The 53979-nt window shown below is 66.8% G+C and carries 59 protein-coding genes (1 of these 59 only partly in view); 34 read left to right on the top strand and 25 right to left on the bottom strand.

Annotated features, from left to right (window positions below; genetic code table 11):
- From VF522_RS21900 to VF522_RS21890, 3 genes are all read left to right on the top strand, one after another.
- Positions 1 to 20, top strand: partial view of an NAD(P)H-dependent oxidoreductase gene (locus VF522_RS21900; protein ID WP_330910443.1) — the end only. 562 nt of this gene lie to the left of the window's left edge; only the last 20 of its 582 coding nucleotides appear in the window; its start codon lies beyond the left edge, outside the window; it ends in the stop codon at positions 18 to 20.
- Positions 20 to 313 carry a YkgJ family cysteine cluster protein gene (locus tag VF522_RS21895; protein ID WP_330910442.1) on the top strand — a complete coding sequence of 98 codons (294 nt, stop codon included), beginning with the start codon at positions 20 to 22 and terminating at the stop codon, positions 311 to 313. The genes VF522_RS21900 and VF522_RS21895 overlap by 1 nt, the downstream gene beginning before the upstream one ends.
- A gap of 82 nt (positions 314 to 395) precedes the next feature.
- The gene (locus tag VF522_RS21890; RefSeq protein WP_330910441.1) at positions 396 to 1151 is read left to right on the top strand and encodes a class II aldolase/adducin family protein; all 756 of its coding nucleotides are present in this window, start codon (positions 396 to 398) and stop codon (positions 1149 to 1151) included.
- Between the two features lie 82 nt (positions 1152 to 1233).
- On the opposite strand, the gene VF522_RS21885 is transcribed toward VF522_RS21890, so the two are convergent.
- Positions 1234 to 2067, bottom strand: a complete 834-nt coding sequence (locus VF522_RS21885; protein WP_330910440.1) for a transglutaminase family protein — start codon at positions 2065 to 2067, stop codon at positions 1234 to 1236.
- A 113-nt stretch (positions 2068 to 2180) separates the two neighbouring features.
- A complete protein-coding gene (locus VF522_RS21880; protein ID WP_330910439.1) occupies positions 2181 to 3464 on the bottom strand; it encodes an AsmA family protein in 1284 nt (427 codons plus the stop codon).
- Between the two features lie 107 nt (positions 3465 to 3571).
- Between VF522_RS21880 and gstA the strand changes: the two genes are divergently transcribed.
- Both gstA and VF522_RS21870 read left to right on the top strand, forming a co-directional pair.
- Positions 3572 to 4177, top strand: a complete 606-nt coding sequence (gene gstA, locus VF522_RS21875) for a glutathione transferase GstA (protein WP_330910447.1) — start codon at positions 3572 to 3574, stop codon at positions 4175 to 4177.
- Between the two features lie 91 nt (positions 4178 to 4268).
- Positions 4269 to 5372: an alkene reductase gene (locus VF522_RS21870; RefSeq protein WP_330910438.1), complete on the top strand. Its 1104-nt coding sequence runs from the start codon at positions 4269 to 4271 to the stop codon at positions 5370 to 5372.
- 79 nt (positions 5373 to 5451) lie between these two features.
- Here the strand turns inward: VF522_RS21870 and VF522_RS21865 are convergent, their stop codons facing one another.
- A complete protein-coding gene (locus tag VF522_RS21865; RefSeq protein ID WP_330910437.1) occupies positions 5452 to 6033 on the bottom strand; it encodes a hemerythrin domain-containing protein in 582 nt (193 codons plus the stop codon).
- 58 nt (positions 6034 to 6091) lie between these two features.
- On the bottom strand, positions 6092 to 8284 hold the full coding sequence (locus VF522_RS21860; RefSeq protein ID WP_330910436.1) for a heavy metal translocating P-type ATPase: 2193 nt from the start codon (positions 8282 to 8284) through the stop codon (positions 6092 to 6094).
- Between the two features lie 160 nt (positions 8285 to 8444).
- On the opposite strand from VF522_RS21860, the gene VF522_RS21855 reads away from it, so the two are divergent.
- Positions 8445 to 8642: a heavy-metal-associated domain-containing protein gene (locus VF522_RS21855; protein WP_330910446.1), complete on the top strand. Its 198-nt coding sequence runs from the start codon at positions 8445 to 8447 to the stop codon at positions 8640 to 8642.
- Positions 8639 to 9058 (top strand): Cu(I)-responsive transcriptional regulator, encoded by a 420-nt coding sequence (gene cueR / locus VF522_RS21850; protein ID WP_330910435.1) that lies wholly within the window; start codon positions 8639 to 8641, stop codon positions 9056 to 9058. Before VF522_RS21855 ends, cueR begins: the two co-directional genes overlap by 4 nt.
- Before the next feature lie 114 nt (positions 9059 to 9172).
- Here cueR and VF522_RS21845 read toward each other — a convergent pair whose 3' ends face one another.
- Positions 9173 to 9511 (bottom strand): hypothetical protein, encoded by a 339-nt coding sequence (locus tag VF522_RS21845; RefSeq protein ID WP_330910434.1) that lies wholly within the window; start codon positions 9509 to 9511, stop codon positions 9173 to 9175.
- A 243-nt stretch (positions 9512 to 9754) separates the two neighbouring features.
- Between VF522_RS21845 and VF522_RS21840 the strand changes: the two genes are divergently transcribed.
- Positions 9755 to 10273: a Spy/CpxP family protein refolding chaperone gene (locus VF522_RS21840; protein WP_330910433.1), complete on the top strand. Its 519-nt coding sequence runs from the start codon at positions 9755 to 9757 to the stop codon at positions 10271 to 10273.
- A gap of 59 nt (positions 10274 to 10332) precedes the next feature.
- On the opposite strand, the gene VF522_RS21835 is transcribed toward VF522_RS21840, so the two are convergent.
- The 3 genes from VF522_RS21835 to VF522_RS21825 all read right to left on the bottom strand — a co-directional run bounded on the left by VF522_RS21835 (position 10333) and on the right by VF522_RS21825 (position 12079).
- Positions 10333 to 10782 (bottom strand): hypothetical protein, encoded by a 450-nt coding sequence (locus tag VF522_RS21835; protein ID WP_330910432.1) that lies wholly within the window; start codon positions 10780 to 10782, stop codon positions 10333 to 10335.
- Positions 10783 to 11011: 229 nt separating this feature from the next.
- The gene (locus VF522_RS21830) at positions 11012 to 11380 is read right to left on the bottom strand and encodes a hypothetical protein (RefSeq protein WP_330910430.1); all 369 of its coding nucleotides are present in this window, start codon (positions 11378 to 11380) and stop codon (positions 11012 to 11014) included.
- Between the two features lie 144 nt (positions 11381 to 11524).
- The gene (locus tag VF522_RS21825; RefSeq protein ID WP_330910429.1) at positions 11525 to 12079 is read right to left on the bottom strand and encodes an acyloxyacyl hydrolase; all 555 of its coding nucleotides are present in this window, start codon (positions 12077 to 12079) and stop codon (positions 11525 to 11527) included.
- 172 nt (positions 12080 to 12251) lie between these two features.
- On the opposite strand from VF522_RS21825, the gene VF522_RS21820 reads away from it, so the two are divergent.
- Genes VF522_RS21820 through VF522_RS21800 form a run of 5 tightly spaced genes read left to right on the top strand, consistent with a single transcriptional unit; the run spans position 12252 to position 16418 of the window.
- A complete protein-coding gene (locus tag VF522_RS21820) occupies positions 12252 to 13052 on the top strand; it encodes an endonuclease/exonuclease/phosphatase family protein (RefSeq protein ID WP_414709573.1) in 801 nt (266 codons plus the stop codon).
- 16 nt (positions 13053 to 13068) lie between these two features.
- Positions 13069 to 14325 carry a cardiolipin synthase ClsB gene (gene clsB, locus VF522_RS21815; RefSeq protein WP_330910428.1) on the top strand — a complete coding sequence of 419 codons (1257 nt, stop codon included), beginning with the start codon at positions 13069 to 13071 and terminating at the stop codon, positions 14323 to 14325.
- Positions 14322 to 15266 (top strand): lysylphosphatidylglycerol synthase domain-containing protein, encoded by a 945-nt coding sequence (locus VF522_RS21810; protein WP_330910427.1) that lies wholly within the window; start codon positions 14322 to 14324, stop codon positions 15264 to 15266. The genes clsB and VF522_RS21810 overlap by 4 nt, the downstream gene beginning before the upstream one ends.
- Before the next feature lie 55 nt (positions 15267 to 15321).
- The gene (locus tag VF522_RS21805; RefSeq protein WP_330910426.1) at positions 15322 to 15714 is read left to right on the top strand and encodes a hypothetical protein; all 393 of its coding nucleotides are present in this window, start codon (positions 15322 to 15324) and stop codon (positions 15712 to 15714) included.
- A gap of 5 nt (positions 15715 to 15719) precedes the next feature.
- Positions 15720 to 16418, top strand: coding sequence for a DUF4130 domain-containing protein (locus VF522_RS21800; protein ID WP_330910425.1), 699 nt, complete (start codon positions 15720 to 15722; stop codon positions 16416 to 16418).
- Positions 16419 to 16447: 29 nt separating this feature from the next.
- On the opposite strand, the gene VF522_RS21795 is transcribed toward VF522_RS21800, so the two are convergent.
- Positions 16448 to 16864: a hypothetical protein gene (locus VF522_RS21795; protein ID WP_330910424.1), complete on the bottom strand. Its 417-nt coding sequence runs from the start codon at positions 16862 to 16864 to the stop codon at positions 16448 to 16450.
- A gap of 225 nt (positions 16865 to 17089) precedes the next feature.
- On the opposite strand from VF522_RS21795, the gene minC reads away from it, so the two are divergent.
- The 5 genes from minC to VF522_RS21770 all read left to right on the top strand — a co-directional run bounded on the left by minC (position 17090) and on the right by VF522_RS21770 (position 19836).
- Positions 17090 to 17854: a septum site-determining protein MinC gene (minC, locus tag VF522_RS21790; RefSeq protein ID WP_330910423.1), complete on the top strand. Its 765-nt coding sequence runs from the start codon at positions 17090 to 17092 to the stop codon at positions 17852 to 17854.
- A 9-nt stretch (positions 17855 to 17863) separates the two neighbouring features.
- Complete coding sequence (gene minD / locus VF522_RS21785) at positions 17864 to 18679, top strand: septum site-determining protein MinD (protein WP_330910422.1); 816 nt, start codon at positions 17864 to 17866, stop codon at positions 18677 to 18679.
- A 3-nt stretch (positions 18680 to 18682) separates the two neighbouring features.
- Entirely contained in the window at positions 18683 to 18949 is a 267-nt protein-coding gene (gene minE / locus VF522_RS21780) for a cell division topological specificity factor MinE (RefSeq protein ID WP_330910421.1), read from the top strand.
- Positions 18950 to 19015: 66 nt separating this feature from the next.
- Entirely contained in the window at positions 19016 to 19504 is a 489-nt protein-coding gene (locus tag VF522_RS21775) for an SRPBCC domain-containing protein (protein WP_330910420.1), read from the top strand.
- 110 nt (positions 19505 to 19614) lie between these two features.
- Positions 19615 to 19836, top strand: a complete 222-nt coding sequence (locus VF522_RS21770; protein ID WP_330910419.1) for a hypothetical protein — start codon at positions 19615 to 19617, stop codon at positions 19834 to 19836.
- 117 nt (positions 19837 to 19953) lie between these two features.
- On the opposite strand, the gene VF522_RS21765 is transcribed toward VF522_RS21770, so the two are convergent.
- The 4 genes from VF522_RS21765 to VF522_RS21750 form a co-directional block, all read right to left on the bottom strand.
- Positions 19954 to 20202, bottom strand: coding sequence for a hypothetical protein (locus VF522_RS21765; protein WP_330910418.1), 249 nt, complete (start codon positions 20200 to 20202; stop codon positions 19954 to 19956).
- 27 nt (positions 20203 to 20229) lie between these two features.
- Positions 20230 to 21021, bottom strand: a complete 792-nt coding sequence (locus VF522_RS21760; protein ID WP_330910417.1) for an SDR family NAD(P)-dependent oxidoreductase — start codon at positions 21019 to 21021, stop codon at positions 20230 to 20232.
- Between the two features lie 113 nt (positions 21022 to 21134).
- The gene (locus tag VF522_RS21755; RefSeq protein ID WP_330910416.1) at positions 21135 to 21284 is read right to left on the bottom strand and encodes a hypothetical protein; all 150 of its coding nucleotides are present in this window, start codon (positions 21282 to 21284) and stop codon (positions 21135 to 21137) included.
- A 168-nt stretch (positions 21285 to 21452) separates the two neighbouring features.
- Positions 21453 to 22034, bottom strand: a complete 582-nt coding sequence (locus tag VF522_RS21750) for an NnrU family protein (RefSeq protein ID WP_330910415.1) — start codon at positions 22032 to 22034, stop codon at positions 21453 to 21455.
- Positions 22035 to 22501: 467 nt separating this feature from the next.
- Between VF522_RS21750 and VF522_RS21745 the strand changes: the two genes are divergently transcribed.
- From VF522_RS21745 to VF522_RS21725, 5 genes are all read left to right on the top strand, one after another.
- Entirely contained in the window at positions 22502 to 24172 is a 1671-nt protein-coding gene (locus tag VF522_RS21745) for an ATP-binding protein (protein WP_330910414.1), read from the top strand.
- Entirely contained in the window at positions 24173 to 24814 is a 642-nt protein-coding gene (locus VF522_RS21740) for a response regulator transcription factor (RefSeq protein ID WP_330910413.1), read from the top strand.
- A 126-nt stretch (positions 24815 to 24940) separates the two neighbouring features.
- Positions 24941 to 26587 carry a methyl-accepting chemotaxis protein gene (locus tag VF522_RS21735; RefSeq protein ID WP_330910412.1) on the top strand — a complete coding sequence of 549 codons (1647 nt, stop codon included), beginning with the start codon at positions 24941 to 24943 and terminating at the stop codon, positions 26585 to 26587.
- Between the two features lie 115 nt (positions 26588 to 26702).
- Positions 26703 to 27056, top strand: a complete 354-nt coding sequence (locus tag VF522_RS21730; RefSeq protein WP_330910411.1) for a DUF1428 domain-containing protein — start codon at positions 26703 to 26705, stop codon at positions 27054 to 27056.
- Between the two features lie 16 nt (positions 27057 to 27072).
- Positions 27073 to 27450 carry a VOC family protein gene (locus VF522_RS21725; RefSeq protein ID WP_330910410.1) on the top strand — a complete coding sequence of 126 codons (378 nt, stop codon included), beginning with the start codon at positions 27073 to 27075 and terminating at the stop codon, positions 27448 to 27450.
- Positions 27451 to 27455: 5 nt separating this feature from the next.
- On the opposite strand, the gene VF522_RS21720 is transcribed toward VF522_RS21725, so the two are convergent.
- The 4 genes from VF522_RS21720 to VF522_RS21705 all read right to left on the bottom strand — a co-directional run bounded on the left by VF522_RS21720 (position 27456) and on the right by VF522_RS21705 (position 30194).
- Complete coding sequence (locus VF522_RS21720) at positions 27456 to 27710, bottom strand: hypothetical protein (RefSeq protein ID WP_330910409.1); 255 nt, start codon at positions 27708 to 27710, stop codon at positions 27456 to 27458.
- Positions 27711 to 27911: 201 nt separating this feature from the next.
- Positions 27912 to 28484 (bottom strand): DUF937 domain-containing protein, encoded by a 573-nt coding sequence (locus VF522_RS21715; protein ID WP_330910408.1) that lies wholly within the window; start codon positions 28482 to 28484, stop codon positions 27912 to 27914.
- A 115-nt stretch (positions 28485 to 28599) separates the two neighbouring features.
- Entirely contained in the window at positions 28600 to 29940 is a 1341-nt protein-coding gene (locus VF522_RS21710) for a type II toxin-antitoxin system HipA family toxin (protein ID WP_330910407.1), read from the bottom strand.
- Positions 29941 to 29942: 2 nt separating this feature from the next.
- Complete coding sequence (locus VF522_RS21705) at positions 29943 to 30194, bottom strand: helix-turn-helix domain-containing protein (protein ID WP_330910406.1); 252 nt, start codon at positions 30192 to 30194, stop codon at positions 29943 to 29945.
- A 267-nt stretch (positions 30195 to 30461) separates the two neighbouring features.
- On the opposite strand from VF522_RS21705, the gene VF522_RS21700 reads away from it, so the two are divergent.
- Positions 30462 to 30773 carry a hypothetical protein gene (locus tag VF522_RS21700; protein ID WP_330910405.1) on the top strand — a complete coding sequence of 104 codons (312 nt, stop codon included), beginning with the start codon at positions 30462 to 30464 and terminating at the stop codon, positions 30771 to 30773.
- Here VF522_RS21700 and VF522_RS21695 read toward each other — a convergent pair.
- From VF522_RS21695 to VF522_RS21680, 4 genes are read right to left on the bottom strand one after another with little or no spacing between them, the layout of a single operon-like run.
- Positions 30770 to 33049, bottom strand: a complete 2280-nt coding sequence (locus VF522_RS21695; protein WP_330910404.1) for a xanthine dehydrogenase family protein molybdopterin-binding subunit — start codon at positions 33047 to 33049, stop codon at positions 30770 to 30772. The genes VF522_RS21700 and VF522_RS21695 overlap by 4 nt on opposite strands.
- 11 nt (positions 33050 to 33060) lie before the next feature.
- Positions 33061 to 33525, bottom strand: a complete 465-nt coding sequence (locus VF522_RS21690) for a (2Fe-2S)-binding protein (protein ID WP_330910403.1) — start codon at positions 33523 to 33525, stop codon at positions 33061 to 33063.
- 18 nt (positions 33526 to 33543) lie between these two features.
- On the bottom strand, positions 33544 to 33900 hold the full coding sequence (locus VF522_RS21685; protein ID WP_330910402.1) for a cytochrome c: 357 nt from the start codon (positions 33898 to 33900) through the stop codon (positions 33544 to 33546).
- 10 nt (positions 33901 to 33910) lie between these two features.
- Entirely contained in the window at positions 33911 to 35812 is a 1902-nt protein-coding gene (locus tag VF522_RS21680; protein ID WP_330910401.1) for a thiamine pyrophosphate-binding protein, read from the bottom strand.
- A 767-nt stretch (positions 35813 to 36579) separates the two neighbouring features.
- Here VF522_RS21680 and VF522_RS21675 point away from each other — a divergent pair.
- From VF522_RS21675 to VF522_RS21660, 4 genes are all read left to right on the top strand, one after another.
- Positions 36580 to 37248 (top strand): hypothetical protein, encoded by a 669-nt coding sequence (locus tag VF522_RS21675; RefSeq protein WP_330910400.1) that lies wholly within the window; start codon positions 36580 to 36582, stop codon positions 37246 to 37248.
- A gap of 287 nt (positions 37249 to 37535) precedes the next feature.
- Positions 37536 to 37943, top strand: coding sequence for a DNA mismatch endonuclease Vsr (locus tag VF522_RS21670; RefSeq protein WP_330910399.1), 408 nt, complete (start codon positions 37536 to 37538; stop codon positions 37941 to 37943).
- 64 nt (positions 37944 to 38007) lie between these two features.
- Entirely contained in the window at positions 38008 to 39297 is a 1290-nt protein-coding gene (locus tag VF522_RS21665) for a DNA cytosine methyltransferase (RefSeq protein ID WP_330910398.1), read from the top strand.
- Positions 39294 to 40097 (top strand): hypothetical protein, encoded by an 804-nt coding sequence (locus VF522_RS21660; protein ID WP_330910397.1) that lies wholly within the window; start codon positions 39294 to 39296, stop codon positions 40095 to 40097. The genes VF522_RS21665 and VF522_RS21660 overlap by 4 nt, the downstream gene beginning before the upstream one ends.
- Before the next feature lie 77 nt (positions 40098 to 40174).
- On the opposite strand, the gene VF522_RS21655 is transcribed toward VF522_RS21660, so the two are convergent.
- The 4 genes from VF522_RS21655 to dnaA form a co-directional block, all read right to left on the bottom strand.
- Positions 40175 to 42667 (bottom strand): DEAD/DEAH box helicase family protein, encoded by a 2493-nt coding sequence (locus VF522_RS21655; RefSeq protein WP_330910396.1) that lies wholly within the window; start codon positions 42665 to 42667, stop codon positions 40175 to 40177.
- Positions 42668 to 42707: 40 nt separating this feature from the next.
- Positions 42708 to 45314 (bottom strand): DNA topoisomerase (ATP-hydrolyzing) subunit B, encoded by a 2607-nt coding sequence (gyrB, locus tag VF522_RS21650; protein ID WP_330910395.1) that lies wholly within the window; start codon positions 45312 to 45314, stop codon positions 42708 to 42710.
- A gap of 100 nt (positions 45315 to 45414) precedes the next feature.
- Positions 45415 to 46521, bottom strand: a complete 1107-nt coding sequence (gene dnaN, locus VF522_RS21645) for a DNA polymerase III subunit beta (protein ID WP_330910394.1) — start codon at positions 46519 to 46521, stop codon at positions 45415 to 45417.
- 190 nt (positions 46522 to 46711) lie between these two features.
- Entirely contained in the window at positions 46712 to 48124 is a 1413-nt protein-coding gene (gene dnaA, locus VF522_RS21640; RefSeq protein WP_330910393.1) for a chromosomal replication initiator protein DnaA, read from the bottom strand.
- A gap of 183 nt (positions 48125 to 48307) precedes the next feature.
- On the opposite strand from dnaA, the gene rpmH reads away from it, so the two are divergent.
- The 6 genes from rpmH to mnmE all read left to right on the top strand — a co-directional run bounded on the left by rpmH (position 48308) and on the right by mnmE (position 53938).
- Positions 48308 to 48442, top strand: a complete 135-nt coding sequence (gene rpmH, locus VF522_RS21635) for a 50S ribosomal protein L34 (RefSeq protein ID WP_145893359.1) — start codon at positions 48308 to 48310, stop codon at positions 48440 to 48442.
- Between the two features lie 40 nt (positions 48443 to 48482).
- On the top strand, positions 48483 to 48986 hold the full coding sequence (locus tag VF522_RS21630; protein WP_330910392.1) for a ribonuclease P protein component: 504 nt from the start codon (positions 48483 to 48485) through the stop codon (positions 48984 to 48986).
- The gene (yidD, locus tag VF522_RS21625; protein WP_330910391.1) at positions 48983 to 49246 is read left to right on the top strand and encodes a membrane protein insertion efficiency factor YidD; all 264 of its coding nucleotides are present in this window, start codon (positions 48983 to 48985) and stop codon (positions 49244 to 49246) included. The genes VF522_RS21630 and yidD overlap by 4 nt, the downstream gene beginning before the upstream one ends.
- Entirely contained in the window at positions 49243 to 50943 is a 1701-nt protein-coding gene (yidC, locus tag VF522_RS21620) for a membrane protein insertase YidC (RefSeq protein ID WP_330910390.1), read from the top strand. The genes yidD and yidC overlap by 4 nt, the downstream gene beginning before the upstream one ends.
- A gap of 135 nt (positions 50944 to 51078) precedes the next feature.
- The gene (locus VF522_RS21615) at positions 51079 to 52515 is read left to right on the top strand and encodes a hypothetical protein (RefSeq protein ID WP_330910389.1); all 1437 of its coding nucleotides are present in this window, start codon (positions 51079 to 51081) and stop codon (positions 52513 to 52515) included.
- Between the two features lie 22 nt (positions 52516 to 52537).
- A complete protein-coding gene (gene mnmE, locus VF522_RS21610) occupies positions 52538 to 53938 on the top strand; it encodes a tRNA uridine-5-carboxymethylaminomethyl(34) synthesis GTPase MnmE (protein WP_330910388.1) in 1401 nt (466 codons plus the stop codon).
- The last annotated feature ends 41 nt before the right edge of the window (positions 53939 to 53979 follow it).

Raw genomic sequence — 53979 nt, 5'->3', positions numbered from 1 at the left:
AGCGCCTGCAGCAAGGCTGATGCGCTACGAAAACGAGAGCATCGGATGCCGCAGCGGCTGCGGCGCCTGCTGCATCGCGCCTTCGATCACCTCGCCGATCCCGGGTATGCCGCACGGCAAGCCCGCGGGGGTCCGGTGCGTGCAGCTCGACGCGGACAACCGGTGCAGCATCTTCGGCCAACCGGAGCGGCCGGCGTTCTGCGGGGGATTGCAGCCGTCGGCAGAGATGTGCGGGTCGAGCAGCCTGCATGCGATCCGTTGGCTGACGCAGCTGGAGCAGGCGACCGCCCCTTCCTTGTCATCGCGGGCTTGATCCGCAATCCATGGATCCCGGGTCAAGCGCGGGATGACAAGTCCGGCCTGACAGCGAAGAATGGGCCGCCAAGGAGACCCCCATGAACATCGCATCCCTGCGCGAAGTGGTTAGCGCCGAAGAGTGGAAGCTGCGCGTCGAACTCGCCGCCTGCTATCGCCTCGTCGCCCTGTACGGCTGGAGCGACCTGGTGTTCACGCACATCAGCGCGCGCATCCCCGGACCGGAGCACCACTTCCTGATCAACCCCTACGGGCTGATGTTCGACGAGATCACCGCCTCGTCCCTGGTGAAGGTGGACCAGGACTGCAACAAGGTGATCGACTCGCCCTTCCCCGTGAACCCCGCGGGCTTCGTGATCCACAGCTGCATCCACCAGGTCCGCGAAGACGCCGCGTGCGTGCTGCACACGCACAGCCGCGCCGGCGTCGCGGTGAGCGCGCAGAAATGCGGCGTGCTGCCGATCTCGCAGCAAAGCACTTTCGTGCTGGCCTCGCTCGCGTACCACGGCTACGAAGGCGTGGCGCTGCGCGACGACGAGAAGCCGCGGCTGCAGCAGGACCTCGGCACGAAGAACTTCCTCGTGCTGCGCAACCACGGGCTGCTGACGGTGGGACGCAGCATCCCCGATGCCTTCCTGAACATGTACATCTTCGAGAACACCTGCCGCATCCAGATCGATGCGCAGGCGGGTGGCGAGCTGATCCACGTCGACCCGCGCATCCTCGAAGGGCTCGCGCAGGTGATGAAGACCGTAACGGCCGGACAGGGCGCGAACATCGCGTGGCCGGCGCTGATCCGGAAACTGGATCGCACCGATCCTTCGTACAAGGAATGATCCGTCGTCCCCGCGCAGGCGGGGATCCAGAGCATTCCAGACACGCGCGCAGTGCGCTGCCTCCGACGCCCTGGATTCCCGCCTACGCGGGAATGACGAATTCCGCCGGCACCACCGGCCGCGGCCTCGGATCGTGCTCCAGCACCATCACTTCCTTGCGCGTGAGCTGCAGCTGGCCGAACATCGTCGCGAAGGCCACGTCCTTCGCATCGCGTCCCGTGCCGATGCGCACCACGCGATCGACCGGTGCCATGCCGGTCGGATCGAACAGCACCCAGTGGCCATCGAGCCAGGCCTCGAACAGCGCGTGGAAGTCCTGCGGCGGCTCGTCGAACCAGACGTAGCCCACCACGATGCGCGCGGGGATGTTCAGCGCGCGGCACATGGTGATGCCCACGTGCGCGAAGTCGCGGCACACGCCCCTGCACTGCTCGACCACCTGCTGCGCCGTGGTGTTGGAGTTGGTGCTGCCCGCCTGGTACCGCACGTGCCGCTGCACCCACTCCACGATCGCATGCACGCGCGCGTATCCCGGCGGCAGGTGCCCGAACAGGCGCAGTGCCTCGTTGCACATCAGGTCCGATTCGCAATAGCGCGTGGCGAGCAGGTAGGGAAAGATCTCGTCCGGCACCCGGCCCACCGGCGTCTCGCGCAGCGCGGTATCGGGCGGCGGCGTGTGCACTTCGACTTCCGCCTTGTAGTTCACTTTCAGCGGACCCGGCTGCGCATCGAAGCGGATGAAGCGGTTGCCGCTGCGCGGATCGGTGTGGCTGTGGGGATGGACGCCCGAGGAGATGGACAGCTTTTCGCTCAGGATCTTCTGCGTCGGCCAGTGCGCGGCCTCGATGTTGAAGCAGAAGTGGGTGGGGGAAAGGACGTGGTACTCGAGGACCGTCTCGACCGTCGAGAGGTGCATGCACTGCTCCGTGGAGAGCCTTTGGAGTCCCATGCTACGGAAGCGCGACCCGGCGGCACGATCGTCCGCCGCCGCCGAGCTTTGTAGGACACCGCGCTGGCGCGCGACTCGCCCTACTTGCTGCCGCCGCCGAACAGGCCGCGCAGCGATTCGCCGATCTTGCCGCCGGTGCTGGCGCCCGCGGCGGTGCCGGCGCCCGGCATCATCAGCGTGCCCACGGCCGCGCCGACCATCGCGCCGCGCGTGAGGTTCACGCTCGGCTCGTCGACCGTGCCGCCCACCGCGAGCGGCACGCCGAGCGCACCCCTGCTCTTCGAATGCAGGTCCACGTTGATCGTGCCGCTCAACGCCTTGTTCGGCGCGATCGACACGTTGCCGTTGGCGGCGAGGTTGCCGGAGGTCGCGACCAGGTTGGTCAGGTGCACCGCCTTGCCCTGCGTGGCCACCTGGCCCGCCAGCGTATCGATGTGGGTGACGCCGCCGCGGCTCAGGCCCACGGTCTGCACCGCCTTCATCAGGTCGATGCCGTCCACCACCGCGTCGCGCACGGTGAACTTCGTCTGCGTGTTCAGCGCGTCCACCAGCTGGCCGGGATCGCGGAATTCGGAACGCAGGGTGGTCTGCGCTTCCAGCTTGCCGGTCAGCGTCTTGGTGGGCGCCGTCAGCGCGGACACTTCGACGTTGGTGGTGGTGAGCTGCCCGGACAGCAGCTGCGCACCGCCCTTGGCGGGTTGCAGCTGCACCTTGCCTGCAATGCGGCCGCCGCCGATGTCGATGCGCACCGGCCAGTGGTCCGGCTCGCGCTTCACGTTGCCGTGCGTGCCGGCGAGCCGGCCCTGCACGATCTTGAACTGCGCCTGGTCCAGCAGGCCGTCGCCGCCGAGCTCGGCTTCGGCGTCGACCGTCATGCGCTGGCCCTTCTCGTCGATCCAGGTGATGTCGTCGAGCACGGCGCGCTTGGGCAGCAGCAGCGGCGCAGGCTCGCCGGTCGTCTTCACCGGTTTGGCCGGTGCGCCCTTGTCCTTCTTCGCCAGCGCGGCGGTCAACGCGCCGATGCCGGTCTGCGGCAACACCGCCTTGCGCACGATCAGGGTGGAGACCTCGAGCTTGCCGGCCAGCAGGCCCGACCACACCGGGCGCGCCTCGATGCGGCCGACCGTGATGGCGGGACGGGTCTGGATCTGCACGTCGTCGGCGGCCACCGCGGGCAGCGGCCACAGGTCGACCGAGAGCTTGCCCAGCTTGAAGGGAACGCCCAGCGCCGCGCTCGCCTGGCGTTCCACGCGGCCACGGAAATCATCGGTGCGCAGCCAGTGCTGCAGGGCGATCGCCACGCCGATCAGGAGGAGCAGGAAGGCGGCCAGCACGAGCGCCAGCCATTTCAGGAACTTGACCATGGAGCCATTGTCGCGAAGCAGGGCAGCAGGCCCAAGACGTGCACGGTTTCCTGGCTTTCGCTAGCATCGATTTGTTCACGCCGAACAACGCCACGAGAGGAAGAATGATGAAGCTTTACTACTCCCCCGGTGCCTGCTCGCTGTCGCCTCACATCGTGTTACGCGAAGCGGGCCTCGCTTTCGAGCCGGTGATGGCGCCCACCAAGACGCACCAGCTGCAGGACGGCACCGACTACTACAGCATCAACCCGCTCGGCTACGTGCCCATGCTGGAACTGGACGACGGCACCCGCCTGCGCGAAGGGCCGGCGATCGTGCAGTACGTCGCCGACCAGGCGCCGAACAGGAATCTCGCACCGGCCAACGGCACCCTCGCCCGCTACCGCCTGCAGGAGTGGCTCACCTTCATCGGCACCGAGATCCACAAGAGCTTCTCGCCGCTGTTCAACCCGAACATGCCGGAGGACGGCAAGAAGTCCTTCCGCGAAAAGCTCGCCTCCCGCTTCGCCTTCGTCGACAAGGAGCTGGCGAACAAGCAGTACGTCATGGGCGACCACTTCAGCGTGGCCGATGCGTACCTGTACACCGTGACGCGCTGGACCAAGCCGATGTCGATCGACATCTCCGGCTTGCCGAACCTGCTGGCGCACCACGCCCGCATCGAGGCGCGGCCGGCGGTGCAGGAGGCGCTGAAGCACGAGAAGCTGCAGTAACACGATCCTTGTCGTCCCGGGCCAGACCCGGGACCCACCTCGAGCTCGAACCGCATGGATTGCGGGTCGAGCCCGCAATGACAAAGAAAACATGAAGTCCCTTTTCGACCCCGTGCAGGTCGGTGCCCTGCATTTGTCCAACCGCGTCGTGATGGCCCCGCTCACGCGCAATCGTTCGCCGAATGCGGTCCCCACCGCGCTCACCGCGCAGTACTACGCGCAGCGCGCCTCCGCCGGCCTGCTGATCACCGAGGCCACCGCCATCAGCCACCAGGGCCAGGGTTACGCCGACGTCCCGGGCCTCTACGGCAGCGAACAGCTCGCGGGCTGGAAGCGCGTGACGCACGCCGTGCACGAGCGGGGCGGCCGCATCGTCTGCCAGCTCTGGCACGTGGGCCGGGTGTCGCACGTCACGCTGCAGCCGGATGGCGGCAAGCCGGTGGCGCCCTCCGCCATCACCGCCAGGACCAAGACCTTCCTGATCGAAGACGGCGGCGGCAGCTTCGTGCCGACCTCCGAGCCGCGCGCGCTCGACGCGAGCGAGCTGCCGGGCATCGTGCAGGACTTCCGCAACGCCGCGCGCCACGCGATCGCCAGCGCCGGCTTCGACGGCGTCGAGATCCACGGCGCCAACGGCTACCTCCTCGACCAGTTCCTCAAGACCGGCGCCAACCAGCGCAAGGACGATTACGGCGGCTCGATCGCCAACCGCGCGCGCCTGCTGCTGGAAGTCACGCGCGCCGTGGTGGAGGAGATCGGCGCCGGCCGCGTCGGCCTCCGGCTCTCGCCGGTCACGCCCGCCAACGACATCGTCGACGCGGACCCGCAAGCCTTGTTCGACTACGTCGTGCGGCAGCTCGCCCCGCTGGGCCTGGCCTACGTGCACGTGGTCGAAGGCGCCACCGGCGGCCCGCGCGAAGTGGAGGGGCGCCCCTTCGACTACGACGCGCTGCGCCGCGCCTGGCGCGAAGCGGGCGGCAAGGGCGCCTGGATGGTCAACAACGGCTACGACAAGGCGCTGGCACAGAAGGCGCTGGAACACGAGGCCGACCTCGTGGCCTTCGGCCGCGCGTTCATCGCGAACCCGGACCTGGTGGAACGGCTGCGTGCCAATGCACCGTGGAACCCGTGGGACAGCAAGACCTTCTATGGAGGCGGGGAGAAGGGGTACACGGATTACCCCACGCTCAAGTAGCCGTCGTTCCCGCGGAGGCGGGAACCCAGGGCATTGAAAAGCGGAAGCCCTGGATCCCCGCCGTCGCGGGGATGACGAATCAGGCCGGCCCGACCCCGATCGGCGCCGGCGTCCGCATCACGATGCGCGTGAACAGCCGGTCGTAGATCGGGTCGCGGTCCCCGCTCGCCAGCGGATCGCAGTGCGTGCGGAACGCCGCATCGAGCTGCACCCAGTCCTCCTCCCCCAGCCGCTGCTGCGCCACCGGCAGCAGCTCGGTTTCCTCGGTGCGCATGTGCGCGCGATAGAACTCCACGTAGCGGCGCGCGGCGTCCTCGAAGGCCGGACGGCGGCCGTCGCCCAGCAGCTCCCAGGCGAGCAGCAGGTGCTGCAGTTCGCGCACGCGCTGCTCGCCCTGCAGGTGGTCCTCCTCCAGCCGGCGGATCACGGGCATCAGTTCCGGCGCCACCCGCGCCAGCTTGGGAAACAGCAGGTCCGATTCCTTGGGGTGGTGGCGGCGCTCGGGAAATTCGTCGATGTAGAACAGCATGGCGCGCAGCACGTCGAAGAAGCGCTCCGGCTCTTCGTCGGGATCGCGCTCCAGCATCTGGAGCACGGAACGCAGCACCGCCGACACGGCGGCGTGCTCGTCGCGGATGATCTGCAAGGCGGCTTTGGGCATGGCATCGGTCTCCTGCCCCCAGAGTGGCACGGCCCCACCGCGCCTCCGTTGATGTACGTCAACGCACCCGCAGGCGCCAGCGCTTCAGCAGCAGCGCATTGGTCAGCACGCTGACGCTCGACAGCGCCATCGCCGCGCCCGCCACCACCGGGCTGAGGACACCGAGCGCGGCGAGCGGGATGCCCGCCACGTTGTATGCGAAGGCCCAGAACAGGTTCTGCCGGATCTTGCGCACCGTGCGATGCGAGATGTCCAGCGCACCGGCCACCAGCGAGACGTCGCCGCGCATCAGCGTGACGCCAGCCGCGTGCATCGCCACGTCGGTGCCGGTGCCCATCGCGATGCCGACGTCGGCGGCGGCGAGCGCCGGCGCATCGTTGACACCGTCGCCCACCATCGCCACCACGTGGCCGCCTTCACGCAGGCTGGCGACGCGCGCCGCCTTGTCGCCGGGCAGCACTTCGGCCATCACCTCCTGCGGCTGCAGGCCCAGGCGGCGCGCCATGCCGACGGCGGCGGCACGGTTGTCGCCCGAGATCATCATCAGGCGCAGGCCACGCTCGCGCAGCCGCGCGAGCGCCTCGGCCGCCTCGGGCTTCGGTTCGTCGGCGAAGGCGAGCAAGGCGCGCAACGCGAGGCCTTCGGTGACGCGCTCCACCAATGCCGACAGCGTGGCGCCTTCGCCTTGCAGCTTCTGCACCTGTGCATCGAGCGCCACCAGCGGCACGCCGAGTTCCTGCAGCCAGCGCAGGCTGCCGATCAGGTAGCTGCGGTCGCCAACCTCGCCCTCGGTGCCGCGGCCGGCGACCGCACGCACCGCGTCGGGCGCGGCGAACGCGATGCCACGTTCACGCGCCGCGGCCACCACCGCACGCGCCAGCGGATGCTCGCTGCCGCTTTGCAGGCTGGCGGCGGCGGACAACTGCGCTGCTTCGTCCACGCCGGGCGCCGCGACAAAGGCCACCAGCCGCGGCCGGCCCACGGTCAGCGTGCCGGTCTTGTCGAAAGCCACCAGGTCCACCTTGTGCGCGAGCTCCAGCGCCTGCGCGTCCTTGATCAGGATGCCCTGGCGCGCGGCCACGCCGGTGCCGGCCATGATCGCCGCCGGCGTCGCCAGCCCCAGCGCGCAGGGACAGGCGATCACCAGCACCGCCACCGCGTGGATCAGCGCGGGCTCGATGCCTTCGCCCGCCAGCAGCCAGCCCGCCAGCGTGAGCGCCGCGATCCCCAGCACCACCGGCACGAACACCGCCGACACCTGGTCCACCATGCGCTGGATCGGCGCCTTGGCCGCCTGCGCGTCCTCCACGAGGCGGATGATGTGCGACAGCACGCTCTCGCCGCCCACCGCGGTGGCGCGCATCACGATGCGGCCTTCGCCGTTGATGCTGCCGCCGGTGACGCGCTGGCCTTCGCGCCGGGCCACCGGCAGCGGCTCGCCGGTGAGCATGGATTCATCGACGTGCGTCTCGCCCTGCTCCACCACGCCGTCGGCCGGCACGCGCTCGCCGGGGCGCACCACCAGCTGGTCGCCCGCCATCACCTCGGCCAGCGGCAGGTCGGATTCGCCGCCGGCGCGCAGCAGCACGTGCGCGATCTCCGGGCGCAGCGCCTGCAGCGCGCGGATCGCCGCGGTGGTCTGGTGCTTGGCCCGCGCCTCCAGCCACTTCCCGAGCAGCACCAGCGTGATCACCACCGCCGAGGCCTCGAAATAGAGATGGCTTTGCTGCTGCGCCAGCCACAGCCACACCGACAGGCCCCAGCCCGCGCTGGTGCCGATCGCCACCAGCAGGTCCATGTTGCCCGTGCCGGCCTTCAGCGCATGCCAGCCGGCCTTGTAGAAGCGCGCGCCCAGCACGAACTGCACCGGCGTGGCCAAGAGGAACTGCACCCAGGCGGGCAGCATCCAGTGCCGGCCGAACAGCTCGCCGACCATGGGCATCAGCAGGGGCAGCGACAGCAGGATGCCCGCCGCGACCGGCGCGAAGCCGGCCCACGGCGACAGCTCCTGCGGTCCCGCCTGCTCCGGCGCGCGCGGCTCGTAGCCGGCGTTGCGCACCGCGCGGCGAATCTGCGCCTCCATCTCCTCCGAAGGCGCGAAGCTCACCCGCGCCGACTCGGTGGCGAGGTTGACCGTGGCATCGGTGACGCCCGGCACTTTCTTCAGCGCGCGCTCGACGCGGTTCACGCAGGACGCGCAGGTCATGCCGGCGACGCCGAGGTCCAGGGTGGCAGTGGTGGTGGTGTCCATGGCAGCGATGTTCGACCTTGCCATGATGGGAAGGTCAAGCCTTGATCCGGGTCAACCTTGCGCCGTGCAGGGTCAACGCGGGATCGAGATTGACCTTACCATGGTGGAAAGGTCCACGCTGCGTCCGTGTTCCACACCCTCCCCCAGAAAGGATCCCATGATGAACCAGACCTTCCAGGTGCAAGGCATGAGCTGCGGCCACTGCGTCGGCGCCGTCACCCAGGCCGTGAAGTCGGTCGACCCGCAGGCCGACGTGAAGGTGGACCTCGCCAGCGGCAAGGTGGAGGTGCAATCGCAGGGCGACCCCGCGGCGATCGCCAGGGCGATCGAGGAAGAAGGCTACAAGGTCGCCGCGTGAAGCCGGCCGCGGCGAGTGTCGCCTGGCCGGTGAATATCGGCGAAGCGGCGCGGCACTCGGGCGTCTCGGCCAAGATGGTGCGGCACTACGAGGGCCTGGGCCTGCTGCCGCGCGTCGCGCGCACGGACGGCGGCTACCGGCAATACAGCGAGAACGACGTGCACACGCTGCGCTTCATCAAGCGGGCGCGCGACCTCGGCTTCTCGATGGACGAGATCGCCGAACTGGTCGGCCTGTGGCAGAACCGGCGCCGCGCCAGCGCGAACGTGCGCAAGGTGGCGCAAAAGCACGCCGAAGACCTGGCCCAGCGGATCGCGGCGATGCAGGAAATGCAGCGCACGCTGCAGCACCTGATCCACTGCTGCCATGGGGACGAGCGGCCGGAGTGCCCGATCCTGGAAGAACTGGCACGTTGAGTTCATTCCCGCGCAGGCGGGAACCCAGGGCATGGAACGCGCGCACAGCGCGCTGCCCGAACGCCCTGGATCCCCGCCTCCGCGGGGATGACGAAGTACGCGGGGATACCGCGTTCACTTCGCCTGCTGCTTCTCCGCTTCCTCGATGGCCTTCTGCCAACGCAGCGCTTCCTCGCGTTGCGCATTCCGCAGCAGCCGCGTCGTGCCGGCGCCCATCGAACGCGTGTCGACGCCCGAGCGTTCCTGTGCCTGCTGCAGCGCTTCGCGCTGGGCCAGCACGGGCTCGTCCATCAGGATGACCGCGCCCGAGCTCTGGCGCTCGGTGGCGGGCAGCGGGGCCGTGTCCGTCATGGTGGTGGGTTCCGGCCTGGCCTGCGCGTACGCCGCGCCGGCAGCCACAAAGGCGGTCGACAGCACCGCGGCTGCCGCTCGCACGAAAGCCTGGTACCGCATGGTGACCTCCTTCGAAACGATCTGGTGGATCCCACTGTGGGCGTGCCCGTCCGTGGGAGACGTCCACGAACGTGGACGCTTCCCGTAGGACCGCAGCGACCCAGCCTGTACATGCCAGCAGCGGCCGGGCGCCCCGTTCTTTACACAGGGGAGACTTAGTCGCGATGGGGGCGAAACACAAGCTCTGCAGACTGCGCTGCAACGGGCCCGGAAGCGCGGCCCGCCCACACGAAAGGACTCCGAATGAAATCCCTCCGCCGCCACCTCCTGACCGCCGGCCTGCTCGCCGGCCTCGGCGTCGCCGCCGTGGCCCAGACCCAGATGCCCCCGGCCCCGCCGGCGGCACCGGGCGCCCCCCACATGCAAGGCGAGCGTCGCGGTCCGCACGGCGACCCGGCCCAGTTCCGCGCCCGCATGGAAGAGCGCATGGCGCGCCGCCTGGGCGAGCTGAAGACCAAGCTGCAGATCGCCCCCACGCAGGAAGGCGCCTGGACCGCCTGGACCACCGCGATGAAGCCGGCGCAGCACCAGCGTCCGGATCGCGCCGAGTTCGAGCGCCTGTCGACCCCCGAGCGCATCGACCGCCTCCGTGCCCAGCGCACCCAGCGCAACGCGGAAATGGACCAGCGCTTCGACGCCACCAAGACCTTCTACACCGCGCTGAACGCGGAACAGAAAAAAGTGTTCGACGGCGAGGCAATGCGCTTCATGCGCGGCGGCAAGCACGGCGGCCGTGGGCACGGTGGCCATCACCGCGGCTGATCGCCGGCCGACACACAAAAAAAGCCCGGGAGTCCCGGGCTTTTTCATGGCGCCTTCCCTCAGTACGACAGCACGTAGTAGGGCTGCCCCACGGTGATCTCGCTGTAGGGGATGGTCGCGCTGCCGACCACGATGGCGCTGTTGTCGCTCACCATCGCCGGCGCGCGGCTCACGACGTGGCGATGCGTGCGCATCTGCGCCCGGGCCGTCGCGGCGTCGAAGTCGATGTTCGGCTGCACGTATTCGTAGCGCACCACCGGCGTGCTGACCGTGCGAGTGGCCGTGCCCACGGTGGCCGCGCCGGCGCCGAGGGTCGTGGTGTCGACGCAGGTCGTGCAGGTGCCCACCAGGACGGTGGAGTCACCCATGGCCATCTGCTCCAGCGCGGTGTCGCTGCCCAGGTCCACCATGGTGCCATTGGGATAGAAGATGGCGTCGGCGTTGGCCGCGCCGGCCAGGGCCACGGCGCCGGCGAGGAACAGGGATCGGGTCAGGGTCGTCTTTTTCATGGAGTCACTCCGTTTCGATTCGAATGTCGTGGATGGCCCGGCGCAGGCGCCGGGTGCCTATGACAAGCAGTTTGGACTGCCCGCCGGCGCTGCCCTATCGGACGCGCGAGATGCCTGCCGTAGGACACGCCGGGCGCGCCACGACTTCGATTCCAGCCGATGAGGAACAAAAAAGCCCGGCAGGGCCGGGCTGACTTGCAGGGAGTCGGGAAGGGGCGGCTGGCGCCCGTCAGTAGTTCTGGATCGTCACCGTGTCGGGGCTGCTCAGCACCGGCGCGGGCAGCGTGTAGGTGTAGTGATGCGGCAGCATCGGCTGCGTCCAGGTCACCACCGGGCCCATGTAGGTCGTGGTCGTCACGATGGTCTCGGACGACGGCGGGGCGACCAGCACTGCGGGCGGCGCACCGAGCACGGTGGTGTCGATCCACACGCTGCCGTTGGCCGCTTCGGTCATCGGCGTCTGCTGGTCGGCGCCGGATACGCTGAGGCTGGGTTGGCCGGGCTGCTCGGGCTGGTCCGGCACCTGCGCTTGCGCGACGCCGGCAGCGGCGAGGACGCCGGACAGCAGCAACACGCGGGAAATGGAAGTCTTGTTCATGATGAGGCTCCGTACTGATCTGTGTGAAACGCCCGGCACGACACCGGGCTCCGTGTGTTTCACAGTTTGGAGTCCTCGCGGCCGCAGCCTATCGGACATGCCCGACCATGGCCGTAGGACCACCCGGGCGAGCGGCAGGGTCGCTCAAAAGCGGCGCACGTAGCGCGCCTGGATGAAATCCTGGCCCGGATTGGGCCGTTTCAGGCCGCCGTTGGACACGTGCACCCAGCGCAGTCCCAGCTCGTGTTCGTGCTCCTCGCCGAAGCTGCGGCCGACACCCAGCATGTCGTAGAAATTCCAGCGCGAGCCGAAGCGCTTGCGCGACGTCTCGAACTCCTGGTCCATCCAGCTCGCGCCGATGCCCAGCTCGATGAAATACGGCGAGGCGCCGCGCGACAGGCGCATGCGCAGCGAAGGCAGCACCACGATCTGCGTCAGGCTGTCGTGGCTCGAACCCAGCGCGTTGTAGCGCCAGTGGTTCAACATCACTTCGGTGTGGGCCGTGAGCTCGGCCTTGCGGCGCATGCGCTGGAAGTCCCAGTCCCAGACGATGCCGACCCCGGCCATGGACGTGCCCTTGCCGCCGGCGCCCGCCTGCAGCGACGCGCCATCCGGCGTCCAGTCGAACGCATGGGCCGCCGGGAGGCCGGCGGCGCAAACGCCGGCGAGGAGCACGCGCGCGAGTTTCGTTGTTGTCATGTCGGTCGTCGTTGTGATGGAGGGCCTTGCGCGGGACGCTGCCTCGGCTTTTGGCGCAGTGTGCATCGGAAACGTCGAACGCGGGGGACTGCGCCCGCCGAAACCCGCGACACCGAATCAGGCGGCCGTCCTACGCCTGTGCTGCAGCGGGCCATCTACAAAAGATGTCTCCATGTACAACGACCAGAACGCACCCATGAGAGAGACGGCGCAGGCCGCGGCCGAGGCGCCGCGCCTGACGGTGATGACCGTCAACATCCACAAGGGCTTCACCACGTTCAACCGCCGCTTCATCCTGCCCGAGCTGCGCGACGCCGTGCGCAAGATCGGCGCCGACGTGGTGTTCATGCAGGAGGTGCTGGGCACGCACGAAGGCCACGGCAAGAAGATCGAGGACTGGCCCGACGCGCCGCACTACGAATTCCTGGCCGACAGCATCTGGCCGCAGTTCGCCTACGGCCGCAACATGGTCTATCCCAAGGGCCACCATGGCAACGCCGTGATGTCCAAGTTCCCCATCGTCGAGTACCAGAACCACGACGTGTCGATCGCGGGCCCGGAAAAGCGCGGCCTTCTGCACTGCGTGCTGAAGATCCCGGGTTACCAGCAGGAGGTGCATGCGATCTGCGTGCACCTGGGCCTGGCCGAGGCCCACCGCCAGCACCAGCTCGACCTGCTGTGCCGGATCTCGCACACGGAGGTGCCGGCCGACGCGCCGCTGATCGTGGCCGGCGACTTCAACGACTGGCGCCGGCGCGCCAACGACAAGCTGTGGAACGACGCCGGGCTGCGCGAGATCTTCGTCACCGCCTATGGCGAACCGGCCAAGACCTTCCCGGCGATCTTCCCCGTGCTGTCGCTGGACCGGATCTACGTGCGCAACTGCTCGGTGCACCTGCCCGTGGTGCTGCCGCGCAAGCCCTGGTCGCACCTGTCCGACCACGCGCCGCTCGTGGCCGAGATCCACCTTTGAAGCGCGAGGGCTGCCCATGGAACGCCGCTGGATTCCCGGCAACCAGTTCACGCTGCTGGAAAACGGCGAGGAGTTCTTCCCGCGCGTGTTCGCCTGCATCGCCAACGCGCGGCGCGAGGTGATCGTCGAGACCTTCATCCTGTTCGAGGACAAGGTCGGCATGCAGCTGCACCAGGCGCTGATCGCGGCGGCGCGCCGCGGCGCGCAGGTCGACGTCACGGTCGACGACTGGGGCTCGCCCGACTTCTCCGAGTATTTCCTGTCTTCGCTGAAAGAGGCGGGCGTGCGCATCCACGCCTTCAACCCGGGACCGCGTCCCTTCGGCATGCGACCGCACCTGCTGCGCCGCATGCACCGCAAGATCGCGGTGATCGACCGCGAGGTGGCCTTCGTCGGCGGCATCAATTTCTCGGCGGACCACCTGGGCGACTTTGGCCCGGAGGCCAAGCAGGACTACGCGGTGGAGATCCACGGCCCGCTGGTGGCCGAGATCCACCGCTTCTGCCATGCGGCGCTGGCCGAAGGCCTGCGCTATGCGGGGCCGCGCCGGCAATGGTGGCGCTGGCGCAAGCAGTTCCGCACCGACCCCGGGCAGCTGCCGCACAGCGGCCCGGCCGAAGCGCTGTTCGTCACGCGCGACAACCGCCGCCACCTGGACGACATCGAGCGGCACTACCGCATCGCGATCCGCGCGGCGAAGAAGCGCATCCTCATCGCCAACGCCTACTTCTTTCCCGGCTACCGCTTCATCCGCGAGCTGAAACGCGCGGCGCGGCGCGGCGTCGACGTGCGGCTGATCCTGCAGGGCGAGCCCGACATGCCCTTCGTGAAGACGGCCGCCAGCATGCTGTACCACCACCTGCTGCGCGCCGGCGTGCGCATCTACGAATACTGCGAGCGGCCGCTGCACGGCAAGGTGGCGGTGATGGACGACGAGTGGAGCACCGTCGGCTCCAGCAACCTCGATCCCATGAGCCTGGTGTTCAACCTCGAGGCCAACGTGATCATCCGCGACCGCGGCTTCACGCAGGCTCTGGCGGCCAATCTCGACCAGCTGACCTGCGACGCCTGCAACGAGATCACGCTGGCCAGCCTCGGCGAACTCAAGGGCTGGTCGCTGGTGCAGAGCTTCCTCGCCTTCCACTTCACGCGCCGCTACGGGGCCTGGGCCACGCTGCTGCCCCGGCACGTGCCGCGCCTGCTGCCGCCCGCGCCGAACGCCGGCAAGGCGGTGCCCGCGGCCTTCGCGGGCCTGAAGGAAAGGAAGGCATGAAGTTCACCCACCATCCCTGGTGGCCCTGGACCAGGCGCATCGTCGCCGCTGTCTTCTTCCTGGTGGTGACCGGCCTGCTGGTCCGCTATGCGCGCGGCGTGGACTGGGGCGAGGTGAAGCGAAGCCTGGTGGAACTGCCGCGCGAGGTCCTGCTGCAGGCCTTCGGCCTGGCCGCGGTCAGCCACCTGGTCTACAGCCTGCTGGACCTGGTGGGGCGCCACTACACCGGGCACCGCCTGAGCAAGCGCAAGGTGATGCAGGTGAGCTTCACGAGCTATGCCTTCAACCTGAACCTCGGCTCGCTCGTGGGCGGCATCGGCTTTCGCTACCGGCTCTACACCAAGCTCGGGCTGCGCTACGGACAGATCACGCGCATCGTGACGCTGTCGATGATCACCAACTGGATCGGCTACATCCTGCTGGCCGGCATCGTGTTCACGGTCGGGCCGCTGGAACTGCCGCCGCGCTGGGGCATCGACAGCGAGGAGTTGCGCCTGTTCGGCGTGGCGCTGCTCGGCGCGAGCGTCGCCTACCTCGGCCTGTGCGCCTTCGCGCGCCAGCGCAGCTGGAACGTGCGCGGCCACGACATCGAACTGCCCAGCCTGCGCATGGCGCTCGGGCAGCAGGGCATTTCGTGCACGCACTGGCTGTTCATGGCCGCCGTGCCCTGGGTGCTGCTGCAGGGCCAGGTGCCTTACACGAGCGTGCTGCCGGTGATGCTGGTCGCGGCCATCGCCGGCGTGCTCTTGCACGTCCCCGCAGGCTTGGGCGTGACCGAGGCGGTGTTCATCGCCCTGCTGTCGCACCGCGTGCCCGAGCACCAGCTGCTGGGCGCGCTGCTCGCCTACCGCGCCGTCTACTACCTGGTGCCCCTGGTCGCGGGTGCGCTGCTGTACCTCAAGCTCGAGGTGCATACGCGCAAGCCCTTGCCGGCCACATGATGCATTTGCATACCCTGAGCCCCGCTGCGGGGGCTTTTTCCTCACAATCCGAGTCATGGAGACGAAGAGCGACACGAGTCCGCTGAATGCGCTGTTCAACCCGCTGGCCGGGTTGGAGGCGGCCGCGCAATGGAATGCGGCGGCGTACGAGTGGATGACGCAGGGCTGGCAGCAGTGGTGGTCGCTGATGGCAGCGCCGCTGAATCTCGTGCCTTCGAACTTCGCCAGCCCCAGCTACTTCGTCACCCCCGCGCAGGCGGGGGCCCAGGGCATCGAAACGCGTTCCGCGCGCGCTTCCGTGGAAGCCCTGGATTCCCGCCTCCGCGGGAATGACGGCCGCACGCGGGACGACAAGCCCGCAGCGCGCGCCAAAGTCCCGGACAACGCGAAATCGAAACGCGGCGCCCGCCCGAAGAAGGCGGGTGCCAAGGGCCGCGCACGGAGTTGAGTGCCATGAACCGGGACCTCGACATGGAAGTGAAGTTGGCAGGCCAGACCGACCTGGCGGGTTTCCGTTCCGAAGTGCGCCAGCTGCTCGCGCAGCAAATTCCGCCCGACGAGGTGCAGTGGCACCTCGAGCCACCCGCCGATCCCTTCGAAGACCCGCAGTCGCCGCAATCCAGCCGGCCGAAGAACGTTGCGCGCGCCGCCACGGCGATCGTCCCCGCCTCGTTCACGCGCCTGTGCGAGTTCGTGGTGCTGCATCGCGACTGCGAGCGTTTCTCGCTGCTCTATCGGCTGCTGTGGCGCCTGGTGCACGAGCCCGGGCTGCGCAACGACCCGATCGACCCCGACATGCTGCAGGCGCAGCACATGGCGCATGCGGTACGCCGCGACATCCACAAGATGAAGGCCAACCTGCGCATGCGCGTGCTGGCCGGCGCGCAGGGCCGGGAGATGCAGGTGGGCTGCTACGAGCCCGCGCACCACGTCGTCGAGGCGGTGGCGCCCTGGTTCGCCAAGCGCATCCCCTGCGGGCGCTGGGCGATCTTCACGCCGGAGCGCAGCGTGCGCTGCGAGGAGGGCCGCCTGCTGTTCGGCCCCGGCGTGCCCTCGCGCGAGCTGCCGGGCCACGACGGCACGGATGCGGACTGGCTGGCGTGCTACGAGCGCGTGTTCGCCCCGCACGACCGGGCCGCGGCGGATGCCTGAGCCGCATCCGCAAGAGTCCGGCGGTGCGCCTACATCCGTCCGCGCTGCTGCGTGTCGATTCCGAGGATCGCGAGGCGGCGTTCGAAGCGTTCGTCCAGGACCTGCGGCAGGCACAGCGGGTGTTCCGCCGTTGACGGCCGCGGCAGGTCCGCGCAGGCCACCGGCGGCAGCGGGTTCATCTGCTGTTCGATCACGTGCGGCCGGCGCAGGTTGAGCCCTGCCCCGTCGGAACCCTGCAGCCCGATGCCGCCCTGCGGCGGGCCGGCCATTGCGCCCAGCCCCGCCTGCGCACCCGCCATCAGTGGCCGGCCCTGGAAGACGGCCTGCGCATTCGGGCTCATGTTGTTGGCCGACGCCTGCCCGAAGGCCTCGAACGCCATCAGCCCGAGCAACAGCACGAGCGCGACGCCGATCCAGTGGGTGGGGTGGTGCGGATAGGGTTTCATGGCGATGCTCCTGACCATGGATGCAGTTTGGTCGCGCCGGCGCAAAAGGCCAGCACCCATGGTGCGGGAGGTGTCGTAGGAGAAGGACGACCCCGACCTTGTCGTCCCGGGCTTGACCCGGGATCCATGGATTGCGGGTCGAGCCCGCAATGACAAGGAACAACTGCAAGCTGAAGCGTTACAGCTCGCTGCTAAACTCCGCGCGCCTCTCATGCTGCCGTATCGATGACTGTCGCACTCGCAGGACGCGCCCCTGCCACCTTCGAGATCAAAAGCGCGAACCTGCCCCTCGTCGCGCTGCTGCTGAAGTCGTCCGACCTGCAACTTCTGTCGCAGGAACTGCAGGGCCGCTTCGGCGACATCCCCGATTTCTTCGACAACGACCCGCTGGTGGTGGATCTCGCCCCGCTGGGCGAGGCCGACGTCGACTTCGGCGAGCTGGTCCAGCTGCTGAAGGGCTACAAGGTCGTGCCGATGGCGGTGCGGGGCGGAACCGAGAGCCAGATGGAGGCGGCGGCGAAGGTGGGACTGGTGCGGGCGCCGGATGCCCTCACGGAGCGCAGCGCCCCCACCCCGGCCCTCCCCCAGAGGGGGAGGGAGGAACAGCCGAAGACGGTCGAAGTGCCGTCGCTGGTGATGCAGCCGCCTGCCGTGACCAGCGCCCTCGTCATCGACAAGCCGATCCGCTCCGGCCAGCAGGTCTACGCGCGCGGTCGCGACCTGGTCGTCATGGCCATGGTCAACGCCGGCGCCGAGGTCGTCGCCGATGGAAACATCCACGTTTATGCGCCGCTGCGGGGCAAGGCCATCGCAGGGGCCAGGGGCGATGCGAATGCCCGCATCCTGACGCTGTGCCTGGAGCCCGAGCTGGTTTCCATTGCCGGCGTCTACCGTACCAGCGAAGTCCCGCTGCCCAAGTCATTGCACGGCAAGCCGGCCCAGATCCGCCTCGAGGGCGATCGGCTGGTGATGGTGCCGCTGAAAACGTAAAGGAATCCCATGGCAAAGATCATCGTCGTCACTTCCGGCAAGGGCGGGGTCGGCAAGACCACCACCAGCGCCAGCTTCGCCAGCGGCCTGGCCCTGCGCGGGCACCGCACGGCCGTCATCGACTTCGACGTCGGCCTGCGCAACCTGGACCTGATCATGGGTTGCGAGCGGCGCGTGGTCTACGACTTCGTCAACGTGATCCACGGCGAGGCGACGCTGAACCAGGCGCTGATCAAGGACAAGCACAACGACAACCTGTCGGTGCTGGCCGCCAGCCAGACCCGCGACAAGGAAGCCCTGACCAAGGAAGGCGTCGAGAAGGTCCTGAAGGACCTGGACACCATGGGCTTCGAGTTCATCGTCTGCGATTCGCCCGCCGGCATCGAAACCGGCGCGCTGATGGCCATGCACTTCGCCGACGAGGCGCTGATCGTCACCAACCCCGAAGTCAGCTCGGTGCGCGACTCCGACCGCATCCTGGGCATGCTTTCCAGCAAGACCAAGCGGGCGATCGACGGCAAGGAAGCGATCAAGGAACACCTGCTGATCACCCGCTACAACCCCAGCCGGGTGGACGCCGGCCACATGCTGTCGCTGGAGGACATCCAGGACATCCTGCGCATCCCGCTGATCGGCGTGATCCCGGAAAGCGAGTCGGTGTTGCAGGCGAGCAACCAGGGCACCCCCGCGATCCACATCAAGGGCAGCGACGTCAGCGAGGCCTACGGCGATGTCGTGTCCCGGTTCCTGGGCGAGGACCGGCCGCTGCGCTTCGTCGACCCGCAGAAGGCCGGGCTGCTGAAACGCCTGTTCGGGAGGAAATAAGTGATGTCCCTGCTGACCTTCCTGCTCGGGGAGAAGAAGAAGACCGCCAGCGTGGCCAAGGAAAGGCTGCAGATCATCCTGGCGCACGAGAGGAGCGGCCGCAATCCGGGCGGCGCGCCCGACTACCTGCCGGCGCTGCAGAGGGACCTGATCGCGGTCATCAGCAAGTACGTGAAGATCGACCCCTCGCACCTGAAGGTGGACGTGGCCCGGCAGGACAACCTGGAAGTGCTCGAGGTCAAGATCGAGCTGCCCGAGGTAGCACGCTAACCAAAACGCACACTGTCAGCATTGACAGGCTTGACAGCGGGGGTCCTGTCAAGCGATAAAACACGGATGAGCAGTTCCGTCATCATTCGCGTCACGCATCGGTACAGCGCCCATGCGGATCGGGTGTTCGACGCCTGGCTCACGCCCAGCCAGGCCTCGCGTTTCCTGTTCCGCACCCGCACCGGCAACGTGATGCGCTGCGAGATCACGCCCGAGGTCGGCGGCGGCTTCACCGTCACCGACCGCCGTCCCACCGCCGATGGCGACGAAAGCGTCTTCGACGTCGTGCACATGGGCCGCTACCTGGAAATCACCCGTCCGCGCCGCCTGGTGTTCGACCTGAGCGTGCTCACCTTCGGCCACGACGACCCCACCCGCGTCACCGTGGACGTCACGCCGCTCGGGCCGCAGGCGAGCGAAGTGGTATTGACCCACGAGCTGGGCTCCAGCGAACTGGCGCGCATGACCGAAGAGAGCAGCCGCCGGACCTGGGTGAACATGCTGGCCCTGATCGAACGCGAGCTGTTCCCGCGGCGCGTCGGCGTGCAGCTCTAAAGCCCTGGATCCCCGCCCGCGCGGGGATGACGAGGGACTACGGGAAAGTTCTAGTCACCGCGAGCCCTCGCCTTCCGTTGTGGCGGAGTGGAGCTTCGTGGGGATTCATCATGGCCACAGCCGACACTTTCGTTCCCGGTAACGTCGTCGTTGCCGCCTTGCTGCCGCAAGCGGTGCACAGCTTCGATCCTGTCCTGCGCCGGCTGCTCGCCGGCCAGCAATTCTTCGTGAAGCTCGAAGACGGCCGCTGGCGGCCGCAAGGGTGCGCACTGGGGCTGGGGTGCTGCTGCTTCGAGTTCAGCGACCTGCAGGCGCCGGAATTGCGGGACTAGCCCGCCTGAAGCGTCGGGGTTCGGGCTTCGCCGCTCACCGCCGACCTGCAAAAGCTTGTCATTGCGGGCTTGCCCCGCAATCCATGGGTCCCGGGTCGAGCCCGGACGACAAACGAGTCAGGGCTTGTTGCCCGTCCGGGTGTTCGGCCCACCCCGTTCCCCCTGCCCTGCGCGGCCCGTGCGCACCTGGTTCTGGTTCGAACTGCCTCCGATGTGGTCTTCGCGATCGTGGCGGCTTTGCGGCGTGCGGCGGCCTTCGTTCTTCTGCGTCGGGGCTGCGTTGCCCTGCTTGTTGCTGTCGTTCTCCACCTTGCCCGACATGCCGGTCTGCTTGTCCTCGGGGGAACTCTTGTAACGGTGCGTCATCGTCTGCATCCTTTCGAATGCGGGAAATCATTTCTTGCCGGTGCCCGGCTCGACCTGCTTGCGGTGCATCTGCGCCACCGCCTGGGCCGGCAGCACCTTGCTGAGGGCCACTTCGAGCTTGTTCTTCAGGCCGGCCACCACGTCGGCCTCGCCCTTCACCATCGCCTTGAAGCCCAGCCGCGCCACGGCAGCGGGATCGGCTTTCTTGCCGGTGTTCACCTTGGTGTCCAGCATGTCGGCGCGAACGAAGAACTCGGTGTCCGTCACGCCCGGCATCAGCAGGCTCACCGTCACCTCGGTGCCCTTCAGCTCGTTGCGCAGCGCGTGGGCGAAGGAATCGACGAAGGCCTTGGTGCCGTTGTAGACGGCCTGGAAGCTCCCCGGCTCGAAGCCGGCGATCGATCCGGTGATCAGGATCCGCCCGCGGGCCCGCGCCACCATGCTGCGCGCCACGTGCTGGATCAGGTGCACCGTGCCCGTGATGTTGGTGTTGATCACGTGCAGGATGTCCGTCATGTCCTGCGCAAGGAAGGACCCGCCCAGGCCGTGGCCCGCGTTGGCCATCAGCGCATCGACCTCGCGATCGCCGATCGCCTGGATCAGGTGCATCACGCCGTCGGTGGTGGCCAGGTCGCACTGCACGGCCTGCACCTTCGCGCCCAGCGACTCGAAATCCATCACGGCTTCCACCAGCGGCGTGTCCGCCGCCACGATCAGGTCGTAGCCGTGCTCCGCCGCGATCTTCGCCAGGTTGTAGCCGATGCCCGACGACGCTCCCGTCACCACGGCCAGCGGACGCGGCGCGTTTGGTTCATCCATTGTGTTGCTCCGTGCTGGTGAACTTCCATTCTGGGAAGCGCACGGCGCCGCGCCTGTCGGACAGGTCCTGACTTCCTGTGGGGCTGTTCCTCCCGCCCCGAACGCCTAGCTCATCACTTCACCCAGCACATCGCTTCGATCTTGTTGCCATCCGGATCGCGCACGAAGGCCGCGTAATAGTTGTCCGAGTACTCCTTGCGCAATCCCGGCTTGCCGTCGTCCTCCGCACCCAGTTCGAGCGCCTTCTTGTGGAAAGCCTGCACCTGCTCAGCACGGCGTCGTAGAAGCGCTTGGCGCGGGGGAAGTCGTTGGTGCCCAGCGAAACGTGGGACACGGCAGGCAATGAGTCCATGGCGCACTCCTCGTGGAAAAGGGCAGCCATCGTAGGCCTGCGCAGTCCGGCCCGGCAACCTGTCTTCCTCCCTCTCCCCTCAAACCCCCAGCGGACTCACCCCGATCAGCACCCGGTGCGCCCAGAACGCGAACACCGCCCAGGCCGCCACGCCCACCCCCACCGCGATCACCGTCCTGCTTCGCTCACCCGTGATGCGGGTGGCCAGCGTCCGCTCGCGCCGGCGCACCGACCAGAAATCCAGCACCGCCCACAGCAGGAAGCTGCCGAACAGGACCACGTCGGCCAGCGTGTTGTTGACGACCAGGTGCGCCAGCGCCCAGACCTTCACGCCGAGGATCATCGGATGGCGCAGCTTCGCCTTGATCTCGTTGCGCGGTACGTAGGCCGCCACCAGCAGCACGAAGGACGGCAGCATCGCCAGCGACACCACGTGCCGCATCCACACCGGCGGCGGATTCCACAGCACCACCGGGTCCTGCCGCGCCAGGCCGTAGCCCCACACGACCAGCGCGAAGCCGCCGAGCGAGATCAGCGAGTACAGCAGCTTGTACTCCTTCTCCCCGAAGCTCTCCATCCTGCTGGTGCGCCACCCCTCCGCGACGATCCGCGTCGAGTGCACACCCAGGAACAGCACCAGCCCCAGCACGAGCGCGGCCATCGATTCCCCCGTGTTTTTCGTGTCAGCGGCGGATTCTGCTTGAAGCACGCTCGGTCATGAAGCCACAGGGCGGCCAGGGGCCCGCGGAGGTTCCCGGATGTCTTTATTGAATTTGATTGTTTAAAGATAGTCGTAGTAGCTAAGCACCCCGCCCCGCTGTGGACAACCGCCTTTTCCCCTTGCGCATCAGGCACTTGCGCGCGGGGGAGGACTGTGGGCACCCCTGCGTCGGAGCTGTCCTGCAAACTTGGATAAGGTTGGTCCCGCCGCCGCGGGTGTGGATAACGGCCGGGTTGTGCCGGATCGCTCCACAGGTTTATCAGGTCAAAAAAAATCTTCTCGCCGCCCCGCATGTGGCGGCGAGACCACGTCGACGCGAACCGGCTTGCCGGCACCTGACGTTCTTGCAAGCTTTCCTTCCCGGTCGTCTACGATCCCCGGGCTCCGCCGCCCTGCGCAGCGACTCCATGGTTTCCTCCTCCCCCTTCTCCGCTTCGCGGCCGGCCACGCCCTCGGTGCGCCAGCTGCTGCTGAGCCTGCTGCTCGCGGCGTTCCTCCCGGCCCTCGTGGTCATGGTGCTGCTGCTGTTCCTGCAGTACCAGCACGAACGCAGGCAGGTGGTCGCCGAGATGGAGCACCACGCCCAGCACGTGGCCACCCGGCTCGACGACAACGTGGCCAACGTGCAGGCGCACCTGGCGCGGCTGTCCGAGGGCCTTCGTGCTGGCGCGCCGGACCTCGCCGCGTTGCGCGAGGAAGCACGGATCGAGCAGCGCCTGGCCCAGGTCGACGCCATCGTGCTGTTCGACACATCGGGCGTGCAGCTGATGAACAGCCGCCTGCCCGCCGGCGTGTCGCCTGGGCCGAATCCGCCGCCCGTCGACGTGCTGGCGTCCATCCGCATGGGCCGGCCGGCCGTCTCCGACGTGTTCTTCGCGCCCAACGCGCAAGCCCACATGGTCGGCATCGGCATTCCCGTGGTGGACGGCAGCCACGTGAAGTACGCCCTGGCCGCCGCGATCGAGTCGGCCCATCTGGGCCGCATGCTGGCGCCCGCGCTGCACGGCGACCGGTCGCTGCTGATCGTCGACCGGCAGGGCCGGGTCGTTGCGCAGACCGGTGCGGCGCCGGCCGCTGCGGGCAGCGCCCTCCGAGTCGAGATGCTGGGGCAAGTGACGCGTGCCGCGGCGACCGGCCGCACCACCGTCGAAACCGAAGACCACGTCATGACGATGCAGCGCTCCGCAGCGACGGGATGGACCGTGATCGTGAAGGTGCCCCGCAGCGAACTGCTGGAGCCCGTGTGGCATTCCGCCCTGGCCTTGCTGCTGGTGTTGATGCTGCTCCTGGCCGCCGGCCTGACGGTCGCCATGCGCCTGGGCCGCCGCGTCACCCGCTCGATCGCGCACCTGAGCGAAGGCGCGCGGGCGCTGCGCGAAGGCGGCACCGTGCAGATCCAGCCGCTGTTGTTCCGCGAAGCCGACGACTTCGCGCGCACCTTCGAGGCGGCGAGCCGCAGCCTGCAGGACCACAACGACACGCTCAACCGCGTGACGCAGAACTTCGACCGCTTCCTGCTGCAGGAAATGGAGACTTGGAAGTCGGCCGTCGGCCGCGAGCTGCACGACTCGGTGGGGTCCGCGCTCGGCGGCGTCTCCCTCGTGCTCGAAAGCGCGCGCGGCCTGATGCCGGCCGGCATCGACGCCGGCGCGCTGCTCCCGGCGGTGGAGCAACTGGCGGCCGACGCCAGCAACTGGCACGGCATCCAATGCGAGGTGCTGGCCACGGGCAGCTTCGACGCGATCGCGCCGGAGGTGGCCAACCACGTCTATCGCATCATCCAGGAAGCCGTGGCCAACGCGCAGCGCCATGCCTCCGCGCGCAACGTGCTGGTGAAGCTGGTGGAGAACGCGCAGGGCTACGAGGTCTGCATCTCCGACGACGGCCGCGGCACCGAATTTCCCGATGGCGCCGGCGCGCACGCCGGCGTCGGCCTGCGTTCGATGCGCGCCCGGGCCGAAGCGATCGAGGGCGTCATCAACTTCGGCCGCGTGCCCGAAGGCGGCTGCCGCGTGAACCTGGTGTGGATGAAGCCCGGCGCCCATGCCGCCGGCGGCGAAGACCGGGTGGAGGCCTGAATGACGGAACGCCTGCCCACCGTGCTGGTGATCGACGACCACGCCATCGTGCGCTTCGGCCTCGAGACGCTGATCGGCAACTGCCCTCAGCTGGCGTTGGCCGGCTCCGCGGCTACGCTGGACGAGGGCCTGGCGCTGATCGCATTGCTGCAGCCGGACCTGGTGATCACCGACATGGGTGTCGGCGAATCGAAAGGCCTCGACACCGTGCGGGCGGTGATCTCCACGCAGAAGCCGCGCAGCACGCTGATCCTCACCGTGCACGACGAACTGCTCTACGGCGAGCAGGCGCTCGCGCTCGGCGCCGCGGGCTACGTGATGAAGGAAAACGCGCACGACTCGATCCTGTCCGCGGCCCACGCCGTGCTGGCCGGCGGCCGCTGGATCAGCGAAAAGCTGCAGGCGCGCGTGCACGAACGCGAGCAGCAGCGCGCCACCGGCGAAGAGACGACGCAGGCGCGGCTCACGCCGCGCGAACTGCAGATCCTGGAATTCCTGCGCAGCGGCCGCACCACCAAGCAGATCGCCGCGGCGCTCGATTGCAGCGTGCGCACGATCGACGTGCACCGCGCCACCATCAAGAAGAAGCTCGGCCTGCGCACGGCGGCCGAACTGATCGCCTTCGCTTCCAACAAGCTCTAGGCGCAGTCCGCGGGCCGTGAACAAATCGGCTACGTATAGTTACATATGGACCGATCGGGTGCCCGGTCCGATCCTCATCGACATCCGGAAAAGGGTTTTCGGAGGAGCCAGAGGATGTTTTCCCAAATGAAGATCGGCACCAAGCTGTTTTGCATGGCCGCCATGCTGGTGGCCGTGGCGCTGTGCAGCGGCGCCTACGGCGTGTTCGCGCTGCAGCAGGCGCAGGAAAGTGCGGCGCAAGGCCAGAAGGTCTATGCCAACCTGATCTCGGCCGTCGATTCGGCGCGCTCCGCCGAAGTCGCCTTCAAGGTGCAGATCCAGGAGTTCAAGAACATCCTGCTGCGCGGGCACGAGCAGAAGGACTACGAACGCTACCTGGCCGCGTTCCGCCAGCGTTCGGACACCGTGGCCAAGGAGTTCCAGGACCTGCACGAGGCCTTCACGCGGCTGGGCCTGCCGACGCAGGCGGTCGAGGAAGCACGCAAGATGCACACCGACATCCAGTCGCAATACCGCGGCGCGCTCGACCTGTTCCAGGTGGACCGGCCCGAAACCAGCGCCGTCGTCGACGCCCGCGTGCGCGGCAAGGACCGGCCGATGGAAGAAAAGATCGAAGCCCTGGTGCAGCTCGCGCAGAAGCACGCCGACCAGGAAAGCGCCAACCTGGCCGCCGCTTCGCAGAGCCAGATGACGCAGGCGATCACCCTGCTCGCCGCGGTCATCCTGGTGGGCACCGCGCTGGCCGTGCTCCTCGCCGTGCTGATCATCCGCAACCTGCTCAAGGACCTGGGCGGCGAACCGGCCTACGCGAAGGAAGTGGCGCAGCGCATCGCAGCGGGCGACCTGGCGATGGAAGTCAGCATCCAGCCGAACGACCGCGACAGCATGATCCGCGCGATGAAGCAGATGGCCGACAACCTGCGCGCCATGGTGGGCGAAGTGGCCGTCGGCGCCCACGTGGTGTCCGACACCAGCACGCAGATCGCGCAGGGCAACGTGGAGCTTTCGCAGCGTACCGAGGAGCAGGCCAGCACGCTGGAGGAAACCGCCAGCCAGATGGAGGAGCTCACCAGCACGGTGACGCAGAACGCCGAGAACGCGCGCCAGGCCAGCCAGCTCGCCGTGGGCGCGTCCGACGTGGCCCGCAAGGGCGGCGAGGTGGTGGGCGAGGTGGTGGTCACGATGAATGCGATCTCGGACGCCTCGCGCAAGATCTCCGACATCATCGGCGTGATCGACGGCATCGCCTTCCAGACCAACATCCTCGCGCTCAATGCGGCGGTCGAGGCGGCGCGCGCCGGCGACCAGGGCCGCGGCTTCGCGGTGGTGGCCACCGAGGTGCGCAACCTGGCGCAACGCAGCGCCGCCGCGGCCAAGGAGATCAAGACCCTGATCGGCGACTCGGTGGGCAAGGTCGAGGCCGGCTCGAAACTCGTGGACGCCGCCGGCCGCACCATGGGCGAGATCGTCGGTTCGGTGAAGAAGGTCAGCGACTTGATCTCGGAGATTGCCGCGGCCAGCCAGGAGCAGAGCTCGGGCATCGAGCAGGTCAACACCGCCGTCGCGCAGATGGACCAGGTGGTACAGCAGAACGCCACGCTCGTGGAGGAAGCCACGGCCGCCACCGAGTCGATGAAGAGCCAGGCGGCCGCGTTGCTGGCGATGGTGTCGCGCTTCCGGCTGCAGGAAGTCGTGTCCACGGCCTTCGCGGCGCCTGCGGTGGCGTCGAGCCAGCCGCGCCCGCAGCTGAGCCTGCGGCCGGCTGCGAGCTGAACACGGCAATCCGCCGTTACAAAGCGCCCCGCCCGCTGTCGAAACCTCCTAGCCTCCTTCGTCGTTCTGTTGCGGGCGGCACTTCCGCCGCCGCGCCATTCAAGGAGGCTCAGCGATGAACTATGTCGATGGATTCGTGGTCCCGGTCCCGACGGCCAAGCGGGACGTCTACCGCCGCATGGCGGAAACCGGGGCTACGGTGTTCAAGGAGCACGGCGCCCTCACGGTCGTCGAGTGCTGGGGCGACGACGTGCCCGAAGGCAAGCTCACGTCCTTTCCCATGGCCGTGCAGCGCAAGGACGACGAGACCGTGGTGTTCTCCTGGATCACCTGGCCGTCCAAGGCCGTGCGCGACGAGGGCATGAAGAAGGCGATGGACGATCCGCGCATGCAGGAGGCCATGAAGGACATGCCCTTCGACGGCAAGCGCATGATCTTCGGCGGCTTCCAGGTGATCGTCAGCGCCTGAGCGCGGGAGAAGCGCGATGCTGCACGGCTTTCCCATGTACGCGTACATCCCGGCCCGGGACATCGCCCGGGCGCGGCAGTTCTACGAAACCAAGGTGGGCCTGAAGCCGAAGGAGGAACGCAACGGCGGCGTGGTCTACGAATTCGCCGGCGGCACCGCGTGCTTCCTCTACCTCAGCCCGAACGCCGGCACCTCGCAAGCCAGCCAGGCCTTCTGGTCCGTCACCGACGTCGACGGCCTGATCGGGAAACTGAAAGCGCGCGGCGTCGTGTTCGAGAACTACGACCTGCCCGGTGAAAGAAGCCCGCAAGGCGCGATCACGGCGGGCGGCGCGAAGGCCGCATGGTTCAAGGACAGCGAGGGCAACATCATGGCCCTCATCGAGGAGGTCTGACTTTCTCAGGCACCCCGCAGCACCGGCATAGCGGCCGGTGCAACACCGATCCACCGCAGCCCTTCCGCCATGGCGTAGTCGGCCGCTGCGATGCGGTCGCGGAACAGGCGCGTGAGGCGCACCACGCGGTCCGTCGTGCCCCGGCCGGAGCCGGAGCGGATCGACACCGAGCAGGCGTACCAGCCGTTCTCGAGTGCCTTGGTCAGCGGCGAGATCAGGTACTTGCCGATGGTGCGTGAGTGATGGAAAGCAGAATTCATTTGTCGTTCTCTTTGTTTTGGAGTGGACCGGCGAAAGGCTTCCGGCGCAGCACCACGCAGCGGTGCGAACGCAGGTCATCGTCGGTCGGGGATTCGAAGGGTGCTCGCCGATGGAACCGGGAGCGAAGAAGAGGCCTGGAGATGCAGGCCTGAAAAAACATGATAACCCGCCGACCGGGTGATCGCTGTAGGTCGAGGCCGTTACCGCCCCAACTTCCCCGCCATGCGCAGGATGTCATCCAGCGCGTTCCCATCGCCATTCGCATCGAGCATCCGCCCCAGGCTGCCGCCCAATCCACCGAGCCCACCCGCCTGCCCTCCCCCACCGAGCACGCTCCCGAGCATCCCGCCGAGTCCACCCCCGGTGCCGCCCGTACTCGCTTGGCCCTTCGACATCAACCCGGTCACCACCATCGCCAGCAGCGGCAGCATCTTCTTCAACAAGGCCGGATCCAGCCCGCTCGATCCCGCCGCGCTCTGCGCCACGGTGCGGCTCACGTCCTTCGACCCGAAGATCTGCCCGAGCACGTCGTTGCCGGCCTCGACATCGGTCGGCGCCGGCGACAGCACCTGGTCCAGCAGCCCGCCGCCGCCGAGCGACGACAGCAGATCGCCCAGGTCACCGCTCTCGCCTTGCGTGCGCTTCTGCAGTCCACCCAGGATGGCCGGTGCCAGCGCCTCGGCGCCCGCCGACGCCTCGCCGGGGCTGATGCCCAGCTCGCGCGCGATGGAGTCCAGGCCGCCGGATTGCGACAGCAGGTCGGTGATGTTCATGGCGTTCTCCTTCCGCCCGGCGAATGCCGGAGGCCGATGAGCCATCGTAGTCACGCCGCGACCGCGTGGTCGTGACGGATCGTTGCAGTGCCCGGCCGTGCGGCGGGGCGCGCCGCTATTTCGCGGGCATGGCGGCCAGGCGTTCGGCCGCGCCCTGCAGGCCCGCGAAGATGCGCGTCGCCACGCGCTCGGGGAAGTCGTGGGGCAGGCGCTCGCGCACTTGCCGGATCACCCCGGGCGTCGCCTCCAGCAGCCGGCCGATCACGGGCTCGGCGTCCGCGCCGTAGCCGCAGCGTGCGGCCATGGCATTGAAGTGGCGCCGCTCGATCTCGCGCAGTCGGTAGCGCGGCTTCGCCGCCATCACGGCCATCGCCAGCTTGGCCTTCTGCCACGAGAGCTGGTTCGGGCCGTCGCCGGCGATGGGCCAGACGGACATGATGTCGTACAGGGGCGTGAGGCGGAAGCGCCCGCCGGCGAGCAGGCGGATGCTGAAGTTCTTGGCGTGGCCGTCCGTGGCCGCCAGCATCCAGAACAGCACCTGGCAGGCCAGGACCGTTTCGATGTCGGCATGGGCGTGGTCCGAGCCTCGCAGCAGCCTGGCGATGTCCAGCACGCCCGGGCCGCCTTCGGCCTGGTACTTCGCATCGGGCGGATGACCGGTCGCCTGGCAGAAGTCCTCCTGCGGCAGGCGCATCCACCACTGGCCCGAAGGATGCAGCTGGCGGTCGAAACGCTCCACGCACAGCACGGGCTGGCCGTCGAATTCGAGCATCTCGCAGCGCGCGACGGCCAGGCCGTAGGCACGCACGATCTCCATCGTGAGCCACTCGTTCTGGACCGAGGTGGTGAAGTCCGCCCGCATGTGGCCCACCAGCCCGATCGGAAGCTTGAAGATGTGGGTCGTGGGCGTGGCTCCGTGCGGTCGCAGCCACCGGCCCTCGTGCCGCAGCAGCGCGGTCTTCTCCTGCGCCCCGGCGAGCGAAATGCGGAAGTCGGCTTCCTCGGGCTCGAGGCCGCGCGCCGGCGCGGTGACCATGGTGCGCAGGTGGCGCGCGATGTCGTCGTCCGACAGCGGTGTGCCTTCGATGCGGTCGAAGCCTTCCGGCGCCTGGTCCTCGGGCAGCAGCTGCACGGCGCCCACGCAGTCGCGGCCGATGGCCGCCAGCAGGTCGAAGGCATCGGTCGAACCGCGGGCGTAGCGCTGGGCGAGGCGCTTGCGGATCGCGGCGCTGTCCGGAAGCAGGTTCTCGAAGTAGTTCGCGAGGGCGGCGCCCTTGAGCGGCCGGTCGTCCAGGTCGAAGGGCAGCGACAGCGAGAGCGGCCGACCCACGTCTGCGGCGCGCCAGGCCGGCTCGTACTGCAGTTCCATCTCGCCCCGCGCGGGGATGCGCCAGCTCCCCACCCGGTGGCCGTTGCTCCACAAGGACAGCGCCCGGGCGTGCGATGCGCGTCCCATGCCTACCAGTCGGTCGCCGGAGGGGTCGCCGAATCCCTGGAGGCGATGCTCAGTTGCAGGCCGAGGCTGGAGCAGATGGCCAGCAGCTGGTCGACGCTGAGGGTGCCCGGCTCGCGCTCGAGCGCGGACAGCCGCGCCTGGCTCACGCCGACACGGGCGGCCAGCTGCGTCTGGTTCAGGCCTTGCGCCTTGCGGGCGGACTGCAGCACCCGGCCCAGGCTGCCGGCGGTGAGGACAGGGGTTTCGTTCCGCATGGGGTTACTCGAATACGTTGTATCCGCAGCTTACGCGCATAGCTGATAAACGTCAAATAACAGCCAAAGGAGTAAATGCGGAATACTCGGTATTGGAATATGGCCCGGCTCGCCGAGCCGCCTCGATGCATGAGTGGGCGGACTCCGACGGCGACCGCCCGTCATCCCCAACGCGCTGTTCGTCCCCCCCGGCGTGTCTTTTGCGCGACCCCTTCCTTGACGCCCGCGCGGCGCCCCGGAATCCTCCTGCGTTCAGGAGAAAGAACGATGACCCCGAAAGCATGGCTCCTCGCCGCATCAGCACTTCTGTCGGCCGGGGTGGCGCAAGCCACCTGCTACAGCGTCTACAAGGCCGACGGCACCCTTTTGCACGAAGGCTCCAGCACGCCGGTGAACCTGGCATTGCCGATCGGGGACACCGTGCCCGATAAGTTCGGCACCGGTGCCACCATGACGGTGTCGGACCATTCGGTGTTCTGCAAGAGCCGCGGCCCGGAAGCCGCGGCCGACAAGGCGGCGCCGAAGCAGGACGTGGCCCAGAGCGAGGCCATGGCCATCAAGAAGGTGTCGGGCCGCTAGGCGCTCAGGCGCGCCAGCGCCGCCTTCACCCGCTCCGGCGTCAGCGGCGCGCGGCGCAGCCGCACGCCGGTGGCGTCGAAGAAGGCATTGGCGATCGCCGCCGGCACCACGCGCGGCGTGGCCTCGCCGGCTCCCGTCGGCGCCACGTCGATCCGATCCAGCAGCACCACGTCGATCGTCTCCGGCGCATCCTTGATGTCCAGGATCGGATAAGTGAGCCAGTCGACGCTGGTGACTTGCTCGCGGTCGAAGCGCACCTCCTCCAGTAGCGTGCGCGAGATGCCCTGCACCAGGCCGCATTCGATCGTCTGCTTCAGGCCGGCCGGGTTGACCACCAGCCCGCAGTCGTGCGCCACGGTCATCCGGCGCGCCCACACGCGGCCACTGCGGCGGTCCACTTCGACTTCCGCCACCACGGCGACCACCGTGCCGGCGCGCTGCGCATACGCGATGCCGCGGCCGGAGAGCACGTCGCCGGTGCGCGCACGCTGCGCGGGCCGCGCTTGCCATCCCGCTTTCTCGGCGGCGGCCTTGACCACCTCGCGGTCGCGCGGCGCCGTCAGGTACTTCAGGCGAAACGCCACCGGGTCCTCGCCCGCCGCATGCGCCAGTTCGTCGATGAACTGTTCGCTCGCGAACTGGATCTGCAGGCCGACCGGGTCGCGCATGTGCGAGGTGCGCAGCGGCGAGCCGCGTTCCAGCAGCGCGGGCACTGTCTCCCATCCGAGCAGCTTGCCGGCGAAGCCATAGCTCTCCGCCGGCACGCCGAAGTTGGCCTCGGGCTTGAGCGGCAGGCCCAGTTCCATGCCCGCCAGGCTGTGGCTGGGATCGGATTCGTTGCTCTCGATGTTGGCGCGCGAAAAGCCGCGCGAGACGAACTCGTAGCCGACCACCTGGCCCGACGCGTCGAGCGCGGCGCGCGCGCGATGCACCGAGGCCGGCGCCTTCGGGTCCCAGCCGGTGGCGTCGTGGCGCATGTACTGCACGCGCACCGGCCGGCCGGTGAGCTTGGACAGCAGCGCGGCGTCGATGGCGGCATCGCCGGCATCGTTGCGGCCATAGGAGCCCGGGCCCAGCACCCAGGTCGCGTGCACCTTCTTCGGCGGCAGGCCCAGCATCTTCGCCACGCCGTCTCGCGCGTAGTGCGGCTTCTGCGTGCCGGTCCACAGCCGCGCCTCGCCAGGCTTCGCATCGACGATCGCGCAGCCCGGCCCCATGCTGGCATGCGACTGGAACGGCCACTCGTACTCGGCCTCGACCACGCGGGCGGCACCGGCGAAGGCGGGCGCGATGTCGCCCTTCTTCACTTCGTCCTCGCGTTTTTCCACAGTCGCCTTGCGCAGGTGCGCGTGCACGCCGTCGTGGCCGGGAAAGGGCTGCGGCACCGCGCTCCATTGCATCTTGAGCGCGCGTGCGGCGCGCACCGCGTCCCACTCGTGGTCCGCCACCACCGCCAGGAAGTTCTTCTCCTGCACCACGCGGGCGCCGCGAATGCGCGCGATCGACCCCGCATCCACCTGCTGCGGCACGGCGCCGGCGCGCGTCGGCCGGATCACCCGCGCGTGCAGCATGCCGGGCACGCGGATGTCGCTTACGTAGGTGCCGTTGCCGAACACCTTCCAGGCGACGTCGCGGCGCGGCAGCGGCTGCCCGACGATCTTGTATTCCGAAGGCGACTTGGGCTTGGCCTTGCCGGTCACGTTCAGCTGGTTGCCCTTCCGCTTGTTCCATTCGACCTTCGAGTGGAAGTAGCGGCCGCCGATCAGCTCGGTGTAGCGGACCTGGCGCGCCGGATCGGCCCGCACCGACACCACGCCATCGCTTACTGAGAGGCCGGCCACCGGCACGCCCAGTTGCGCCGATGCCATCTCCAGCAGCAGGCGGCGCGCTTCGGCCGCCGCGTTTCGCAGCGGCCTGGCGCCCGCCTGGATGCCCAGCGCGCTGGAAGCGCCGCCCTGGTTGATCGAGGTGGCGCTGTCGCCCATGACGACCTGCACGCGGTCCACCGCGACGTCCAGTTCCTCGGCGACGATCTGCGCGATCGCGACCTCGAGGCCCTGGCCCAGGTCCACCTTGCCGTAGTAGGCGTTGACGCGGCCGTCCGGCAGGATCGCCACCCAGGAATCGAGCTCCTCCGGAGCCAGCGGCGGCTTGGAGGTCGCACTCGCACTCGCTTGCGCGAGTGCGGAAGCGGGAGCCAGCGCCGACACCACCAGCGCGCCGGCGGCCTGCAGCAGCTCGCGCCGCTGCAGCGACAGGAAGCCTTCGTCTTGCATGGAGGGCTCCTTCATGCCAGTTGCGCCTGCGCCCGCTTGATCGCGCGCAGGATCGCCATGTGCGTGCCGCAGCGGCACTTCAAGCCGGTGAGCGCGTCGCGGATCTCCGCGTCGCTCGCCTTCGGGTTGGTCTTGAGCAGGGCCGCGGCCGTCATCATCCAGCCGCTGGTGCAGTAGCCGCATTGCGGCACCTGTTCCGCAAGCCACGCGGCCTGCAGCGGGTGCGGCTTCTCCGGCGTGCCCAATCCGGCGATCGTGGTGACCTCGCGCCCCGCGACCGCGCTGACCGGCAGCACGCACGAGCGCGCCGGCTGGCCTTCCAGGTGCACGGTGCAGGCGCCGCACTGCGCGAGCCCGCAGCCGAACTTCGGGTTGGCCAGGCCCAGGTCGCCGCGCAGCGCATACAGCAGCGGCATCTCGGGAGCGGCGTCCACGTTGACGGGCTTGCCGTCGACCTTGAACTTCACTTGCGGCATGCGTTCCTCCGTGGGACTTCAGCGCTTGGGCAACGGCAGGCTGTCCGCCTTGGGGCCGGCCTGGATCGAGGCGATGTAGGCGTAGATGTCCGCCATGTCCTGTCGGCTGACGAAAGCTTCGGGATAGCGCGGCATGTTCCCGCGCGGCGTGCGCAGCTGCATCTCGAACGCCACGTAGGGGAAGGGATCGGGCGCGATCTTCGGCCCGGCGCCGCGGTCCCCGCCCTGGCCGACGGTGCCGTGGCAGCTGTAGCACACGTTCTTCAGGTACAGCTCCTTGCCGCGCTCCACGGAGCCGGCGGGAGCGGTGGGATCGGCGGCGAACGCGCCGGCCTGCAGCAGCAGCGCGAGCGCCGCGACGAGCGATTGCTTCATGCGTCCTCCTTCAGCGGGCCTGGCACACGACGTCGACCAGAGCGGGTGCGCCGCTCTTCACCACCGCGAGCGCGCGGCGGATGGCGCCGCCCAGCGCCTTCGGATCCGTGACCGGCCCTTCGGCCCACACGCCGTGCGCTTGCGCCAGCTTGGCGAAGTCGATGGCGGGCCGGTCGATCTCGTTGCCGACCAGCGCGTTGTCGGTGCGGCGGCCGTGCAGCGAGGCCATGCGCTGCAGGTGCATCACCTCCTGGTAGTAGCCGCGGTTGTTGTGCATCACCATCAGCAGCGGGATCTTGTGGTGCGCAGCGGTCCACAGCGCGCCCGGCGCGTAGAGCGCGTCGCCATCGGGCTGGAAGGTCACCGACAGCAGGCCCTTGGCCTTGTTGGCCAGCGCCGCGCCGACGGCGCCCGGCAGCGAATAGCCGACGCCGGCCCCGCCCGAGCCGCCCAGCATCTGGTGGAACTCGGTGGTGGGCCACAGGCGCCGCGCCCAGGGGATGCGGTCGCTCACGACCAGCGACCACGGCTCGGCCTTGATCGCCTCGTAGGTTTCGGCGGCCAGCCGCGCGGTGGTGACGGGAGCGGCATCCCAACCGACGGCGGCGTCGTTGCGGGCGCGCTGCACCATGCGCTGGAAGTCCGCGCGCAGCTTGTCGCTGCGCTGCGCGAGCGCCGCGCGCCGTGCCGGATCGGTCGCGCGCTGCACCAGCTCCGTGAACTCCGGCAGGCTGGACTGCGTGTCGCCGCTGATCGACAGCGTCACCGGCTGGAAGCGCTGGAAGTCCTGGTAGTTGGACTTGATCACGTCGCCGAACGACAGCGTGATGGTCTTGACGTCTTCCTTCGCGGTGCGCCGGTACTCGTGGAACGGGTCGGTCACCGTATTGAGCTGCCCCCACGGGTCGGCCACGTCCAGCATCAGCACCACGTCGGCCGAGCGCACCAGCTCGCCGCGCAGGTCGGTCTGGTTCAGGTAGTGCGTGTTGGGGAAGTTCATGCGCGCGCCGAGGTCGATGACGGGCGCGTTCAGCGCCTCGGCGAACTTCACCAGCCGGCGCACGCCTTCCTGGTCGCGCGCGGTGCGCTCGACGATGATCACCGGCGCGCTGGCCTGCACCAGCATGCGCGCCGCCTCGGCCAGCGCCTGCGAGTCGGCCTGCGCCGGCACCGCGGGCGACAGCGCCGGAATCTTCAGGGACTGTTCGTGCGGGATGGGGCTTTCCTGCAACTCCATGTCGGCCATCACCAGCACCGGCGCGCGCGGCGCGGTGTTGGCGATGCGGCTGGCGCGCACCGCCGACTCGGCGAAGTGCTGCAGCGACATCGGCTGGTCGTCCCACTTCGTGTAGTCGCGCACCATGGCGGCGGCGTCCTGCACCGAGTGGTACCACTCCGTGCCTGGCCGGCGCTTGGCGGCGTCGAGGCCGTTGCCGGCGAACATGAGCACCGGCACGCGATCGCACCAGGCGTTGTAGACCGCCATGGACGCATGCTGCAAGCCCACGGTGCCGTGCACCATCACCGCCATCGGCTTGCCCGCCGCCTTGGCGTAGCCATGCGCGATGGCCACCGAAGTTTCCTCGTGCAGGCAGGTGATGAGTTCCGGCTTCCTGTTGCCGCCGTAGTTGACGATGGACTCGTGCAGGCTGCGGAAGCTGGAGCCCGGGTTGGCCGCGATGTAGTCGACGTCGAGGGACTTGATGACGTCGACCATGAAGTCGGAGCCGGGGCGGGGGATGAGTTTGGGGCGTTTTTCGCCGCCGCCTCCTCCCGCCGGCTTCGCCTCGGGGGCGGGCGCTTGCGCCTGCGCGGTGGCTACGCCGGCGGCCGCCAGGGCGCCGGTGGCCGCGGCGGTGCCGCGCAGGAAGGCGCGCCGGCCCAGGCCGGCGGGTTCGTCGGGGTCGTGCATTTGTCTCCTGCTCGTTTCGTGACGCCGCGGGCTTGTTGTTCCGTTCCCCGGAACATGGTTCCCTATGCGGAACCAAGGGGTGATTCCAACATACGCGCGCGCGGGTGTCAAAAGTGCAAACGCGAAGCGGTGGTGTTTTCCGCAGGCCAGACCGGCGCCGAGGCCGTGGTGAATTCATGTGCCGACGTCGGCACGCCGCCCGATCCGGCATGCGCGGCATCCCATAGGCGACGCGGGCGTTTACGCCACGGGTTCGTTGTCGTTCCCGCGCCGCCTTGGGATCCTCGGGCGCTCAGGAGAAACCGGCATGTCCGAAAAAGCATGCCTCGCCTGGGCCGGGATGGCCCAAGTCGTCTGCTACAGCGTCTACAGGGCCAACGGAAGCCTGCTGCACGAGACCTCCAAGATGCCAGTGAACCTGGCGCTGACGATCAGGGACACTGGTCCCGAGAAGTACAGGACGGGTGCGACCATGACCGTGTCGGACCAGAGCGTGTACTGCGAGGACCGGCGCGGGGAGGTGCGATGGCGTTCAGCTTCGACGGACGATTTAGCGTCACGGTTAGGATGCTGTCGCTGACTTCTAGCAGGACCTTGCCGGGATTCTTACAGGGCATCTCCAACGTGCTGCAAGGCATTCTGCGGCAAGCTATCGGGTATTCCGGCACAACGCACGTTGCGCATGCGGGCCGATCAGGGCGCGCGATTGGTCGGCTCAAACTTTGAGCCTGCCGGCTCGGGATAAAGTCACGCGCACAGGAGACCGAATGCAGAAATGGCACTTGATCGTATGGTGGACCGTGACCGCAATCATCGTGATGCTGATTCATCTGGCGGCGAACGAATCTTTGCGGACCGGTATCTCAAACTTTCTGGTGCCGTCAACCCGAACGTGGCACGATTTGCTCACTGCCATTGGTACGTGTGCAGCCGTCATTGTGGCACTCTGGCTCGGTGTGGACGCTCGTCGGCAAGCCGCACGCCAGCAGATTCAGATTGCTCAGCTCGTTGCTAGCGAGATCTCCGGGAGGTTGTCCCACCTACTTGACACGGTGGTGTCTCTGGACGCTGCGCTGACTTTTTCCCCAGTGCAAGAACGCCGCACGCTTCTAAAGCGCGTAAGAGATGCGCTGGCAGACAATCAGCTGACACTGTTCCGCCGTGACACGTTGACCGCTCTTATCCCCCTCCCGCTTCAAGCTGCACATCGTATTGCCAGAGCCATGGACTATCTACGTCTTCTGCGTAGCCGCTTGATTCAAAGAGAGCTCGAAATTGGGTCTGCAAGCGACGCGCTAATTGAGCGGCTGCACAACAATACTTTGCAGATGTTGGAGCAGGTTCGCTACGAGTTGGAAATTGCAGCCGCAGAGTGTTATCGGGCTGCGTTGATCGCCGCTCCATACATTCCTCCGGACGACGCATGGAACGAGTAGATGTGGCGCGCCTGTCGCCTGGTTCCGGCCAACGTGGGGAGGTAGAAGTTTGCCGCGCGCGACTGACTTGTCGGAGGAAACGTGGGCGGCAGATCGAGTCACCACCAATGATCTTTCTCACGAAGACGTCTGCCGGCAGCGGAGGCACGACAGCCAGCGAACGTGGTCAGGGTGCGTGGCCGTCGGAGGCAGGCATACTCGAGGGCGTGGCGCGTCCGTCAGAGCGCCAGGTCGCTCGTCGGTGAACTCCTACCCAAGATTTTGACTGCAAAGTTCGGAGGAATAGCGTGGTCGACCGGTTAACGCCTGAGCGGCGCACTGCGTTAATGAAAGCGGTGAAGACGAAGAACACCGCGCCCGAACTGGCTGTGCGCTCACTTCTGCACAGAATGGGCTACCGGTTCCGCCTCCATCGCAAGGATCTGCCAGGTACTCCGGACATTGTGCTTCCGAAGTATCGCAGCGTGATCCTTGTCCACGGTTGCTTTTGGCACGCGCATGGGTGTCATCTTGGGCGGGCCCCGAAAAGCAAGTTGGAGTACTGGCAACCGAAGCTGAACCGCAATAAAGAGCGGGACGTTGAAAAAGGGGCATTGCTTAAGATGGCCGGATGGAGAGTGCTAACTGTGTGGCAGTGCGAGACCAGCAATCAGGAACGATTGGAGCGGCGGTTAAGGAGGTTCCTTGAGCGTTAGGTCCGATCGACAAACTCAAAGACTTCAATTAGGATCGGGAATGGCGCGATCAGCCTTAAAGAAAATGAAAGACCAACGACCAGTCGGGATCGACCTCTTCGCAGGGGTAGGGGGGCTCAGTCTGGGTTTCGAGTCGGCGGGGTTCGACGTCGCGGCTGCAGTCGAACTAGATCCAGTGCACTGCGCGGCGCATAAGTTCAACTTTCCTCGGACGGCCACCATATGTAAGAGCGTCGTCGATGTGACGGGAGACGAAATCCGGGCAAAAGCTGGGCTTGGGAAAAAAGACATTCATGTCGTGTTCGGCGGGGCGCCTTGCCAGGGGTTTTCGATGATCGGTAAGAGAGCCCTCGATGACCCCCGCAATCGACTCGTCCATCACTTCGTTCGACTCGTGTCTGAGCTCAAGCCGCGGTACTTCGTGTTCGAGAACGTTCGCGGCCTTACGCTCGGAAAACATCGTAAGTTTCTGGACGAAGTAATAGAAGCCTTCAAGGAGGCAGAGTATCAAGTACTCTCGCCTTATCAGGTGCTTAACGCGGCTGCCTTCGGCGTACCTCAATCTCGCGAACGCCTATTTCTTATAGGTGCGCGAAAGGACTGCTCTCTTCCGGAGTATCCGTGCCAGAACAAATCCGTAACCGTGAGGCAGGCACTTGCCGACTTGCCGGAAGCAGAAAGCTATGACGAGCTCTGGTCGCAGGATTCGGTTGCGGCCAAGTTCGGCCGTCCCTCCGTTTATGCAAGTGTTTTGCGAGGAAGCAGAGTTGATCCGGACGATTTCTCCTACGTGAGGAAGTATGATCGGAAGCTCCTTACATCCAGCGCCCTAACTGTTCATACGGAACTCTCTCGCAAGCGTTTTGCGGGAACGGAACATGGGAAGGTCGAACCCGTTAGCCGCTTTCTGAAGTTGGATCCTGAGGGGGTATGTAATACGCTGCGTGCCGGGACAGCCAGTGATCGCGGCGCGTTCACTTCGCCGCGACCGATCCACCCGTTTGCGCCACGCGTTATCACCGTCCGTGAAGCCGCGCGACTCCATTCCTATCCCGACTGGTTCAGATTCAACGTTACGAAGTGGCATGGATTTCGCCAGATTGGAAACTCGGTGCCGCCGCTGCTGGGACGTGCGGTGGCCACAGAGATCATTCGCGCACTTGGAGTAGAACAGGTAAAGCCTTTGGACGAAGTGGAGCTCGGCCCCGGTTATCTTCTGACAATGGCCATGAAGGATGCTGCGCGCTACTTTGGCGTATCGCAGGACGTCATTTCCCGCAAGCGGATCCCTCTCAAACAGCGGCAAGATTCGGTCGAGCCGAGCGACACACAAGGCAAACTTGCCTACGCATGAAGACAAATACCAGTGCGACGAGAGCGTCCAACAGGTACGCGGCTTTGATTGAGAAAATCTTCTTTGACCTATACAAGAGGGGTTTAACCTCCCTCGAATTTGAACGGGAAGAACTCAAGAGAGCCGCTACAACGTTGAAAATCCAGCTTCCTGAGAATCTTGGGGACGTTATCTACTCCATGCGATTCCGAACACAGATGCCAGCGTCTGTGCTGAAGACTCAGGCCGCGGGCTCCGAGTGGATTATCGAACTCGCGGGGCGTTCTAAGTACCGATTTCGTCTGGTGAAGAAAAACAGGATCGTGCCAAATCCAGCACTGGCAACGATCAAGATCCCTGACAGCACGCCAGAAATCATCGCGGCTTATGCTTTGGATGACGAGCAGGCTTTGCTGGCAAAGGTGCGGTATAACAGACTGCTCGACGTTTTCCTCGGCATTACGACTTCTTCATTGCAAAACCATCTGCGTACAACGGTACGCTCGATAGGTCAGATCGAAATCGACGAGCTCTACGTAGGAATTGACAAGTTTGGTGCCCACTACGCCATACCTGTCCAGGCGAAGGGCGGAAGCGATCAGATCTCCGTCGTTCAGACGCGGCAGGACATGGCTTGGTGCCAGGGAAAATTTCCCCATCTGCGCTGCAGGCCCATATCGGTGCAGTTTCTCGCTTCGGATCGGATTGCGATCTTTGAGTTGACCGTTGAGGACGACGAGGTGCGCGTCGTGGAGGAGCGGCACTACAAGCTGGTGCCTGCTGGCGAGCTGGATCGCACCGAAATTTCTACATACCGGTAGTCAGCGAAAGCCACTATCAGTCTGACGGGGACGGTGAAGCGGCAGCAATTCTGGCGATACGTCTCGAACCCCAGCCATCACTTGAACTTCGGCAGCCGAGCGCGAAGCGCTGCCGGGGTCAGTCGATTGGATCTTAGCGCTTCAGCGATCTTTCCCTCGTCAAGAAATAGTGCTCCTTCGAAGGGGACATTCAAGATGGCTTTCTGGAGGTCGGAGACAATCTCCTGAATAGTCGCCTCCGACAACAGCAGGGGGCCAAATGCCACATCCTCAGCCCGGTCTACGGCAAGCACATTTGTGGCGAACACAGATACGACGCCTTGCTGGCCATATTGCAGCGCCTTTCGCGTCCACTCAGTGCTCATTAGCAATTGTTCGGCGTCGGACTTGTCGATTGGCGCCACTTTCTCTGACTTGGCTTCGATGCAGAATCCCATCGAATCGAATTGCCAGAGAACGTCGGGACCTCGTCCGCCCTCCCTTTCGGGCCTCGTCGCACCTGCACCAAGCAGTTCGCCCAAATCTCTCAGTCCCTCCTCCACTGTGTCGCTACGTTGTGAAAAGCTCAACTTTCCGCGGATGGACTGAAGATGCGCCAGGGCGGCCTTGCTGGAAGAGAACTGTGCCAAACCCGCCTTCACTAGGACTTCTTGCGTGCCTACCTTTGCGTAGACTCGATCCGGCAACTCGACAGGACGTGGCAACTCGCTGTTCAGCAAATACGCAGCTCGGTGAATCTCTAGAGCTCTCGCTGGATCAAAGAATTGTGCGTATGAAGCGCCTCTATAGAGAAGCTCCGCGCGTTGACTCTTGTGCAGACCGTCCATTTCGGCGGCGGCGGAAATTTCGCGAAGCGCGCGCTGATGATTGTTCGCCTTCGCGGACAGCCATGCTGCGCGCTCCATCTGAGCGACTTCTTCGAGAAGACTGACGGTGCCTGGAACGCGCGGTTGTTTTGGAACGCGCGCAAGGCGCTGTCGGTGTGCTTCTTTCCAGCCTTCTTCGCGGTTAAGCGAGAGGTCCAACGCTCTGTGAATGCCATCGAGGGACAGCTTCTGCCCAGCAAGCTGTGCGGCGAGCCCCTTACCGAGCTCGATCTGCTCTGCGACGTGCGGCTCTAGCAATTGTCGCACCTCCTTTCGCCCGACGAAGCTGCTCAGCTCAGCACCTACTAATAGCACCGCACAGTAATCAGCGCTAGATCTCACGGCGCGCCCTAGCGCTTGCTCGAAGCGGTTAACGGCTCGTACGTAATATCCAGGTGAGTTTCTCTGGCGCTCGCTCTCAACCCCATCAATCACGCGCTCGCCAACTGGCACACCATCAACCACAAGAATCCGGCAAGCGTCATCAGGTAGATCGATGCCATCAAAGCGCTGAGTGAACACAACAAATTGGCCACGCGGAATCTCGCGAAGCCGCGCGACGGCTGCTTCAACATCGGAGCCCTGAACTAGCTTCGCCCCGGCATCGGTCCAAACGCTGGCCTGAGAACCCGCACTGCAAAGGACGACGACGTTGCTACGCGATGTGAGCAGGGAGCAAAGCTTTGCGATGTCTTCCGAACGGATGGAGTGGTCCACTTGGGCAACCGGAATCACCATCCGCTCGCCGGTTCCCTTGTCCGACGGTGGCTCCACCACGCGCTTCAAAGCATCAATGCTGCACCCGAGATCGCGAATCAGTCCAGAACCATCCTTCACGCTTGCCGACATAAATAGTCGAGCGCTCGCATGCTCAAATGCAGTGTTCTCCTCAATCGGTGTCACGGGCAGACTCAGTTCAGAAACTAGCCCTGAAACCGCCAAACGACAGTGGTCGAGCAAACGCTCAATATTCGGAAGTGAGAAGACGAGGTCTTTGTCAGCCCTGGCTTCATGCACGAGAGAGAGAAGAGCATCCTGCATGGATGCCGCCACCCAAAAAGGAACTTCGTATCGCGCTCCTGGGCTCCCCGCGTCTAGGTCTCTCCAGGTGCCTTTCTCAAAGCCCGAACATATCGGCGATAGCAGCCGCAACATACGCGCATGGGGAGCAGCTCCAAATCCCGCCGTATAGGCTTGCCTAACCCGCTCAACGCCGGAGTGCACGTCGTCCAGGACGTAAGCCGCAGGCTGCACCTTGTGATTCTGGAACTTCGTATTCGCCTTGAATGCCCGGTCATAGGTTGTGACGAGCACAGCGTCACCAGCGAGCGCCCGATACGGAACACCGCCGCTATCTGAGAAGTTTTCCGCCTCGATACCAAGCGCCTTTGCAGTATCCAGTACCTGAGAAACGAGTTGATTCGTAGGACACAGGTACGCAATCGGCGCGCCGCGATGTTTTCGACGCTGAAACTCCGCGAAGACTAAGCCTACTACCGTCTTTCCGGCACCCGTTCCCAGCTTGAGGACAACGTCTCGCTCGTTAGCTTGAGCATCCAGACCGGAAAGCGCCTCGATCTGAACAGGCCGCAAGCTTTCAAAAGCCGCACGGCGATCAAGTTGTTCGAACAGCTCCGCCATCGTGCTTGGCAGAGAGAAGGAAGAAGGGTTGCTAAGGGCACCGAAGTTAAAAATCCCGCTCATTAGCCAATCCTCTCAGAAGGCGTCCGCGACGCCGGGCACACTACACGTCGATGTTCGCGGCCCGGAGCGCGTTGGTTTCGATGAAATCCCTTCGCGGCTCCACCTCATCCCCCATCAGCATCGTGAACACCCGATCCGCCTCGATCGCGTCATCGATCTGCACGCGCAGCAGGCGCCGCACGTTCGGGTCCATCGTGGTCTCCCACAGCTGCTCGGGATTCATCTCGCCCAGGCCCTTGTAGCGCTGGCGGCTCGTCGTCCGCTCGGCCTCGGTGATCAGCCAGTTCATCGCCGTCCGGAAGTCGCCGACTTTCTCCTCGCGCGCCTTCTCGCCCTCGCCGCGCTTCACCACCGCGCCCTCGCCCAGAAGCCCGCGGAAGGTATCCGCCGCTTCGGCCAGCGCCTTGTAGTCGGCCCCATGCACGAAGTCCTGCGTGATCACGCTCGACTTGATGTTGCCGTGATGCCGCCGCGAGATCCGCAGGATCGGCTTGTCGCTGCGCGCGTCGAACTCGCCCGCCACTTCCGCCGGCGCCGCATTCGTCAGCCGGTCGATCTCCTGCAGCTTGGCCTGCAGCTTGACGGCGCTGGCCTCGGCTTCAGGCACCGTGTCCAGGTTCAGCACCACGCCGTCGGCGATGGCGCGCAGGGCCTCGGCGTCCATGAAGCCGCTCAGGCGGTTGATCACGTTTTCGGCCACCTGGTGCTTGCGCGCCAGTTCGGCCAGCGTGTCGCCTTCGATCACGCGGTTGTCGGGGCCGCCGGTCTCCACCTTGGCGTGGTTCAGGGCGATGCGCATCAGGAAGCCATCGAGCTCGTGGCCGTCCTTCAGGTACAGCTCCTCCTTGCCGGCCTTCACCTTGTACAGCGGCGGCTGCGCGATGTAGATGTGGCCGCGCTCCACCAGCTCGGGCATCTGGCGGTAGAAGAACGTGAGCAGCAGCGTGCGGATGTGCGCGCCGTCCACGTCGGCGTCGGTCATGATGATGATGCGGTGGTAGCGCAGCTTGGCGACGTCGAAGTCGTCCACCCCGCTCTTGCCGCTTTCCACCGCCGCCTTGCCGATGCCGGTGCCCAGCGCGGTGATCAGCGTGACGATCTCGTTGCTGGTGAGCAGCTTCTCGTAGCGCGCCTTCTCCACGTTCAGGATCTTGCCGCGCAGCGGCAGGATGGCCTGGAACTTCCGGTCGCGTCCCTGCTTGGCGCTGCCGCCGGCGGAGTCGCCCTCCACGATGTAGATCTCGCAGAGCGCCGGGTCCTTCTCCTGGCAGTCCGCCAGCTTGCCGGGCAGGCCCATGCCATCGAGCACGCCCTTCCGGCGCGTCATCTCGCGGGCCTTGCGGGCGGCCTCGCGGGCGCGGGCGGCTTCCACGATCTTGCCGACGATGATCTTGGCGTCGTTGGGCCGTTCCTGCAGGAAGTCGTTCAGCTTGTTGGCCACCACGTCTTCCACCGGGCCGCGCACTTCGCTGGAGACCAGCTTGTCCTTGGTCTGGCTGGAGAACTTGGGCTCGGGCACCTTCACGCTCAGCACGCAGGTGAGGCCCTCGCGCATGTCTTCGCCGGAGATCTCCACCTTGGCCTTCTTGGCCAGCTCGTTGTCTTCGATGTACTTGTTGATGACGCGGGTCATCGCCGCGCGCAGGCCCGTCAGGTGGGTGCCGCCATCGCGCTGCGGGATGTTGTTGGTGAAGCAGAGGACCTGTTCGTTGTAGCCGCTGTTCCACTGCATCGCGACTTCGACGCCGATCATGGTCTGCTGGTCGCTCTTGCTCTCGCCGATCGCGTTGAAGGCGTTCGGGTGCAGCACCTGCTTGCCCTTGTTGACGTACTCGACGAAGCCCTTCACGCCGCCGGCGCCGGCGAAGTCGTCTTCCTTGCCGCTGCGCTCGTCCAGCAGGCGGATGCGCACGCCGTTGTTCAGGAAGCTCAGCTCGCGCAGGCGCTTGGACAGGATCTCGTAGTGGAAATCGAAGTTTTCCTTGAAGATCTCGGTGTCCGGCAGGAAGTGCACCTCGGTGCCGCGCTTGTCGGTGTCACCCAGGATGTGCATGGGGCGGATCAGCGCCTTGTCGCCGGTCTGCGGGTTGGCTTCCTCGTGGACGTCGCCGCTCTGCACCACGAAGCCCTTGCTGAATTCGAGCGTGTGGACCTTGCCTTCGCGGCGTACCGTCACGCGCAGCATCGAGGACAGCGCGTTCACGCAGCTCACGCCCACGCCGTGCAGGCCGCCCGACACCTTGTAGCTGTTCTGGTTGAACTTGCCGCCGGCGTGCAGTTCGGTCAGCGCGATCTCGGTGGCGCTGCGCTTGGGCTCGTGCTTGTCGTCCCACTTGATGCCGGTGGGGATGCCGCGGCCGTTGTCGACCACCGAGATCGAGTTGTCGGTGTGGATGGTGACGACGATGTCGTCGCAGTGGCCGGCCAGGGCCTCGTCGATGGAGTTGTCGACCACCTCGAACACCAGGTGGTGCAGGCCGGTGCCGTCGGACGTGTCGCCGATGTACATGCCGGGGCGCTTGCGCACGGCCTCCAGGCCTTCGAGGATCTGGATCGAGCTGGCGCCGTAGTCGCCGCCCCCCGCGGGTGGGACCGCCGGCTGGCCGGCGTTGTCTTCGGGGAGGGGGGTGCTGTTGTCTTGGGCCATAACCTTCTGTTTCGTCATCCCCGCGAAGGCGGGGACCCAGGGCTTCTGCCCTGGTTTCTCAATGCTCTGGGCCCCCGCCTGCGCGGGGGTGACGTACGTCTCAGATGCGCATCGGCATCACGACGTACTTGAAGCTCGCGTTCTCGGGGATCGTGAGCAGCGCCGAGCTGTTGGCGTCGGCCAGTTCCAGTTTCACCATGTCCTGGTCCATGTTGGCCAGGGCGTCGATCAGGTAGGTGACGTTGAAGCCGATCTCGATGGCGTCGCCACCGTAATCGATGTCGAGCTCGTCCACGGCTTCTTCCTGTTCGGCGTTGTTGCTCGCCACCCGCAGCGTGCCCGGCTCGATGTTCAGGCGCACGCCCTTGAACTTCTCGCTGGTCAGGATGGCGGTGCGCTGCAGGCTGGCCAGCAGCGGCGCGCGGCCGAGCGTCACCGAGTTCTTGTGGTTCTTGGGGATGACGCGGTTGTAGTCGGGGAACTTGCCTTCGACCAGCTTGGTCACGAACTCCATGCCGCCGAAGGCGAACTTGGCCTGGTTGTTGGCGAACTGCATCTCGATCGCGCCTTCGGCGTCGGACAGCAGGCGCTGCAACTCCAGCACGGTCTTGCGCGGCAGGATCACTTCCTGGCGCGGCACTTCGACGTCGAGGTTGGCGGAGGCGAAGGCCAGGCGGTGGCCGTCGGTGGCCACCAGCGAGAGCGACTTGCCCTCGGCCACGAACAGGATGCCATTGAGGTAGTAGCGGATGTCGTGCACCGCCATGGCGAAGGAGACCTGGTTCAGCAGGTCCTTCAGCGTCTTCTGCGGCACCGAGAACTTCGGCCCGAAGCTCGGGGCTTCCTGCACCAGCGGGAAGTCCTCGGCGGGCAGCGTCTGCAGCGTGAAGCGCGACTTGCCGCCCTTCATCACCAGCTTGTTCTGGTTGCTCTCGATGCTGACCGTCTGGTCGCTGGGCATGGTGCGCAGGATGTCGATCAGCTTGCGCGCGCCCACGGTGGTGGTGTAGTTGCCGGCATCGCCATCGAGATCGGCCGTGGTGCGGATCTGGATCTCGAGGTCGCTGGTGGTGAACTGCAGGTTGCCGGCGGTCTTGCGGATCAGGACGTTGGCGAGGATGGGCAAGGTGTGCCGCTTCTCGACGATGCCCGCCACCGACTGGAGGACCGAGAGCAGTTTTTCTTGCGTTGCCTTCAAGACGATCATGTCTTCCTCTTCCTAATGCAATTCGTTGTCGTGTGCCGGGTGAAACCGTTATTTTCGCTTATTTCACAAGCACTTACCTAGCCGCAACGCGTCATTCCCGCGAAGGCGGGAACCCAGGGCATCCGGGAGGTTGGGAGCGCGCTGCGCGCGCGTGGGACGCCCTGGGCCCCCGCCTGCGCGGGGGTGACGGTCAACCCTTCAGCGTCTGCTCCAGCACGTGCAGCTGCTGGTTCAGCTCCGTCAGCTGCTGGCGCTCCGCCGAGATCTTGCGCACCGCGTGCAGCACCGTCGTGTGGTCGCGGCCGCCGAACAGTTCGCCGATCTCGGGCAGGCTTTTCTGGGTGAGTTCCTTGGCCAGGTACATGGCGATCTGCCGCGGGCGGGCGATCGAGGCCGGGCGCTTCTTGCTGTACATGTCGGCGACCTTGATCTTGTAGTAGTCGGCCACCGTCTTCTGGATGTTCTCCACGCTGATCTGCCGGTTCTGGATCGACAGCAGGTCGCGCAGCGCCTCCCGCGCCAGCTGGATGGAGATTTCCTTCTGGTTGAAGCGGGAGTAGGCCAGGATCTTGCGGAGCGCCCCTTCCAGCTCGCGGACGTTGGAGCGGACGTTCTTGGCCACGAAGAAGGCCACTTCCTCGGGCATCTCGGTGCCTTCGGCGCGCGCCTTGTTGATCAGGATGGCCACCCGCATCTCGAGCTCGGGCGGCTCGATGGCGACCGTCAGGCCGGAATCGAAGCGCGACACCAGCCGCTCGTGGATGTCCGCCAGGCCCTTGGGATAGGTGTCCGACGTCATCACGATGTGGCTCTTCTTGGCCAGCAGGGCCTCGAAGGCGTTGAAGAATTCTTCCTGGGTGCGGTCCTTGTTGGCGAAGAACTGGACGTCGTCGATCAGGAGCAGGTCCAGCGAGTGGTAGCGCTCCTTGAACTCGTCGAAAGTCTTGCGCTGGTAGGCTTTAACCACATCCGAGACGAACTGTTCGGCGTGGATGTAGAGAACCTTGGAATTCGGCTTGTCGGCCAGCAGCCGGTTGCCCACGGCGTGCACCAGGTGCGTCTTGCCCAGACCGACCCCGCCGTAGATGAACAGCGGGTTGTAAAGATGGCCCGGCGTGCCCGCCACGTGCATGGCCGCGGCCCGCGCCATGCGGTTGGCCGTGCCTTCCACCAGCGTGTCGAAAGTGAGCGCCGTGTTCAGGCGCGTCTTGAACGCCGCCGGCGCGTTGTCTTCCTCGATCTCGACCGGCTCGGAGGCCGGTGCCGTCGCTGCCACGGCCGGTGCTGTGTAAGCACGGACGCCGGTTTCCCGCGGAGTGATGGCTAACTCGATCTGCACCGGCTGGCCGTACAGCTTCTCCAGCATCGCGGAGATCTTGCCGGCGTACTGGGCCCGGACCCAGTCGAGTTTGAAGCGGTTGGCCACGAACAGCGTGACCCTCGAAAAATCGTCGGACACCTGGGCCGTGAGAGGCTTGATCCAGGTGTTGAACTGCTGCTCGGGGAGTTCCTGTGCCAGCTGGTCGACGCACGCCTGCCAGAGGCCGTCGCCCGCTTCCAGGCTGGGTGCGGACGCCAGCCTGCTCTGTTTCCCCTCGCTCATGTGTGCCCCGTCGCTCCTGTGGATTAGTTTTGTCGCGCGAAACGGCGCATTCTAGTTGCTGAACACCTTATCCACACAAGCCGCGGAGGCACCGACGCGGTCAATGCACAGCGACTTGACAAGCCCCGCGTTTGCCTGGGCAGGCCATTTTGGGGATAATGCCGGGTTTTCCCGAGAACCAACATGAAACGCACCTACCAACCCTCCAAAGTGCGCCGCGCTCGTACCCACGGCTTCCTGGTCCGCATGAAGACCCGTGGCGGCCGCGCCGTGATCAACGCGCGCCGCGCCAAGGGCCGCAAGCGCCTGGCCGCCTAAGCCGAGCGAATCGCCAAGCGCACGCCTGCGCCTGCCGATAGTGCAGCGGCTGCAAACCCGGGCACAGTACGAGGCAGCGATGGCAGGCGGCACCGCCTCCCGGACCGCTCACTTCGTGCTGCATCGCGCGGTCCTCGTCACCCCCGCCCAGGCGGGGGCCCAGGGCGTCCAGGAGTCTTCGGAAGCCCTGGTTTCCCGCCTCCGCGGGAATGACAAACCCCTGTTTGCTGTCCACGACGAACCCTGGATCGGGGCCGTCGTGCCCAAGCGCTGGGCGAAACGCGCGGTGACCCGCAACGGGATCAAGCGCCAGATCTACGCCGTGAGCGCGGACTTCGCGACTCGCCTGCCTTCAGCCGCCCTCGTCGTGCGGCTGAGGACGGAGTTCGCCCGCACGCAGTTCCCCAGCGCGTGGTCCGACGCCCTGAAAGCGTCGGTCCGCGGCGAACTGCAGCAGCTGTTCGCCAAAGTCATTCCCGCGCAGGCGGGAACCCAGAGCGTTGTCATCCCGGCGAAAGCCGGGATCCAGGAGGGCGACCGATGAAGCGCGCCCTCATCACCCTCGTCAAAGGCTACCGCCTCCTCCTCTCCCCCTGGATAGGATCGGCCTGCCGCTTCACGCCCACCTGCTCCCTCTATTCCCTGGAGGCTCTCGAGCGGCACGGCGCCGTCGCCGGTACTTACCTGACGGCGGCGCGCATCGCCCGCTGCCACCCCTGGTGCGCGGGCGGCCCTGACCCCGTGCCCGAAGACAAACCCCGGCTCTTCAGCCGCTGGGGCTTCCAACAGAAGAAAACTCCATGACCGACATCCGCCGCACCATCCTCTGGGTGATCTTCGGCTTCTCGCTGGTGATGCTCTGGGACCAATGGCAGGTCTACAACGGCCGCCAGGCGACCTTCTTTCCCTCCGGCAAGCCGGCGGCCACCGCCAAGGCGCCTGCCCCGGCTGCTTCGGCGCCCGCCGCCGACGGCGTGCCCGCGACTACGGCCACGGTGACGGCCGCCGCGCCGGGTGCCGTGCCCACCACCGGTACCGCCACGACCCCGGCCGCCGCGCCGCGTGAGCGCATCACCGTCAGCACCGACGTGCTGCGGGTGGTGTTCGACACCGAAGGCGGCACCATCGTCCACACCGAGTTCCCGAAACTCGCGGGCGACAAGCCGGGCATCAACTACGTGCTGCTCGACCAGGGGCCCGACCGCGTCTACGTGGCGCAGAGCGGCCTGATCGGCGGCGACTTCCCGACGCACAAGACGGTGATGACCGCGTTGCCGGGCGAGCGCACGCTCAAGGACGGCGCCAACGAACTGGCGATCCGCTTCGAGTCGCCGGTGCAGGGTGGCGTGAAGCTGGTGAAGACCTACACCTTCCACCGCGGCGCCTACGACGTCGCCGTGCGCCACGAGGTGGTCAACACCGGCTCCGCGCCTGTGACGCCGCAGCTGTACATGCAGCTCGTGCGCGACGGCAACAAGCTGCCGGGCGAATCCTCCTTCTATTCGACCTTCACCGGCCCGGCGGTCTACACCGAGTCGCACAAGTTCCAGAAGGTGGAGTTCACCGACATCGAGAAGAACAAGGCGGAGATCGAGAAGAACGCCACCAGCGGCTACATCGCCATGGTGCAGCACTACTTCGCGAGTGCCTGGCTGATGGCCGACGGCATCGCCCGCGAGCTGTTCGTGCGCAAGGTCGACAACAACCTGTACTCGGTGGGCATGATCTCGCCGCTGCCCGCCATCGCCCCCGGCCAGGTGCAGGCGCGCGACGCCCGCTTCTTCGCCGGCCCGCAGGAAGAGAAGATGCTGGAACGCGTCTACCCGGGCCTGGACCTGGTGAAGGACTACGGCATGTTCGCCATCCTGGCCAAGCCGCTGTACTGGCTGCTGGACAAGCTGCACGGCTTCCTGGGCAACTGGGGCTGGTCCATCGTGGGCTTGGTGCTGATCATCAAGATCGCCTTCTACTGGCTGCAGGCCAAGGGCTACCAGAGCATGGCCAAGATGAAGGCCATCAACCCCAAGGTGATGGCCCTGCGCGAGCGCCTCAAGGACAACCCGCAGCAGATGCAGCAGGAGATGATGCGCATCTACCGCGAGGAGAAGGTCAACCCGCTGGGCGGCTGCCTGCCGATCATGGTGCAGATCCCGGTGTTCATCGCACTGTACTGGGTGCTGCTGTCCTCCGTGGAGATGCGCGGCGCGCCCTGGGTGGGCTGGATTCACGACCTGTCGCAGAAGGACCCGTACTTCATCCTGCCGGTGGTGATGACGCTCACCACGCTGCTGCAGACGGCCCTGAACCCGGTGCCGCCGGACCCCATGCAGGCCAAGATGATGTGGTTCATGCCGCTGATCTTCTCGGTGATGTTCTTCTTCTTCCCGGCCGGCCTGGTGTTGTACTGGATCACCAACAACCTGCTGTCGATCGCGCAGCAATGGCTGATCAACGTCCGCATGGGCGTGCCGCCGGAGTTCAACCTGCCGAAGCTGAGGTAACCCCTCTCTCTTTGGAAAAAAGCGGCCTTTAGGCCGCTTTTTGCTTTCCGGGTCAACCCGCGTTCCGCCGAACGGTGCTCTACAGTCGTGAACGAATTCATACAATCCGCGACTTTTTGAGGGGGCTCGTTACAGATGAACACTCGTGTACTTCGATCGCTGGCGGCCGCATGGCTGCTCGCCGGCTTGGCTTCATGCGGTGGTGGAGGCGGCGCTGAAGGTGGTGGAGGCGGCAGCCCCTCGGGCGGTGGCGCTTCCCTCAGCGGGGTCGCCGCCGTCGGCGCGCCCGTGGTCGGCGGCACGGTGTCCGTTCGCTGCGCCACCGGCGCCGCGATCAGCGTCACCACCACGACGGGCGGCGCCTGGACGGCCGCCTTGAACGGCCAGACCTTCCCCTGTCTCGTGGCCGTCAGCGGCGGCAACGTGCCGGCCGGCCAGTCGCTCTACTCGCTGGCGCTGGATGCCGCGCCCCTGAACGTCACGCCGCTCACGACGCTGGTGGTGGCCAAGGCCTTCCAGGCCGACCCGGCCAGCATCACGACGCTGCCGACGCTCGACGCCGCGCGCACCGCCCTGCAGCAAGGCGTGACCCAGGTCACGACCCTGCTGCAAGCCTCGGGGTACGCCTCCGTGCCCGCGGATCCGCTGACCGGCGCGTTCAGTCCCGTCGCCGGGGACGCCTACGACGACCTGCTGGAGCAGATCGCCCGATCGCTCGCAGACACGGGCGCCAGCCTCTCGGACCTCGTGGCCGACGCCGCCAGCGGAACCTCCAGCGTCCCGCTGCCCCTCACGCATGTCTTCACCGCCGCCGAACTCGCGGCCATGCCGCAGCTGAACAAGGCTTCGCTCGCGGCCAGCGGCGACGAACTGACCATGGCGCTGCAGGCCGGCACCAACTCCGTCGGCGCTTTCGTGGGCGGCGGCAACGGCAACAAGGCGGTGCTGCAGCTGCCGGGCCTGGCCGGCACCAAGCTGAAGGACTTCAAGTCCATGGCGATGGACGTCAAGGGCCCGACCCTGGTCGGCGGCAGGAACGTCTACGCCTACGTCAACCTCACGGTCGACCTGCAGTGCGACGGCACGCCCCTGCCCGCCAACGCCACGCTGGCCGACGTGCGCGCCAAGCGCCGCATCCTGATCTTCGATCCGTACGTGCGCTACGTGCAGCAGGCGACTTCGCCGCTGTCGGACAGCGCGTTCACGACCGTGAACTTCGACTTCAACACCCCGGGCTGGCGCATTTCGGCCGGCGCTCCGGTGGGCGGCGTCGCCATCAACCCCAACTACATCGGCAACGAGACGCTGGCGACCTTCGACTTCACGACCTATCCCAACGCGTGCATCGTCGACGGCGTGACGGGCGACGGCGGCATGTTCCGCGACGCCGCGGCGGATCCGGCCTGCAGCACCGCGTCCGGCCTCGCCACCAGCGCTCCCGCGTCCTGCGGCAAGCCGTACAGCGGCGTGCAGGTGATCCTCGGGGACAGCGCCACCACCGCCGGCGTCGCCTGGAAGGTGAAGAACATCCGCTTCGAAGCCAGCACGGTGCGCAACTTCCGCTTCCAGTAGGGCGCTCGCCGACAATGGCGGGATGCTCGCCCGCCTCGACCAGCCCATCGCCGCCATCGCCACCGCCCCGGGCCGGGGGGCGGTGGGCATCGTGCGGGTATCGGCGAAGAACGTGCAGGCGATCGTCGATGCGGTGTGCGGGCGGGCCCTGAAACCGCGCGAGGCGACGTACCTGCCCTTCCGCGCTGGCGACGGCAGCGCCATCGACCAGGGCCTGGCGATCCACTTCCCCGCCCCGCACTCCTACACCGGCGAGGACGTGCTGGAGCTGCAGGCGCACGGCGGGCCGGTCGTCCTGCAGCTGCTGCTGGCGCGCTGCCTCGAAGCCGGCGCGGCGATCGCGCTGCGCGTCGCCGAGCCCGGCGAGTTCACCCAGCGCGCCTTCCTCAACGGCAAGCTGGACCTCGCGCAGGCCGAAGCGATCGCCGACCTGATCGACGCCTCCACCGAAGCGGCCGCCCGCAGCGCCACGCGCTCGCTGGCCGGCGAGTTCTCGCGCGAGATCCACGCGCTGCGCGATGCGCTGATCCACCTGCGCATGCTGGTGGAAGCGACGCTCGACTTTCCCGAGGAAGAGATCGACTTCCTGCAGAAGGCCGATGCGCAGGGCCAGCTCGAACGCCTGCAGCAGAACCTCGGGCGCGTGATGCAGCGCGCGCACCAGGGCGCGCTGCTGCGCGAAGGCATCAACGTTGTGATCGCGGGGCAACCGAACGCCGGCAAGAGCTCGTTGCTCAACGCCCTGGCCGGCGCGGAGCTTGCCATCGTCACGCCGATTCCCGGCACCACCCGCGACGTGGTGCGGCAGACGATCCAGATCGAAGGCGTGCCGCTGCACGTGGTCGACACCGCCGGCCTGCGCGAAGGCGCCGACACGGTGGAACAGATCGGCATCGAGCGCGCCTGGGGGCAGATCCACAAGGCCGATGCGGTGGTGTTCCTGCACGACCTCACGCGCGCTGCCGAGTCCGACTACCGCGACGCCGATGCCGCGATCGCGGCGAAGCTGCCGCAGGACCTGCCGGTGGTCGACGTGTGGAACAAGGTAGACGCCGTCACCCCCGCGGAGGCGGGGGCCCAGGGCACCCGGGAGCCCGGGGTTCCCGCCTTCGCGGGAATGACGTTGTCCGCCAAGACCGGCGCCGGCCTCGACCCCCTGCGGCGCAAGCTCCTCGAACTCGCCGGCTGGCAATCCGCGCCGGAAGGCGTCTTCATCGCGCGCGAGCGGCACCTGCATGCATTGCGCCGCGTCGATGGGCACTTGATGGAAGCCGCCGCGCATATCGCGTTGGGCGCGCAGTCGCTCGATCTCCTCGCCGAAGAACTGCGGCTCGCGCAGAACGCGCTGAGCGAGATCACCGGTGAATTCAGTGCCGACGATCTGCTCGGCGTGATCTTCAGCCGGTTCTGCATCGGGAAGTAGCGCTTCGCGCAGCGCTGGGGTTGCACCCCAGCCTACAAGTC

It is taken from the genome of Ramlibacter sp. (genome assembly GCF_036383835.1).
Classification (GTDB): Bacteria; Pseudomonadota; Gammaproteobacteria; order Burkholderiales; family Burkholderiaceae_C; genus Ramlibacter.
Note: the sequence above shows the minus strand (reverse complement) of the source record. Positions and strands in the feature narration are given on the sequence as shown.

What these genes read in the sequence shown, in the direction of transcription:
- VF522_RS21895 (WP_330910442.1), top strand. Translation starts at nt 20, where the DNA reads ATGCGCTACGAAAACGAGAGCATCGGATGCCGCAGCGGCTGCGGCGCC.
- VF522_RS21890 (WP_330910441.1), top strand. Translation starts at nt 396, where the DNA reads ATGAACATCGCATCCCTGCGCGAAGTGGTTAGCGCCGAAGAGTGGAAG.
- VF522_RS21885 (WP_330910440.1), bottom strand. Translation starts at nt 2,067, where the DNA reads ATGCACCTCTCGACGGTCGAGACGGTCCTCGAGTACCACGTCCTTTCC.
- VF522_RS21880 (WP_330910439.1), bottom strand. Translation starts at nt 3,464, where the DNA reads ATGGTCAAGTTCCTGAAATGGCTGGCGCTCGTGCTGGCCGCCTTCCTG.
- gstA (WP_330910447.1), top strand. Translation starts at nt 3,572, where the DNA reads ATGAAGCTTTACTACTCCCCCGGTGCCTGCTCGCTGTCGCCTCACATC.
- VF522_RS21870 (WP_330910438.1), top strand. Translation starts at nt 4,269, where the DNA reads ATGAAGTCCCTTTTCGACCCCGTGCAGGTCGGTGCCCTGCATTTGTCC.
- VF522_RS21865 (WP_330910437.1), bottom strand. Translation starts at nt 6,033, where the DNA reads ATGCCCAAAGCCGCCTTGCAGATCATCCGCGACGAGCACGCCGCCGTG.
- VF522_RS21860 (WP_330910436.1), bottom strand. Translation starts at nt 8,284, where the DNA reads ATGGACACCACCACCACTGCCACCCTGGACCTCGGCGTCGCCGGCATG.
- VF522_RS21855 (WP_330910446.1), top strand. Translation starts at nt 8,445, where the DNA reads ATGAACCAGACCTTCCAGGTGCAAGGCATGAGCTGCGGCCACTGCGTC.
- VF522_RS21845 (WP_330910434.1), bottom strand. Translation starts at nt 9,511, where the DNA reads ATGCGGTACCAGGCTTTCGTGCGAGCGGCAGCCGCGGTGCTGTCGACC.
- VF522_RS21840 (WP_330910433.1), top strand. Translation starts at nt 9,755, where the DNA reads ATGAAATCCCTCCGCCGCCACCTCCTGACCGCCGGCCTGCTCGCCGGC.
- VF522_RS21835 (WP_330910432.1), bottom strand. Translation starts at nt 10,782, where the DNA reads ATGAAAAAGACGACCCTGACCCGATCCCTGTTCCTCGCCGGCGCCGTG.
- VF522_RS21830 (WP_330910430.1), bottom strand. Translation starts at nt 11,380, where the DNA reads ATGAACAAGACTTCCATTTCCCGCGTGTTGCTGCTGTCCGGCGTCCTC.
- VF522_RS21825 (WP_330910429.1), bottom strand. Translation starts at nt 12,079, where the DNA reads ATGACAACAACGAAACTCGCGCGCGTGCTCCTCGCCGGCGTTTGCGCC.
- VF522_RS21820 (WP_414709573.1), top strand. Translation starts at nt 12,252, where the DNA reads ATGTACAACGACCAGAACGCACCCATGAGAGAGACGGCGCAGGCCGCG.
- clsB (WP_330910428.1), top strand. Translation starts at nt 13,069, where the DNA reads ATGGAACGCCGCTGGATTCCCGGCAACCAGTTCACGCTGCTGGAAAAC.
- VF522_RS21810 (WP_330910427.1), top strand. Translation starts at nt 14,322, where the DNA reads ATGAAGTTCACCCACCATCCCTGGTGGCCCTGGACCAGGCGCATCGTC.
- VF522_RS21805 (WP_330910426.1), top strand. Translation starts at nt 15,322, where the DNA reads ATGGAGACGAAGAGCGACACGAGTCCGCTGAATGCGCTGTTCAACCCG.
- VF522_RS21800 (WP_330910425.1), top strand. Translation starts at nt 15,720, where the DNA reads ATGAACCGGGACCTCGACATGGAAGTGAAGTTGGCAGGCCAGACCGAC.
- VF522_RS21795 (WP_330910424.1), bottom strand. Translation starts at nt 16,864, where the DNA reads ATGAAACCCTATCCGCACCACCCCACCCACTGGATCGGCGTCGCGCTC.
- minC (WP_330910423.1), top strand. Translation starts at nt 17,090, where the DNA reads ATGACTGTCGCACTCGCAGGACGCGCCCCTGCCACCTTCGAGATCAAA.
- minD (WP_330910422.1), top strand. Translation starts at nt 17,864, where the DNA reads ATGGCAAAGATCATCGTCGTCACTTCCGGCAAGGGCGGGGTCGGCAAG.
- minE (WP_330910421.1), top strand. Translation starts at nt 18,683, where the DNA reads ATGTCCCTGCTGACCTTCCTGCTCGGGGAGAAGAAGAAGACCGCCAGC.
- VF522_RS21775 (WP_330910420.1), top strand. Translation starts at nt 19,016, where the DNA reads ATGAGCAGTTCCGTCATCATTCGCGTCACGCATCGGTACAGCGCCCAT.
- VF522_RS21770 (WP_330910419.1), top strand. Translation starts at nt 19,615, where the DNA reads ATGGCCACAGCCGACACTTTCGTTCCCGGTAACGTCGTCGTTGCCGCC.
- VF522_RS21765 (WP_330910418.1), bottom strand. Translation starts at nt 20,202, where the DNA reads ATGACGCACCGTTACAAGAGTTCCCCCGAGGACAAGCAGACCGGCATG.
- VF522_RS21760 (WP_330910417.1), bottom strand. Translation starts at nt 21,021, where the DNA reads ATGGATGAACCAAACGCGCCGCGTCCGCTGGCCGTGGTGACGGGAGCG.
- VF522_RS21750 (WP_330910415.1), bottom strand. Translation starts at nt 22,034, where the DNA reads ATGGCCGCGCTCGTGCTGGGGCTGGTGCTGTTCCTGGGTGTGCACTCG.
- VF522_RS21745 (WP_330910414.1), top strand. Translation starts at nt 22,502, where the DNA reads ATGGTTTCCTCCTCCCCCTTCTCCGCTTCGCGGCCGGCCACGCCCTCG.
- VF522_RS21740 (WP_330910413.1), top strand. Translation starts at nt 24,173, where the DNA reads ATGACGGAACGCCTGCCCACCGTGCTGGTGATCGACGACCACGCCATC.
- VF522_RS21735 (WP_330910412.1), top strand. Translation starts at nt 24,941, where the DNA reads ATGAAGATCGGCACCAAGCTGTTTTGCATGGCCGCCATGCTGGTGGCC.
- VF522_RS21730 (WP_330910411.1), top strand. Translation starts at nt 26,703, where the DNA reads ATGAACTATGTCGATGGATTCGTGGTCCCGGTCCCGACGGCCAAGCGG.
- VF522_RS21725 (WP_330910410.1), top strand. Translation starts at nt 27,073, where the DNA reads ATGCTGCACGGCTTTCCCATGTACGCGTACATCCCGGCCCGGGACATC.
- VF522_RS21720 (WP_330910409.1), bottom strand. Translation starts at nt 27,710, where the DNA reads ATGAATTCTGCTTTCCATCACTCACGCACCATCGGCAAGTACCTGATC.
- VF522_RS21715 (WP_330910408.1), bottom strand. Translation starts at nt 28,484, where the DNA reads ATGAACATCACCGACCTGCTGTCGCAATCCGGCGGCCTGGACTCCATC.
- VF522_RS21710 (WP_330910407.1), bottom strand. Translation starts at nt 29,940, where the DNA reads ATGGGACGCGCATCGCACGCCCGGGCGCTGTCCTTGTGGAGCAACGGC.
- VF522_RS21705 (WP_330910406.1), bottom strand. Translation starts at nt 30,194, where the DNA reads ATGCGGAACGAAACCCCTGTCCTCACCGCCGGCAGCCTGGGCCGGGTG.
- VF522_RS21700 (WP_330910405.1), top strand. Translation starts at nt 30,462, where the DNA reads ATGACCCCGAAAGCATGGCTCCTCGCCGCATCAGCACTTCTGTCGGCC.
- VF522_RS21695 (WP_330910404.1), bottom strand. Translation starts at nt 33,049, where the DNA reads ATGCAAGACGAAGGCTTCCTGTCGCTGCAGCGGCGCGAGCTGCTGCAG.
- VF522_RS21690 (WP_330910403.1), bottom strand. Translation starts at nt 33,525, where the DNA reads ATGCCGCAAGTGAAGTTCAAGGTCGACGGCAAGCCCGTCAACGTGGAC.
- VF522_RS21685 (WP_330910402.1), bottom strand. Translation starts at nt 33,900, where the DNA reads ATGAAGCAATCGCTCGTCGCGGCGCTCGCGCTGCTGCTGCAGGCCGGC.
- VF522_RS21680 (WP_330910401.1), bottom strand. Translation starts at nt 35,812, where the DNA reads ATGCACGACCCCGACGAACCCGCCGGCCTGGGCCGGCGCGCCTTCCTG.
- VF522_RS21675 (WP_330910400.1), top strand. Translation starts at nt 36,580, where the DNA reads ATGCAGAAATGGCACTTGATCGTATGGTGGACCGTGACCGCAATCATC.
- VF522_RS21665 (WP_330910398.1), top strand. Translation starts at nt 38,008, where the DNA reads ATGAAAGACCAACGACCAGTCGGGATCGACCTCTTCGCAGGGGTAGGG.
- VF522_RS21660 (WP_330910397.1), top strand. Translation starts at nt 39,294, where the DNA reads ATGAAGACAAATACCAGTGCGACGAGAGCGTCCAACAGGTACGCGGCT.
- VF522_RS21655 (WP_330910396.1), bottom strand. Translation starts at nt 42,667, where the DNA reads ATGAGCGGGATTTTTAACTTCGGTGCCCTTAGCAACCCTTCTTCCTTC.
- gyrB (WP_330910395.1), bottom strand. Translation starts at nt 45,314, where the DNA reads ATGGCCCAAGACAACAGCACCCCCCTCCCCGAAGACAACGCCGGCCAG.
- dnaN (WP_330910394.1), bottom strand. Translation starts at nt 46,521, where the DNA reads ATGATCGTCTTGAAGGCAACGCAAGAAAAACTGCTCTCGGTCCTCCAG.
- dnaA (WP_330910393.1), bottom strand. Translation starts at nt 48,124, where the DNA reads ATGAGCGAGGGGAAACAGAGCAGGCTGGCGTCCGCACCCAGCCTGGAA.
- rpmH (WP_145893359.1), top strand. Translation starts at nt 48,308, where the DNA reads ATGAAACGCACCTACCAACCCTCCAAAGTGCGCCGCGCTCGTACCCAC.
- yidD (WP_330910391.1), top strand. Translation starts at nt 48,983, where the DNA reads ATGAAGCGCGCCCTCATCACCCTCGTCAAAGGCTACCGCCTCCTCCTC.
- yidC (WP_330910390.1), top strand. Translation starts at nt 49,243, where the DNA reads ATGACCGACATCCGCCGCACCATCCTCTGGGTGATCTTCGGCTTCTCG.
- VF522_RS21615 (WP_330910389.1), top strand. Translation starts at nt 51,079, where the DNA reads ATGAACACTCGTGTACTTCGATCGCTGGCGGCCGCATGGCTGCTCGCC.
- mnmE (WP_330910388.1), top strand. Translation starts at nt 52,538, where the DNA reads ATGCTCGCCCGCCTCGACCAGCCCATCGCCGCCATCGCCACCGCCCCG.